The sequence below is a fragment of the Metabacillus mangrovi genome (genome assembly GCF_009711125.1).
Classification (GTDB): Bacteria; Bacillota; Bacilli; order Bacillales; family Bacillaceae; genus Metabacillus_B; species Metabacillus_B mangrovi.
In genome coordinates this window covers 1-45,624 of sequence record NZ_WMIB01000027.1, presented here as the reverse complement: position 1 = coordinate 45,624, position 45,624 = coordinate 1, and the positions used below count along the sequence as shown (strand labels likewise).

Annotated in this window: 46 protein-coding genes and 2 pseudogenes; 39 read left to right on the top strand and 9 right to left on the bottom strand. The window is 45.2% G+C overall.

Annotation, left to right across the window (positions count from 1 at the left end; translation table 11 throughout):
- Window positions 1-289 precede the first annotated feature (289 nt).
- From GKZ89_RS18410 to GKZ89_RS18390, 5 genes are all read left to right on the top strand, one after another.
- Window positions 290-598, top strand: a complete 309-nt coding sequence (locus tag GKZ89_RS18410; protein ID WP_155113867.1) for a rhodanese-like domain-containing protein — start codon at window positions 290-292, stop codon at window positions 596-598.
- A 103-nt stretch (window positions 599-701) separates the two neighbouring features.
- Entirely contained in the window at window positions 702-935 is a 234-nt protein-coding gene (locus tag GKZ89_RS18405; protein WP_155113866.1) for a DUF2553 family protein, read from the top strand.
- 6 nt (window positions 936-941) lie between these two features.
- Window positions 942-1,121 carry a sporulation protein Cse60 gene (locus GKZ89_RS18400; protein WP_155113865.1) on the top strand — a complete coding sequence of 60 codons (180 nt, stop codon included), beginning with the start codon at window positions 942-944 and terminating at the stop codon, window positions 1,119-1,121.
- A gap of 169 nt (window positions 1,122-1,290) precedes the next feature.
- A complete protein-coding gene (locus GKZ89_RS18395; RefSeq protein ID WP_241680320.1) occupies window positions 1,291-1,497 on the top strand; it encodes a hypothetical protein in 207 nt (68 codons plus the stop codon).
- Window positions 1,498-2,013: 516 nt separating this feature from the next.
- Entirely contained in the window at window positions 2,014-2,442 is a 429-nt protein-coding gene (locus tag GKZ89_RS18390; RefSeq protein WP_155113864.1) for a hypothetical protein, read from the top strand.
- A gap of 476 nt (window positions 2,443-2,918) precedes the next feature.
- On the opposite strand, the gene GKZ89_RS18385 is transcribed toward GKZ89_RS18390, so the two are convergent.
- Window positions 2,919-4,199, bottom strand: a complete 1,281-nt coding sequence (locus GKZ89_RS18385) for a BaiN/RdsA family NAD(P)/FAD-dependent oxidoreductase (RefSeq protein ID WP_155113863.1) — start codon at window positions 4,197-4,199, stop codon at window positions 2,919-2,921.
- Window positions 4,200-4,352: 153 nt separating this feature from the next.
- Here GKZ89_RS18385 and GKZ89_RS18380 point away from each other — a divergent pair, with 153 nt between their 5' ends.
- Both GKZ89_RS18380 and GKZ89_RS18375 read left to right on the top strand, forming a co-directional pair.
- Entirely contained in the window at window positions 4,353-5,978 is a 1,626-nt protein-coding gene (locus tag GKZ89_RS18380) for a putative polysaccharide biosynthesis protein (protein ID WP_155113862.1), read from the top strand.
- Window positions 5,979-6,010: 32 nt separating this feature from the next.
- Window positions 6,011-6,742 carry a pseudouridine synthase gene (locus tag GKZ89_RS18375; RefSeq protein ID WP_155113870.1) on the top strand — a complete coding sequence of 244 codons (732 nt, stop codon included), beginning with the start codon at window positions 6,011-6,013 and terminating at the stop codon, window positions 6,740-6,742.
- A 62-nt stretch (window positions 6,743-6,804) separates the two neighbouring features.
- Here the strand turns inward: GKZ89_RS18375 and GKZ89_RS18370 are convergent, their stop codons facing one another.
- Entirely contained in the window at window positions 6,805-7,026 is a 222-nt protein-coding gene (locus GKZ89_RS18370) for a DeoR family transcriptional regulator (protein ID WP_155113861.1), read from the bottom strand.
- Between the two features lie 445 nt (window positions 7,027-7,471).
- Here GKZ89_RS18370 and GKZ89_RS18365 point away from each other — a divergent pair, with 445 nt between their 5' ends.
- Window positions 7,472-8,914: a glycosyltransferase family 4 protein gene (locus GKZ89_RS18365; protein WP_155113860.1), complete on the top strand. Its 1,443-nt coding sequence runs from the start codon at window positions 7,472-7,474 to the stop codon at window positions 8,912-8,914.
- Between the two features lie 37 nt (window positions 8,915-8,951).
- Here GKZ89_RS18365 and GKZ89_RS18360 read toward each other — a convergent pair whose 3' ends face one another.
- Window positions 8,952-10,250 carry an NCS2 family permease gene (locus GKZ89_RS18360; protein WP_155113859.1) on the bottom strand — a complete coding sequence of 433 codons (1,299 nt, stop codon included), beginning with the start codon at window positions 10,248-10,250 and terminating at the stop codon, window positions 8,952-8,954.
- A gap of 179 nt (window positions 10,251-10,429) precedes the next feature.
- Between GKZ89_RS18360 and pepV the strand changes: the two genes are divergently transcribed.
- From pepV to GKZ89_RS18300, 12 genes and pseudogenes are all read left to right on the top strand, one after another.
- The gene (pepV, locus tag GKZ89_RS18355; protein WP_155113858.1) at window positions 10,430-11,812 is read left to right on the top strand and encodes a dipeptidase PepV; all 1,383 of its coding nucleotides are present in this window, start codon (window positions 10,430-10,432) and stop codon (window positions 11,810-11,812) included.
- Between the two features lie 156 nt (window positions 11,813-11,968).
- Window positions 11,969-12,619 carry a hypothetical protein gene (locus GKZ89_RS18350; RefSeq protein ID WP_155113857.1) on the top strand — a complete coding sequence of 217 codons (651 nt, stop codon included), beginning with the start codon at window positions 11,969-11,971 and terminating at the stop codon, window positions 12,617-12,619.
- 91 nt (window positions 12,620-12,710) lie between these two features.
- Complete coding sequence (locus GKZ89_RS18345; protein WP_155113856.1) at window positions 12,711-13,472, top strand: DUF2750 domain-containing protein; 762 nt, start codon at window positions 12,711-12,713, stop codon at window positions 13,470-13,472.
- A 961-nt stretch (window positions 13,473-14,433) separates the two neighbouring features.
- Window positions 14,434-14,772, top strand: a complete 339-nt coding sequence (locus GKZ89_RS18340) for a hypothetical protein (protein ID WP_155113869.1) — start codon at window positions 14,434-14,436, stop codon at window positions 14,770-14,772.
- Between the two features lie 923 nt (window positions 14,773-15,695).
- Window positions 15,696-16,208, top strand: a complete 513-nt coding sequence (locus GKZ89_RS18335) for a hypothetical protein (RefSeq protein ID WP_155113855.1) — start codon at window positions 15,696-15,698, stop codon at window positions 16,206-16,208.
- A 105-nt stretch (window positions 16,209-16,313) separates the two neighbouring features.
- A pseudogene (locus GKZ89_RS18330) lies at window positions 16,314-17,075 on the top strand (RHS repeat domain-containing protein); the annotation flags it as partial.
- 230 nt (window positions 17,076-17,305) lie between these two features.
- Window positions 17,306-17,662: an Imm32 family immunity protein gene (locus tag GKZ89_RS18325; protein WP_155113853.1), complete on the top strand. Its 357-nt coding sequence runs from the start codon at window positions 17,306-17,308 to the stop codon at window positions 17,660-17,662.
- 438 nt (window positions 17,663-18,100) lie between these two features.
- Window positions 18,101-18,466 carry a hypothetical protein gene (locus GKZ89_RS18320; RefSeq protein WP_155113852.1) on the top strand — a complete coding sequence of 122 codons (366 nt, stop codon included), beginning with the start codon at window positions 18,101-18,103 and terminating at the stop codon, window positions 18,464-18,466.
- A gap of 90 nt (window positions 18,467-18,556) precedes the next feature.
- Window positions 18,557-18,733 carry an RHS repeat domain-containing protein gene (locus GKZ89_RS18315; RefSeq protein ID WP_155113851.1) on the top strand — a complete coding sequence of 59 codons (177 nt, stop codon included), beginning with the start codon at window positions 18,557-18,559 and terminating at the stop codon, window positions 18,731-18,733.
- 530 nt (window positions 18,734-19,263) lie between these two features.
- Window positions 19,264-19,491 carry a hypothetical protein gene (locus GKZ89_RS18310; RefSeq protein WP_155113850.1) on the top strand — a complete coding sequence of 76 codons (228 nt, stop codon included), beginning with the start codon at window positions 19,264-19,266 and terminating at the stop codon, window positions 19,489-19,491.
- A gap of 359 nt (window positions 19,492-19,850) precedes the next feature.
- Window positions 19,851-20,528, top strand: a complete 678-nt coding sequence (locus GKZ89_RS18305) for a hypothetical protein (protein ID WP_155113849.1) — start codon at window positions 19,851-19,853, stop codon at window positions 20,526-20,528.
- 417 nt (window positions 20,529-20,945) lie between these two features.
- Window positions 20,946-21,560: a hypothetical protein gene (locus tag GKZ89_RS18300; RefSeq protein WP_155113848.1), complete on the top strand. Its 615-nt coding sequence runs from the start codon at window positions 20,946-20,948 to the stop codon at window positions 21,558-21,560.
- 120 nt (window positions 21,561-21,680) lie between these two features.
- Here GKZ89_RS18300 and GKZ89_RS18295 read toward each other — a convergent pair whose 3' ends face one another.
- Entirely contained in the window at window positions 21,681-22,067 is a 387-nt protein-coding gene (locus GKZ89_RS18295) for a DUF3221 domain-containing protein (protein WP_155113847.1), read from the bottom strand.
- A gap of 109 nt (window positions 22,068-22,176) precedes the next feature.
- On the opposite strand from GKZ89_RS18295, the gene GKZ89_RS18290 reads away from it, so the two are divergent.
- From GKZ89_RS18290 to GKZ89_RS18275, 4 genes are all read left to right on the top strand, one after another.
- Window positions 22,177-22,365 carry an RHS repeat-associated core domain-containing protein gene (locus GKZ89_RS18290; RefSeq protein WP_162357074.1) on the top strand — a complete coding sequence of 63 codons (189 nt, stop codon included), beginning with the start codon at window positions 22,177-22,179 and terminating at the stop codon, window positions 22,363-22,365.
- A 348-nt stretch (window positions 22,366-22,713) separates the two neighbouring features.
- Window positions 22,714-23,130: a DUF4362 domain-containing protein gene (locus GKZ89_RS18285; RefSeq protein WP_155113845.1), complete on the top strand. Its 417-nt coding sequence runs from the start codon at window positions 22,714-22,716 to the stop codon at window positions 23,128-23,130.
- Between the two features lie 471 nt (window positions 23,131-23,601).
- Window positions 23,602-24,006: a hypothetical protein gene (locus GKZ89_RS18280; RefSeq protein WP_155113844.1), complete on the top strand. Its 405-nt coding sequence runs from the start codon at window positions 23,602-23,604 to the stop codon at window positions 24,004-24,006.
- Between the two features lie 161 nt (window positions 24,007-24,167).
- On the top strand, window positions 24,168-24,782 hold the full coding sequence (locus tag GKZ89_RS18275; RefSeq protein ID WP_155113843.1) for a hypothetical protein: 615 nt from the start codon (window positions 24,168-24,170) through the stop codon (window positions 24,780-24,782).
- 144 nt (window positions 24,783-24,926) lie between these two features.
- On the opposite strand, the gene GKZ89_RS18270 is transcribed toward GKZ89_RS18275, so the two are convergent.
- Together GKZ89_RS18270 and GKZ89_RS18265 are read right to left on the bottom strand one after the other, a co-directional pair.
- Entirely contained in the window at window positions 24,927-25,352 is a 426-nt protein-coding gene (locus GKZ89_RS18270; RefSeq protein ID WP_155113842.1) for a DUF4279 domain-containing protein, read from the bottom strand.
- A gap of 134 nt (window positions 25,353-25,486) precedes the next feature.
- Window positions 25,487-25,828, bottom strand: coding sequence for a hypothetical protein (locus GKZ89_RS18265; protein ID WP_155113841.1), 342 nt, complete (start codon window positions 25,826-25,828; stop codon window positions 25,487-25,489).
- 256 nt (window positions 25,829-26,084) lie between these two features.
- Between GKZ89_RS18265 and GKZ89_RS18260 the strand changes: the two genes are divergently transcribed.
- Window positions 26,085-27,311, top strand: coding sequence for an acyl-CoA dehydrogenase (locus GKZ89_RS18260; protein ID WP_155113840.1), 1,227 nt, complete (start codon window positions 26,085-26,087; stop codon window positions 27,309-27,311).
- A gap of 9 nt (window positions 27,312-27,320) precedes the next feature.
- Window positions 27,321-28,097, top strand: coding sequence for an SDR family oxidoreductase (locus GKZ89_RS18255; protein ID WP_155113839.1), 777 nt, complete (start codon window positions 27,321-27,323; stop codon window positions 28,095-28,097).
- Window positions 28,098-28,170: 73 nt separating this feature from the next.
- On the opposite strand, the gene GKZ89_RS18250 is transcribed toward GKZ89_RS18255, so the two are convergent.
- On the bottom strand, window positions 28,171-28,404 hold the full coding sequence (locus GKZ89_RS18250; protein WP_155113838.1) for a hypothetical protein: 234 nt from the start codon (window positions 28,402-28,404) through the stop codon (window positions 28,171-28,173).
- 60 nt (window positions 28,405-28,464) lie between these two features.
- On the opposite strand from GKZ89_RS18250, the gene GKZ89_RS18245 reads away from it, so the two are divergent.
- From GKZ89_RS18245 to GKZ89_RS18195, 11 genes are all read left to right on the top strand, one after another.
- Complete coding sequence (locus tag GKZ89_RS18245; protein WP_155113837.1) at window positions 28,465-30,087, top strand: long-chain-fatty-acid--CoA ligase; 1,623 nt, start codon at window positions 28,465-28,467, stop codon at window positions 30,085-30,087.
- 62 nt (window positions 30,088-30,149) lie between these two features.
- Window positions 30,150-30,719 (top strand): TetR/AcrR family transcriptional regulator, encoded by a 570-nt coding sequence (locus GKZ89_RS18240; RefSeq protein WP_155113836.1) that lies wholly within the window; start codon window positions 30,150-30,152, stop codon window positions 30,717-30,719.
- A 60-nt stretch (window positions 30,720-30,779) separates the two neighbouring features.
- Window positions 30,780-31,658, top strand: a complete 879-nt coding sequence (locus GKZ89_RS18235; RefSeq protein ID WP_155113835.1) for a 3-hydroxyacyl-CoA dehydrogenase family protein — start codon at window positions 30,780-30,782, stop codon at window positions 31,656-31,658.
- Window positions 31,655-32,434, top strand: coding sequence for an enoyl-CoA hydratase (locus GKZ89_RS18230; protein ID WP_155113834.1), 780 nt, complete (start codon window positions 31,655-31,657; stop codon window positions 32,432-32,434). The genes GKZ89_RS18235 and GKZ89_RS18230 overlap by 4 nt, the downstream gene beginning before the upstream one ends.
- Before the next feature lie 14 nt (window positions 32,435-32,448).
- A complete protein-coding gene (locus GKZ89_RS18225; protein ID WP_155113833.1) occupies window positions 32,449-32,853 on the top strand; it encodes an acyl-CoA thioesterase in 405 nt (134 codons plus the stop codon).
- A gap of 17 nt (window positions 32,854-32,870) precedes the next feature.
- Entirely contained in the window at window positions 32,871-33,935 is a 1,065-nt protein-coding gene (locus GKZ89_RS18220; protein WP_155113832.1) for a phosphotransferase family protein, read from the top strand.
- Window positions 33,928-34,650 (top strand): 2-phosphosulfolactate phosphatase, encoded by a 723-nt coding sequence (locus GKZ89_RS18215; protein ID WP_155113831.1) that lies wholly within the window; start codon window positions 33,928-33,930, stop codon window positions 34,648-34,650. Before GKZ89_RS18220 ends, GKZ89_RS18215 begins: the two co-directional genes overlap by 8 nt.
- A gap of 1 nt (window position 34,651) precedes the next feature.
- Window positions 34,652-36,412, top strand: a complete 1,761-nt coding sequence (locus GKZ89_RS18210; RefSeq protein WP_155113830.1) for an acyl-CoA dehydrogenase family protein — start codon at window positions 34,652-34,654, stop codon at window positions 36,410-36,412.
- Window positions 36,413-36,428: 16 nt separating this feature from the next.
- Window positions 36,429-37,193 carry an SDR family NAD(P)-dependent oxidoreductase gene (locus GKZ89_RS18205; protein WP_155113829.1) on the top strand — a complete coding sequence of 255 codons (765 nt, stop codon included), beginning with the start codon at window positions 36,429-36,431 and terminating at the stop codon, window positions 37,191-37,193.
- Between the two features lie 19 nt (window positions 37,194-37,212).
- Entirely contained in the window at window positions 37,213-37,986 is a 774-nt protein-coding gene (locus GKZ89_RS18200) for an enoyl-CoA hydratase/isomerase family protein (RefSeq protein WP_155113828.1), read from the top strand.
- A 10-nt stretch (window positions 37,987-37,996) separates the two neighbouring features.
- Window positions 37,997-38,980: a quinone oxidoreductase family protein gene (locus tag GKZ89_RS18195; protein ID WP_155113827.1), complete on the top strand. Its 984-nt coding sequence runs from the start codon at window positions 37,997-37,999 to the stop codon at window positions 38,978-38,980.
- A 1,345-nt stretch (window positions 38,981-40,325) separates the two neighbouring features.
- Here the strand turns inward: GKZ89_RS18195 and GKZ89_RS18190 are convergent.
- Both GKZ89_RS18190 and GKZ89_RS18185 read right to left on the bottom strand, forming a co-directional pair.
- On the bottom strand, window positions 40,326-41,708 hold the full coding sequence (locus tag GKZ89_RS18190) for an amino acid permease (RefSeq protein ID WP_155113826.1): 1,383 nt from the start codon (window positions 41,706-41,708) through the stop codon (window positions 40,326-40,328).
- A 68-nt stretch (window positions 41,709-41,776) separates the two neighbouring features.
- Window positions 41,777-43,114: an aminotransferase family protein gene (locus GKZ89_RS18185; protein WP_155113825.1), complete on the bottom strand. Its 1,338-nt coding sequence runs from the start codon at window positions 43,112-43,114 to the stop codon at window positions 41,777-41,779.
- 224 nt (window positions 43,115-43,338) lie between these two features.
- On the opposite strand from GKZ89_RS18185, the pseudogene GKZ89_RS18180 reads away from it, so the two are divergent.
- Window positions 43,339-44,097: pseudogene (locus GKZ89_RS18180) on the top strand (SDR family NAD(P)-dependent oxidoreductase).
- Window positions 44,098-44,211: 114 nt separating this feature from the next.
- Entirely contained in the window at window positions 44,212-45,384 is a 1,173-nt protein-coding gene (locus GKZ89_RS18175; protein WP_338324950.1) for an MFS transporter, read from the top strand.
- The last annotated feature ends 240 nt before the right edge of the window (window positions 45,385-45,624 follow it).

Below are 45,624 nucleotides of genomic sequence, written 5' to 3'. Positions count from 1 at the left end.
CGCGAGCCAAAACATTTTGACCGAAACCTTGAGACTTCTAACCGCAGGGACTGCGGGGATCGCCTAATCAATAACGGGCGGTTACGCCCGTGTTCTTAGGAATCCCCCACTTCAAATTTCTGCAAGGAAATTAAGTGGGGGTAGTTCAACAATCTTTGACACTCTGCTCACCCCTGTTGGAATTCCTATTCGGTGGGATCAACAGGAATTCCTCTTAATCGGCCAGCTCGCAACAGGAAGTGTTGCCTGCTATAATGAAATCATTATGAAAAAGGAGCTGAATGCAGCGATGATTAAAGAAATTTCACCAGCAGAAGTTCAGGAAAAGCTTCAAAACGGAGAAAACATTGAATTGATCGATGTCCGCGAAGACGAAGAGGTGGAAGAGGGCATGATCTCCACAGCAAAGCACATTAAAATGGGAGACATCCCTGCAAGAGCGGGTGAGCTCGATAAAGAAAAAGAATACATCTTCATCTGCCGCTCAGGCCGCCGCAGCGAAAACGTGGCAGCTTACCTTCAGGACCAGGGCTATAAAGTGGTGAACATGACAGGCGGAATGCTCGACTGGAAAGGTGAAACAGTGCCAAAAAACTAAGTAGAAGGGACTTCACAGAGAAGTCCTTTTTATTGCGCATAAAATGAAAGCGTTAACATAAATAACCCCTCTTCTCATACACTGAGGTAAGGGGGGATGGGCGATGAACGAATTTCATAGGCTCGACATCACAAAGCGGGTAACCGCGAGAATCAGTGAAGACCTCATAGAGCTGTACTGCGGAAAAGATTCAATCGGCAGGCTTGTCATAAATGAAGAAGGAAAACAATATGAATTAGCAGAAAGATTTCTTTTTGAAGACGGCAGGATCTTCAAACTGTACGAACGAGATTGCGGGCATGAACAATATGGGGAGGCCTGCGAGCTGGGGTGGTGATGGGCAATGAGAGTAGCACTCTTTGATGAAGAACACGAAAAAGACCTGGAAAAGGAAGTGAATCGTTTCCTTTCCGGGCTCGACGATGAACAGCTCGTCGACATCAAATTTTCTGTCGCAGCATCCTGCGACGCAGAAGGTGAGCAGGTCTACTGCTTCTCAGCTATGGTCCTGTACCGGGTGTGAGGAGCGGGGGGCTGTTTTTATGTGGAGCAGAAAAGGGATGGTGCGGAAATTGCTCGTTTTTATCCAAAATCGTGCCAAATCTAGAGAATTGAAACAAATATCAGCAAATACTGATTACAACAACTATGGCAGCTAAACTAGAACCTATCGAAATAGTTATGCTGCGTTATTGCAACGCCTGCCAACCGAAGGCATCACTGACAAAGAACTTTCGGCATTCCTTGCAGGTGATCGGCTCGTTCCGATTGTGCACGAGACAACGTATGAAGCTCTCAGGGAAGTCAGTCCCTTGCTCGGATCGCAAATCGGACTGAACACTGCAGAAGAACCAATGGCAGAAGTAGTGGCCAAGCTTGCAGAACTAGTCGCCCTCTAAGCTTTGATGTTCTTGCGAATATGAGGACTAAATGAACTCAGTTATTAGGCGGCTAACAAGTTTATATGAATGTTTAAACCCAATGCAATTGCATTGGGTTTCTTCTTTGGCGCGACGAGAACAGCTCCGAACTGCACTACCCTGTCTGTTTTCACAAAGGTCAAAAGTTGCTTTAAGTTAAGGAATCACAGTGAAAGATAAAAAATATTTTTAATAAATATATAGAATAAATTACCTTAAAAGTTTATTATTACTATGTAAAATAATTCAATTTTTAAAGTGGAGTATTTAATTGAAGAAGAGCTTGATAGTCATACCAGGATGGTCAACCGGGTAAAGCTATTATCAAGGGAGCTTGGGGAACATTCTCTTATTATACTACTAAAATCCATCCTGTCAGTAGTACCATTAAGTGGGCTACATTCATGGAAAACACAGTTTATAAATGGGAGCGATAATTAAATAATTTTAGAAAAAAGATAATGAATATTATCTTTCTTTTTAGAAAGGATTCATATGAAAAATAAGCTTCTCTATTCCGTTACTTTTTTCATAGTGATTTTAGGAGTTTTCTTATTCTATTTATATAATTTCAAAGCAATCCCACAAATGAAAACAAACAATTTACAAAATGCTATCATATTAAATCTGCAAACTAAAGAGAAAATTAACCTGAGTAAAAAAGAAACCCGATATTTAGCAGAGAGATTAGGAGATAATATTCCACGAAATAATGAAACCTCGTACTGGAAAGATTTTGAGAACTCAAATAGAAAAGAACCTAAGTATAAAATTTCATTTTACGATGGTGAAAAAGCACAATATATTTACAACGTAAGTCTTGATAACCCAAGATATGCATCAATTGAATCAGGAACAGTTTACTTTTGGCAAAGTAAAGAGTATCCCTTAACAGACTTTGAATTTGAAAAATTAATAGATTAGTAAATAAATGCTTTAGCTTTAATTAGGACTCGTTAAGAGTCTTTTTTTATATGCTTAAGATACACCAGAAAAAGCTTGCTGCAACAACCTTCCCGCTCAAAAACCTCTCTTAATATACCCGCTCCATACACCTCGGAAGAGTATCTATAAATGAAAATCTACCCACTAACCCCGCTTCTGCTCTCTTCTACCTCCAGTTCTGCGGATTGCATCCACTTTTCTTTTGGCTGATCGTCTGTTTGACCAATTGGTACCGATAGATAGCGGTTTCAAATTACCAAGCGGGAAAGGCTGAATAAGATATCGGTCGTTTTTTCAATATATCGGTCAAAATAGAATTATTTCGGTCATAATTCCAATATATCGACCATTTTCCCTCTTATATCGATTCTTCGACAGAATTCGAGCTGTCCTCGCCCCGGTTCCCGAGCCGCCCCGTTCTCGCCACTCCCCTTAATAAAACAAAAAAACCCGGTTCACACCGGGTCCATTTGCTCCAAAGAATATTCAGCTGCATTGTGTCCGGCCAGTTTCCCGGTAATCAGGGCAGCGGTGATGTTATAGCCGCCTGTATAGCCGTGGATATCCAGAATTTCTCCGCAGAAGTAGAGGCCTGGCATCAGTTTGGAGGCCATTTCCTTCGGGTGGATTTCTTTAACAGAGACCCCGCCTCCTGTTACGAAGGCTTTATCGAGGGAGAGGGTTCCGTCCACTTTAAATTCAAATTGCTTGCACGAGTGGGCGAATGCCCGGAGCTTTTCGTGGGGTACCTGGGCAAATGTGTCTGCAGGATCCATGCTTTGCTGCTCGAGCAGGAACAGGAGATAGCGTTCCGGGAGAAGTCCTTTGTAAAGGTTCTTCAGTGCTTTTTTCGGCTCGGCTTTTCCGAGGGCGACAAGCTCCTGGAACAGTTCTTCTTCTTTCCGGCCAGGCAGGGCGTCGATGGCGACCCGCGCGTATTGGGCGCTGAACTTTTTCATCGTTTTTACGATGTACTGGCTGCAGCGCAGAACGGCAGGACCTGAAATGCCGAAGTGGGTGAACAGCATGTCCATTTTATGGGTGATCACGGTTTTGCCTTTCGGATTCAGGACGCTCAGTGCGACATCCCTGAGTGCGAGGCCTTGCAGGGACTTGTTTTTGATGAATGGCTCGCTTGAGGTAACAGGAACCTCTGTCGGGAATAAATCAGTGATTGTATGCCCGGCTGCTTTCGCCCACGCATAGCCGTCTCCGGTGCTTCCGGTATGGGGGACGCTTTTTCCGCCAACTGCTGTTACGACGGCGTCCGCTTCGATCTCTTCGCCGGTTTTGAGGGTGACTCCCTTTACTTTTCCTTCTTCGTAATTCACTTGCTTAACCGGCTCGTTCACCCTGACCTGGACCTTTAGTCTTTTCAATTCGTCCAGGAGGGCGTCGACGACAGACTGCGCTTTATTTGAAACCGGGAACATCCGGCCGTGATCCTCTTCCTTCAGTCCCACACCCAGCCCTTCGAAAAAAGAAATAATGTCTTCATTGCTGAATTCAGAAAACGCGCTATACAAGAACCGGCCGTTGCCGGGGATGTGCTTGATGATCTCTTCAACGGGCAGGCGGTTTGTCACGTTGCAGCGGCCGCCGCCTGAAATCGCGAGCTTGCGGCCGAGTTTTGTTCCTTTGTCAATGAGGAGAACGCGAGCGCCCCTGCTACCGGCCGAGATGGCAGCCATCAGTCCAGAAGGACCGCCTCCAATTACAATTACATCGTATTTCATTGCTTCACAACCTTCTTTTTAACCTTCATTCATTATAGCCGAAACACGCATTCAAGAAAAACCGCAAAATCCAACAACTTTTTCCTCTTGATGCCTGTGTGTGGTAAACTAGTAAAGTTGAACCTAACCTCCACAAGAACGGTGATTAACTATATGTCAGATAAATTGCTAAAAGGCACGTTTATTTTAACGCTCGGTACGTACATATCGAGACTGCTCGGAATGATTTATATCATTCCGTTTACAGCGCTCGTTACCACTCAGGGGACGGCGCTCTATCAGATGGGCTATACCCCTTATGTGATATTCCTTAGTATTGCGACAGCCGGATTTCCGATGGCTGTATCTAAATTTGTAGCGAAATACAATGCGATGGGAGACTATCAGACGAGTCTCCGAATGTTCCGCAACGGAATGTTCGTCATGCTGTTGACGGGACTTGCCTCTTTTGCGGCGATGTATCTGCTCGCCCCGGAGCTTGCAGCCTGGTCTCTGCAATCTGAGGATACACCATCCAGTTCGATTGCAGAAGTGGAATACGTGATCAAGATGCTGAGTGTTGCCCTGATTGTAGTGCCGATTATGGCACTGCTGCGCGGGTTTTTCCAGGGGCATCAGATGATGGCTCCGACCTCTGTTTCGCAGGTGATCGAACAGCTTTTCCGAATCATTTTCCTTCTTTCTTCTGTTTACATTGTATTGAAGGTGTATGATGGCCCTCTTGTTGAGGCGATCGGCTATGCGACGCTCGCGGCGGCCGTGGGGGCAGTCGGCGGGCTGCTTGTCCTGTATGTTTACTGGCAAAAGCATAAACATACTCTCGAAGCGATGCAGGAAAATACCGTTCCTCCATCCGATGTAAAAATGAGAGAGCTGTTTAAAGAGCTCCTCACGTATTCCCTGCCGTTTATTTTTATCGGTTTGGCGATTCCGCTTTATCAGCTGATTGACCAGGGGACGATGTACGGCGCATTAAGAGAAACCGGTGCGACCGATGAGGAAGCGAAAGCTCTTTTCTCCCGCGTGCAATTTGAAGGCCGCTCCCTGATTATGATACTTGTTTCCCTTGCCACTGCGTTCGGGCTGACACTGGTTCCATCGATCACCCGGGCTTTTTCAACAGGGGGAATGCGCCAGGTCCACCGCCAGATCAACCAGGCGTTCCAGATTATCATGTTTCTCGTTCTCCCTGCTGTTGCAGGCATGATGGTGCTGGCCGGACCGATTTATGAGTTCTTTTTCGGGTATTCTTCCGAGGCGGCCCTGCTTTTGCAATGGCAGGCTCCGTCCGCTTTATTGTTTTGCTATTTCACAGTGAACGCGGCCATCCTGCAGGGGATCAATAAGCAAAAGCTCGCAGTCATCAGTCTGGCAGCAGGACTTATGATAAAAGCCGCAGTCAATTATCCGTTGATCACTGCATTCGGTGCACAGGGATCAATCATTGCCACAGCCCTTGGGTTCCTCGTCTCGATCATTTACGGCTTTGCGATGATTAAAAGACATGCGCAGTTCCATTTTAAGCAGTTCTTCAAGAGGACCATCCTGATCCTCATGCTTACGGTCGTGATGAGCGTGTTCGTATCCGTGATCCAGTCGATTGCTGAGATCTTTATTGATTTTAAAGATGGAAAGGTGCCGGCTGCAGTATTGCTTGCCTTGACGGTCGGCGGCGGAGCTGCAGTTTATCTTTACACAGCTCATAAGACGCATTTACTGGAAAAGCTTTTTGGCTCCCGTTTTGCATTTTTAAACAGAAAAAGAAGAGGAAAGGCGTAACCGCCTTTCCTTTCGTTATGAGGTGAAGGATGATGAGAATGGATAAATTGCTTTCCACTATTGGCTATGGCAGCAGAAAAGAGGTCAAGCAGCTGCTGAAAACCGGTGCTGTCCTTGCAGACGGCGTGGTGATCAAGGATGGTAAAACACATGTAGATCCTGATCAGCAGGAAGTGACCGTTCATGGAGAGCCGGTCGAGTACCGGGAGTTTATTTACCTGATGATGAACAAACCGCCTGGCGTGCTCTCCGCTACCGAGGATCTCTCACAGCCGACGGTGATCGATCTTCTGACTCCTCAGGATGCAGTAAGGGAACCGTTTCCGGTCGGAAGACTCGATAAGGACACTGAGGGGCTTCTCGTGATCACAAATGACGGTCAGCTGTCCCATCAGCTGCTGTCGCCGAAAAAACACGTGCCTAAGACGTATTACGCAGTGATTTCTGGAAGAGTCACAGAAGATGACATCGAAGCCTTCAAAAAAGGGGTTACACTGGATGATGAATACGTCACAAAGCCCGGAAGGCTGATCATCCTGAAAAGCGGGGAAACGTCTGAAATCGAGCTCACCATTACGGAAGGGAAATTCCATCAGGTGAAGAGGATGTTTGAAGCGGTCGGAAAAAAAGTAACCTACTTAAAGCGGCTGACGATGGGAGATCTGAAGCTCGATGAAAATCTGGAGCCCGGGGAGTACCGGGATCTGACAGAAGAGGAAGTTGAAGTGCTGAGGAACAGCAGTCCGGCTGATTTTCTGAAATAAAAAAAGGGAACCTGCTCAGGCCAGGTTCCGTTTTTATGTATACGCGCAAATCGAATCTTACTTTAGGATGTCAGTTTCACTTTCTTTTTTGTAGTCGTCCACTTACCTCTTGCGGGGCTTTTGACAAGCTCATTATATGCCAACACATTTAAATCTCGCTGGATGGTTCTTGGTGTTATACCAAATTCGTCCACAAGCTGCTGTGTTGTAACGGTACCTCTTTCCATGATGAACATGTAAATCGATTTGATACGGTTTAGCATACGGTTAGTTGAAGGTTTCAAAAAACCACTCCTTATTAGTTGATCGCACAGGTCTAAAGGCCTGCCGCAATCTAGGATGTCAACCACTGAAGATGTCTTTGTATTACCCTATTTAATTGGTATAGTTGATGCTACATTCATATTTTACACGAAATCAGCTTTTGAATTCCACCGTGAGGCCTGAATTTACACAATATTAACATATTCAGAAGGGGAAATCTCCTTCTGTTTTACTATATGTTTGATTATCTGATAATTATGACGATTAGAGACTGCCTATCCAGGATTCGACTGCATTTAGTTCTTTGGTGATATCCTGCATTCCATATATATCTTTTTCGTGATACGGCTGAAAAATTTCATCCTTTACCTTTTTTTCAGCCATTTTGGTCCTTAGCCGTTTCAGTTCGTCCACATTCCTAATATGTTATGAAAAGGACGGAGCTTGAAGAGGGAAGGGAACTGAATGAAAATTTTATTGGCAACTTTCTGGTCAATCCCCCACGTGGGAGGGGTATGGCCTTATATGCTCCACTTGAAGAGCAAGCTGGAGGAATATGGCCATGAGGTTGACTTAATGGGACCCGATGATAAAAAAAGAGTTATGCAGGTCGTAAACGAAGGCAGGACAGTCAATATGGATCAGCTGATGGAACCGGTTAAGCAGTACTTGACGCCTGCAAGCTGTCCGTTGACTTATATTCATCCGCTGATCGAATACATGGAGCTGAAAAGGTACAGTTTTGAACTTGGAGCTGCTTTTTTGGGCATCGAAAAATACGACCTCATCCATACGCAGGATGTTATTTCCTCGGAATGCATCAGCAGGCTGAAAAGGGAAGGCACGGCTCATGTGGCCACCCTTCACGGGTCTGTTGCACATGAAGTTCTGAAGCAGGTCGGTGATGAATTCCCGCATCATCCGCATTCCGAGCTCGCCCGCACCTATTACAGGCAGCTCGAGCATATCGGGGCAACCTGTGCTGACTTGACAGTTACGGCGAATCATTGGCTGAAAAACATTTTGACCGGGGAATTTAATGTACGTGATCAGCAAGTCCGGGTCATGCAGTACGGCTATGACATCAGCAGTTTTCTTCAGCAGGCGCAAGGGGACCCGGGCATTGCTGCCGCTCCCGGAAAGAAGGTCATTTTTTTTGCTGGAAGGCTTGTGGATCTAAAAGGAGTCCAGCATCTTATCACGGCTTTGTCCGAGCTGAAAAACCACAGAGATGACTGGGTGTGCTGGATAGCGGGAACAGGGGAAATGGAAGCATCACTTCGAGCGCAGGCTGCAGGTCTCGGGTTGATGAATGATGTTTTGTTTCTGGGAGAAAGACATGATATTCCGAAGATAATGGCCAAGGCGGATCTCTATGTCCAGCCAAGTCTGATCGATAACCAGCCTTTGTCCGTTGTAGAGGCCCAGATTTCCGGTGTGCCGGTTATCGTTCATCATGCCGGCGGTCTTCCTGAAATGGTTCAGCATCAGGTCACCGGCCTCATCTATTCTAATTCAAACACTCACGAACTGTGCGGCCATCTCTTTTCGCTTATTGCGGATGATTCCTACCGCAACTACATGGGAGAAAACGCACGTGCCTGGGCAATGGAGCACTGGGCGCTGGATCAGGGCGTGCAGAATCTTCTTCAGGTGTATAACGAGGCTGCAGGGAGACAGGGAGCGGGAGCCTCTTATTCCAAAAATCTTATGCAGCAAACGAGGGCATCACTTGAGCCTGCGGTGTGGGCTCCACAGGAAGCCGTATTTAACAGTGTTTATTCTTCTCTGATCAGTCTTTCTGATCCGCCTTACCCGATTGCTGTGCATAAAGGAACGTGGGACCTGATTCGGCATGCTGTTCCGGCAGGGTACACCATCCCGAACCCTACTTTATATAACCTGTAACCTAAAAACCCGCCGGCTGCATAACCGGCGGGTTTGTTTAATGGGATCCTATTACAACAAGGTGGATAAAGAACAGGATCGCAAAAATGTAGACGAACAAGTGAACTTCTTTCCATTTGCCTTTCGCGATTTTCATCAGCGGGTATGAAATGAACCCGAGTGCAATTCCTGTTGCGATGCTTGAAGTAAGTGGCATGCTCAGCACAACAAGGAAGGCAGGGAACGCTTCATCAAGCTCGTTCCAGTTGATTTTGGCGATCGCCCCCATCATCAGGCTTCCTACAATGATCAGCGCAGGTGAAGTGATGGCCGGAATACCGGATACCGCACTGACGAGCGGGAAGAAGAAGGATGAAACGGCGAACAGTCCGGCTACAACAAGAGCGGTAAGCCCTGTTCTTCCTCCGGCTGCAACACCGGCAGATGATTCAATGTAAGCAGTTGTCGGACTTGTTCCGAACATCGCTCCGATTGTGGTGGCAGAAGAGTCAGCCAAAAGCGCTTTGCGTGCGTTCGGAAGCTCTTTCCCCTTCATCAGTCCGGCCTGCTGGGCTACCCCGATCATCGTGCCGGTCGTATCAAAAATGGTGACCAGCAGGAAGGAGAACACGACGGCATACAGCCCGTAATGGATCACATCACCAAAAGCGGTGATTGGATTAATAATGATGCCTTCCGGAAGATGCGGCAATGCAGTTACAGCGCCAATTTTCAGCGCTCCGGTAAAGTAAGCGATCAACCCGGTAATAATCATTCCGATAAAAATAGCGCCGTTCACGTTGAGGGACATCAGGACGAGCGTGACTGCCAGTCCGATCAGTGTCAGCACGACCGGAGCGGAGTGAAGATCCCCGAGTGCAACGAGATTTGTCGGATGATCCGCCACAATCCCGGAATTCCGCAGCCCGATAAAGGCAATGAACAACCCAATCCCGGCGGTGATCCCGTTTTTCAAATTCGACGGAATCGCTTCAATTAATTTTTTTCTGAAAGGAGTCAGGGATAAAATGACGAAAATAACTCCGGCTACAAATACAGAGGCAAAAGCAACCTCGTAGGAGATATTCGACTTTCCGCCGACCACTGAAAAAGCAAAGTACGCATTCAAGCCCATGCCCGGAGCGATGGCGATCGGGTAGTTGGCGAACAGACCCATCCAGAGCGTACCGATAATAGAGGCGATCACGGTCGCAACAAAAACCTGCTGCGGGGGAACGCCGGCTGCAGAAAGAATTTGAGGATTAACGACAAGGATATAAGCCATTGTCAGGAAAGTTGTAAAGCCGGCAGTTACTTCGGTTCTCAAGGTTGTTTGATTTTCTTTTAACTTAAACATGGAAACCTCCAATAAATACGAACGTTATTTCAAAACCTTATTAATAATATTCGTTTTTTCGACAAAATGCAAGGGGGATGAACCTTTTTTTCCAGATTGCTTTTAAGGGAGCAGTCCGTTTGGTATCTTAACATATAGATAGAGCTTTTACATATAGAGAAGAAATGAGGGCTTACACGATGAACTGGAAAGAAGAAACGGAAAAACGACGGGAACAGATTATTCAGGATACACAGGAATTCCTGCGCATTAAAAGTGTGCTGGATGAAGATGGCGGTTCAGAAGGAGCGCCTTTTGGAAAAGGCATTCAGGAAGCATTTGAACATCTTCTCAGCAAAGGAGAAGGAGACGGGTTTGCCTCTAAAAACCTGGACGGCTATGCCGGCCACCTTGAGATGGGACAAGGAGAGGAGATCCTCGGGATCCTCTGTCATATTGATGTCGTACCGGAGGGAGACGGATGGAGTTCTGACCCTTATGGAGCCGAGATCCGCGATGGGAAAATCTTTGCCAGAGGGGCGCTTGATGACAAAGGACCGACAATGGCTGCCTATCATGCGATGAAGCTTGTGAAAGACTCTGGGCTCGAACTGAACAAAAAGGTGAGAATGATCATCGGAACGGATGAGGAAAGCGACTGGAGATGCGTGGATCATTATTTTAAGCACGAACAGATGCCGGACATCGGCTTTGCACCGGATGCCGATTTCCCGATCATTCATGCCGAAAAAGGGATTATTGATGCCAAGCTCCGATTCGGAAGTCTTGAAAATACCCGCTCGGCTGCACTGACTCTTGCTTCGTTTGCTTCAGGACGGCGTTTCAACATGGTCCCGGATCATGCGGAAGCCGAATTGCGCGGTGCACAGGAGCTCGACGTGCAGTTCAAAGCGTGGTTGAAGGAAGAGAACGTTACAGGCAGCATCAACCGGGGAAGCGGCGTCACGAAGCTTCAGGTTGAAGGAGTCTCCGCCCATGCGATGGAGCCGGACAACGGGAAAAATGCAGGAGTGATCCTTGCCGCCTTTTTGAATTCCCTTGATCTCGACGACTCCGGAAAACGTTTCACATCATTCATAACGAAGCACTTTCACGGAGACACGAGAGGCCGTTCCCTTGGAATTGCGGCGAATGACGAGGTCAGCGGGGACTTGACGGTGAATCTCGGAACGATGGCTTTTTCTGAAGGAGAAGGGGAGCTAGGGATCAACATCCGCTACCCTGTTACGTCAAGCTCTGAGCCCGTTAAGGAAGCATTTGAAGCGATCGAAGGCGCAGAGCTTGTGATGTTCAGCGATTCTCCTTCCCATTACGTGGAAGCAGACCACCCGCTGATCGGAACCCTCTCAAAGGTGTATGAAGAACAAACAGGCGAAAAAGCAAGCCTCATCTCCATCGGCGGAGGCACCTACGCGCGCTCCCTGAAAGCCGGAGTCGCCTTCGGACCGCTCTTCCCGGGCAGACCCGACATCGCCCACCAAAAAGACGAATACATCGAAATCGAAGACCTGATTCGGGCAACCGCCATTTATGCCCAAGCGATCTATGAATTGGCGAAGTAATGAAAGAGAGGACCAGCTGAGGCTGGTCTTTTTTTATTGGAAAAAAGATACAATTTTTCGTTCTGGAAAATAACGTGCAGTTGCTCTCAGAAGCAATGAAATGAGATATAATCAACTTGAAAATAGATGGAAAAATCTGAAATGAGGTGAAAGGATATGGAATCTAAAGATCTTAATAAAGAACTGAGGGACACTCTTTATCCTGTTTTAGGAGAGTGTGGATTCACAAAAATAACTTCACGCGGAAGCTGGAAGTATAATGATAATTGCATATGGATAATGGACTATGAACCTGTAGGAAAGAGATTTTCCGAAGGTTCTGGCTGGCCCTCTATGTCTCTTTTCATAAACTGTGCAATTTATTTTACTTTTATTCCTGAACTAAATACAGAAGACGTTATCAAACAGAGTTCAGACGGCCAACTTACACCTAGATATAACCAGTCTCATCTTCAAGAGACCTTGTTGTGCAACTATAATCAAAATGAATATACAAACACTTTAGAAATTCCTGCTGATAGAGGTAGAAATGATATTTGGTGGATTGAGGAAGATGGCTCAAATTTAAACCATGTTATAAATAGTCTTGCAGAAGTTATTTCTGTAGATGGAATGGAATGGCTTAGAGAATTTTCAAGTGAACAGCATGTTTTAGAAGCTTTAGAAGCAAAAAGAAGGATGTCTTATTATGATGTACATCATGCGATGCATATTGCCAGAAGGCTGAATCTAAAAGATAAAGCAAAAAAATATGAACGGCTGTTTGAAAAAGAAAATATGAAAAATGCTTCTTTATTTGACCGATAGCCCTTTAATGAAAGTGACAACAGCTAAAATTTTCAGGACTGGAAAACAAAATCTGAGGTTTCTTCAATTTACCGGGAAAAAGGTGAGATCAATGAATGCCCGTTCTGGATTAAGAGTAAGATGCGAAAAAGGTGTAAACGTGAATGTCCGGAAAGCCTGTTTAGACTTTGCTGTATGGCTTCGAATGAATTTGGAGTTTCCCGTAAGAGTCGCCGTATATTTAAAAAGCAGTTATCAAATTAAAACGATGGATACGAATGAGCTGGTGAGTGCGACCTTTTTTGCTCCATATGATAAGAATGTTGAACCGCATATTAGAGTCGCTGCTGGAGACTATGAGGATTTAGTAAAGGAACGAGGAGAAATGAATGCGATCTATGCCATCGTAAATAGTATGGCACACGAGATAATTCATTACAGACAATGGATGGAAGACAGGGAATTGGATGAAGCAGAAGCTGAAGTTGAGGGTTTAAAATTGGTCGAGGACTACTATGAAGGCAGTGCCTTTTTTGATGAAGCTGTTCAGCAGCAAAAGGTATGGACGATCGCAATAGATGAAGGGATCCCTATCGCTGAAAATAGTGAAGGAGATTCAATCATGCCATTTTGGTCAACTAAAACAAAGGCAGAAAAAATAATAAACATTGTTCCAGCTTACCGTAATTACCAAGTGCAAGAGATCACTTTAGATGACTTTTTATATGATTGGATTAACGAACTGGAAAAAAATAATCACCTGATAGGAACAAATTGGTGCGGTAAAGCATTAGAAGGACACGAAATGCTCCCGAGAGAGGCTTTCGAGCGTGTTCAAGCTAAAAAGATGCAGCCCATCGAGCCTCTCCAGTAACAACCAGATTTGTCTGGTTTATTTGCATATTCTGCACGGTCATGAGAAATACCTCCGCAATGAATATAAGCCGTTTGGAGTGTCCTATATGAAATCAAAAAGAATTGGGAATGTAGAAGTAGTTAGGTATGAAGATGATCTAGAAGATACTCTAATATCCTCAAAACACTTATCTGAATGCATAAAGTTAATTAATACTCAAAATTTTACGTGTGTATCAATAGGCGGAAGCTATGAGCGACCAGAGATTGATTTCTTAAAGGAATGCCCTGACATTAACAACTTGACCATCAATAGTAAGGCTGTAAGAGACTTTACAGGTTTGGGCTATCTGACTAATTTGAAAGTATTAGTTCTAAACTTAGAAAAGAAGGTAGAAATCGATTTAGGAAATTTAGGGTCGTTAGAAGAATTTTACGGGGAACTTCCTCCCTCCACTAAAGGATTAGCCGGTTTAGAAAAATTATCCAAAATGGAAATATGGGGGTATAAACCTCGTTCTAAGTCTTTGCAGGAATTAGGGGAGATTGTAAATCTGAAAGAATTAAAGTTAACCCAGTCTTCAATTGCTGATCTAATTGACAGGATGAAATACCTAAATAAGCTCGAACTATATTATATGAGACAACTAAAAGATATCTCTTCGTTGAAGGCACTAGGTAAGTCTCTAAAAGAGTTATATCTAGAAAATTGTAAAACTATAGAGGATTACACACCTGTGGGTTCTTTAGTAAATTTAACAAGTCTTCAATTTTTAACATGCGGCAACATTAAGTCTTTAGCCTTTATAAAAAATTTGCCAAACCTAAACTTTCTTGATTTCGAAGAGACAAACATCATAGATGGCGATATCAGCTATTGTAAAGGAATAGATAAGTTGTATTTTACTGATAAAAAACATTACAGCCATCGTAAAAAAGGATTTCAAATGAATGAAAACTTTATAAAGGGGGACACAAACATGACTTTAGCAGAGTTAAAGAAGAATAAACCGACTGAGGAATGGAAAGAAAGAATGGATGAGGATGACGATCTATTTACAGAAGAAAATATAGTCGCATCAGAAAAAGCCCTGGATCAATATTTACAGGAATTAGAGAAGCTTAAAATTGGAAACGAAGCAGAGATAACGGCATCGGTCAAAAAAGTCGTGCTGAAATTTAATGAGCTCAATGAAGAATACGATTATTTTATTGAAACGATGGAAAGAGAAGAATTATGTGAGTTCATTCTCGAAGCAGCACAAATGTGTGGATTGAAAATAGAGGATGACATAACTGAAGAATGGAGAGAATGGTAGGTATAAAAGGTAATGGTTTGCAGAAGCATGGACTTATACAGCAAAAGAATAAATCCCTGTTAGAACTGAATAATCGTATCAAAGAGGGGGCCTGTTTTAAGAGCAAACTCTCTTTTTAATGATGCAAACTTGAACCTATGCGATTGAAACCGATAAACTGTCGAAAATGGAATGTTTCGAGTAACCGTAAATAGTTCCATTGAAAAATGGCCATTAGCCTTTATATAACTATCTTGGAACAGAAAAAGGCAGGTGCTATATTTTGGATAGATTTTCAGACAAAAATAAATCCTACCTTTTCGGGGGTGCTGCAGCGCTACTTGTTTTGATTATATATGCGTATTTTTATTGGATGATGTTGTCCAGATTTTACATCTTTTTTTTAATACTTTTCCCTATGTGTGGCCTCTATTTATCCTATAAATCTTTTAGTTTAGGAAATCTTACTTGGAAGATAATATCCGTACCATTGTTACTCATTCACTTCGTTGTTTTTCTTTACGGCATTTTTTATTTGCTTGTAATTTTCACGTGAAATCCATAAGAAGGGAAAAAGTAAGGTTGGAGAAACCAAGTTATTGAAAGATCGCAATTTTAAAGGCTTTGTAGAGAAAAATCTTTTCAAAGCCTCTTTCACTGTTGTTCTATTGAAATAAAGCTAATAGGACGGCGCCAGCACCTACCGTTTCGACTATGACGAGCAAGGAAACGTTGCGACTTTTATTACAGGAAACGAAGCCGGGGCGTCCTTCCAATACGATTCGACAGGGCTAGTTGAGCAAATCCACGTCGGTCTGCAGGACGGAACATCGGTCTTAAGCGAAAGCAAAATTATGTGGAGCAACTGCTGAGTTTTTTTAAAGTGAGAGCAAAAAAGCAAAAGTCAAAATAAGATTTAGAAGGTAAAGAGGCGAATAATAGACATGATAAATAAAATGGCATCCTTAAATTATATTTTTTGGCTAAAAAGTTCTTTACCAGAACAAGTTTTTAAAGAACCAAAAGTATTACTTTTTAATGAATTTTATTCTATGTTAGATAATGAAATGTGGCCATTATTGCAATATTTAGCAAAAAAAAATAACGATCAAGCTATATATGTCTCAGATATTTCCAGAGTAAGGAGAACCTGGAAAGGAGAGAAAAATATTATATCTATTCCTGTTACAACCCACAAAAAAAATTATTTGAGCATAATGGATAATCATTCGTTAAATGTAGAACCAGAACAAATTATTTGGTTTTCTGATTCTGCTAGTTGGGGAATTTGGGCTGAAAGAACATGGGATATATGTATTTTAAATAATGACTTTAGCAATGAGTATTTTGGAGGCTGGGAAAAACTTAATCAGGATGTTTTAGAGTTAATTCAAGATAAATGGATCAGGGGTGAGTATGATCAAAATATAGATGTATTAAAAAGGAACTATAAATAAATTTCTTTAAAAGAAGGCCAGTTTAACTACTGGTCTTTTTTTCTGTTTTATGAACTCAATCAGCTGACGAAGGAAACCTATTCAAATTGAACGGTCAAAGAGTACAGCTATGACCTCAACGGAAACCGAACCCAGGATAGCCGATACCAGTACATCTGGAACAGCCGCGATCAGCTGACCGCCGTCACGAAAAAAGGCGAATCCCAACCGTTTGCCCCGTACAAATATAACGAAGACGGCAAACGTATCCAGAAAAAGGTGAATGGAATCGTCACCAACTATTTTTACGATGGGGACAGCCTGAACGTTCTCTACGAGACAAATGGCAGCAACCAGGTCGTCCGTTCCTACACCTATTCAGAAGGCGGCCAGCTGCTTTCAATGAAAAAAGGGTCAAGCCAATACTTTTATCACTACAATGCACGCGGGGACGTCATCGCGTTAACAGACGCCCAGAGTAATATTGTGGCATCCAACGAGTACGATGCATGGGGAAAAGTACTGAAAGAAGTAGAACAAGATTCAGTAAAGGACAACCCTTACCGGTATGCAGGGTATCAGTACGATAAAGAAACAGGCATGTATTATCTGATTGCTCGGTACTATGAGCCTAAGCATGGTGTCTTTTTAGCCTTGGACCCATATCCCGGGGATGATAACGATCTGCTTACTCAAAATGGGTACAATTATGCCAATAACAACCCTGTGATAATGGTTGACCCTTATGGCTGGGCGGCTAAACACCAAGATGGGGGACCCTTAGGCGGAGGGGTCCCATTCAGGGCCCTTCAAAGCCTAAGAGTGGAGGAGCGAGTTATAATAAAAGTAAGAGTAAAGGTTTTACAGGTGGTACTTCTAAAACAATAGGAAATACAACGATAAATAAAAGACAGGTTAGAGTTGATGTCGAGTATCCAACAGGAGGAAGTACAGGTAATGTTCATATACAGATAAAAGGTTCTGGTGGAAAACAAAAGATATATCTAAACAGTCCAAGTGGTATAAATAAATTAGAAAAATCTATAAGAAAAAATAAGGACATACAAAAGTGGGTTAAAAAAGCCTTTGAAATGTTAGAAAGGGCAAGGTGATACAATATGAAATCTGTTAGCAAAGAGATTAGCTTAAAACTAGAGTTTTTGGAAGGTAAGCAAAACGAGGAAGAAGGTATTTTTGAGGGAGGAGTAAAAGATCCAGAGTGTTTAAGTGAAATTACTATTGATGTCTTTGAAGGAGAAAGTTTCGACTTTGAGAAAGATGAATTTGTTAGTAATGGAAAACTTGAACTTCATTTAAAAGGAAGTGAGAAGGCCTTTAGAGAATTAGGCAAATATCTGATAGCGGTTACCTATTATGAGACAAAAGACAGTGGGTACCATGACCATTTTGAAAACCTTAAGACATCTGATGAAAGCAATACCATAGACTTAATTGTGTATAAGCCTGAGAAATAGAGATAGTTAAAAAGTGAATGTTAAATTATGCACTTCTTTCAAATAAATAGTCAGATACAAGGAAGGTCTCCAGAATAGGGGTGATGAATTGCACAAAGCAGAATTCGATGCAGTAATAAATTATCACCAGACAAAAGGTATGAGTGTTTTGTGAAAAGAGTTGTGTACTATGAAGAAATGTGGGAGTTATATACTGATGGACTATTTCTGTCAACAGTTTAGGAAAAGAAAAGCGTAAATTTTTAGGGAATGACTATATTGAAGTTTCACCTGGTAAGTGGAGAGAATAGAGCTGGTTCAAGGCAGTTCAGAGCTAAATCCAATGATATTAAAGGAAAACATGGGAATATAGGACCGCACGTCCATTTTGAGTTTTTGAATAAGAAATTAGAAGTAACTAAAAATGTTCATATTAGATTGAGGTAGAGGGGGGATAAAGTGATTAGAATATATAGGGATGATGAAGATGCCCTTAAACTAGAATTTAATTTTACAGGTGCTGTAAAATTAAAAGAAATGTTTGAGAAGTCTCTTGATAAAGGAAAAGCAGGTATTCAGATTAGTAATAGCTATTTAGAAGATTACAAGCCGATTCATGTATTTATAGTAACAAATCAAGGGGATCCCTCGGAGTTAACTTATAATGAAGGGGAAATTATATTAGAACTAGATTCGGATATAATCGAGTTTTCAATAGACAGATTTAACGACAGTGTAAGTAATAAGGATTTCTTTCCTGCCGAAATTTGCGATGTTGACTATAAAGAATTTGAGTTAACTATCTATGGCATATTCATCGGGTAATAAAACTAAGACGGATGGCTACAACGTAGTCTTCCGTCTTTTTTACAAGTAGAACAAATGAACTTTAGTCTACACGACGAAATTTAAGTAATGCCTTTGACGCCAATGCGGACGAAAATTGTTTCCGGCAACGGGTCCAATGTACAGTATCAATACGATGAACTCGATCAGCTGACGAAGGAAACCTACTCGAATGGAACGGTCAAAGAGTACAGCTATGACGGATTCGGGAACCGCATCTCTACCAAAGATACAAGTGGCGGATAAACCACAACAGTCGATGCCCAGTACAACCTGGCCAACCAGCTGACCCGTTTCGGCTCAGAAGCGCTTAGCTATGACCTCAACGGAAACCGGACAGCTAGCCAAGATATAGGAAGTGCCAATGGTTTACCACCTCACAATGGAGGAGTTTGGAAGATGGCCAAATCCCCGACAGCTATAAATATAAAAGTACTAGGATGGGCACATATAATTCAAAACTTAAAAGAGTGGGTGATTAATTATGCACAAGTACAGAATCTCTAAGTATAACCCTTTGTTCAGGGATGAGGATGGAAGTTATCAAAAAAATGAGTGGACTGCAATCAGTGATATTGGAAAATGCTTCGATGGAATAGTTCTAACTGATGAAAAGTATATAAGTGTTGAGGATAAGTATGTTAATGCAGTGAAACTAATAATTAAATTTCATTCACTTACTAGTTTAAATGTAACAAATTTGTGTCATTCATTCTCAAATGAAGAATTTATAAATTTGATAAAACCCTATTCCCAGTTGTATTCAGAAAGTTTACTTGATTTCTATTTCAAATTTTAATAAAAGTCAGGCGGATTTTCATGAAGTAGAAAATTTATGCAGGCTACAGTTAAGAGAAGATATTGGGGTTGATATATTTTATCCGAGAAAGCTAAAAATATTTATTGGATACGATTATTTAATGGGAGTTAATAGTTCAAGACGACTGGATTCAATTATTCCCGAAATAAGCGCTATGGGACTGTTTGTCGAAAAAATTGACTAATAAATTAAGAATCTTGATTAGCATTGCCTTTAACGTTATAAGGGATGAGGAGGGACAGTAGGACAGGTTCTTTGTCACATTGTTAAGAAGCCTGATAGAGAAAATGAAATATAAACGATCAACAGAAATACAAATTTTGTTGAATAGCTGCAGTATATATATTACCATAAAAAGTAAGTTTTATCTTATTCTATATTTATGCAAAACCAATCTCTTAAATCTGGAGTGGCAGTATTTTTGGCTCATGATTGGTGATATCGTAAGTTTAAAATGGAGACCGAAAGATTTATTTGAAAGGTATTAATATAGTAACAAAGGGATTTTGAGTATAAAATCTGGATAAAAGTGAGAGATAAACGATGTTCTTGAAAGAAATTCAGCTATACGATGAAAGAAACACAACAAACTTTAATTCTGAAAGTATATGTGTCACGGAGATGTTTATTTGGGAACTAGGAAAAAAATTTGAGACGCAAAACTGTGAGATGGTTTTCTTTCATTGCGGAGATTTTTCAGAGTTGCGATTGGTTCGAGAAGAACAGGACGGGTACAATTTCTTAGTCCCTAAGAAAAGTTATGACGTTGAACTTCCTTTTGATCAAGAGAAATACAAGTGTTCCGCTTCAGTTAACAAAAAGCAATTAATGACTGAGGCAGTAAAAGAGGGGATGCTCTACTTATCTAAATTAAAAGGATGGAATCAAAATGCTATCAATGCAACGATTGAGAAAATGTATGAGAAACAGCTGATTCATACTTTTAGGCCCTGGAAGGGCAAACGTTCTCCAAATCGAAAAGCTAAGGCTTATCCAGTTGTAAATTTAGATCTCAATGCATTTTCAGTAGAATTGGTTGTGGAAAACACTAAAAAAGAAATTCTGAAAAGAACCCAAATTGCTATAACAAAACCTGATTTACATGATTTATCTTATTTTATGAAAAAATTGGAATGGGTAAATAATGACGAAGTTGTTTTATACACGAAAGCAAATAAGGGGACTTTTAACAGAGTTATAGTAAGCGATTCTAATCCGTAATAAGGGCAGTAAAGTCGTAAAGGTGTGAAGGTGAATTTACTGAAAAAATGGCTATATTTAATCATTATTATTGGTGTTCTGATCTACGGATTCATTAATTTATATACTAAATTCAAACTAAAACATGTCCGAGAAAATGTTTTGATGAATAATCCAGACATAACAAAATAGAAACTGTTAATGCTAATTAATTCCATATGGCATTGGGGAGAATGGTTCTCTGAATACGCACTTAAAGAGGAAATAAATAAAGAAATGAATCGAGTCTGGACATTTGAAGACGGCAAAATAACGGGTAAAGAGCCTATAAAGTAACAGAACAGAGACCCAGCCAAATGAATGAAAATGGCATTATGTCCAGTTGAATATTTCGAAATTCATTTTAACATCCAAAAATAAGTTTAGGAGGGGAAATAAATGGACCTTAACTCATTTTACATAAAGGAAGAAAAAGAGTTCTTACAATATAAAAGAGCAGTTAACGATGTCTTTATTACAGAACATAATTTGCCTGATCAAGTTTTTAAAACACCATTCAGTTCTTTTATGTTTGAAGAATTTGACTGGTGCATGAGCGATGAGTTTTGGAAATTTATCCGAAAAACAGCAGACATGACAAAGGATCCTTTTGTCCTTATGGCAGTTTTAGATCCAGAACCAATAACCTATTTTTATAGAGAGTTTCATTACTATAACTGGCTCAAAATACCGGTAGAGCTGCCAGTTGCTGATTATACAACAGCACTGGAGTCGGGCCCGAAAGAAAGTCCTGCAGACGCAGTATTATACAATTCTTTTACCATCGTTTGGCTATCTCCCTCCAGGCTATGGGGAATTTGGGGAGATCGGGAATGTGGGATTTCCATCATAGGTTTTCAGAATGAGGAAGTCAAAAAGAGGTTATGGCCGGAATTGTATTCCTGGCGTTCACTTGATGAAACGGTATTATCGTGGATTGGTTTGAATTTCAAGGATCAAACACTTCCTCAGGCTTTCCTTGATCGTTTTATATTGAATTTCTTTAAAGACTAACGAGGCATAGCATGTACTAGCCCTTCTACTGGATCATTATAATATTGTGTTATCTTATCCTGCTTTATTACCTGACACAACTCCAAATAAGTATAAAAAATACCTGACACTAACAAAAAATTATTTAATACAACCTCCTTTTTCCCCTTTTCTGCAATAAATTTGATATTTTAATACTTTGGTTTTTGGGGGATTGGACTCTCGGATAAAATCATACCAGATTTTTATCATATCTCCTGATTGAACCCCCTTGATCCCATTACTGATTCCAACTACTTTTGGGAACTCTTTTCTTATTTTTTCTAAATCGGTCCCTTCCAAATTAACTTCGTTTGCATCTTCAATTAACCAGGTGCCCTCTTTTCCTTTATAAACTACTCCTATCAGTGTCCGATCGGCACTTGGTTTATAGAATTTTTTTGAGATGTCTAGTGATTCATCGCTATTACATCCAGTCAATAGAAATAATAATGATGAAATAATAAAAAAATACTTCAGTTTTCTCACCCGCTTATTTTTGGATTTAAATTAAAAACTTTCGGTCACAATTGGTAGCTAATACTCTATAACTACAATGCACGCTGGGACATCATTACCTTAACCGATGCTCAAAGTAATGTGGTGGCTTCCTCAATATGATGCATGGGGAAATGTACTGAAAGAAGCAGAGCAGGATTCGGTAAAGGACAATCCTTACCGGTATGCAGGCTATCAGTATGATAATGAAACAGGGATGTATTATCTGATTGCCCTGTATTATAAACCGAAGCATGTGTCTTTTAGCCCTTCGAAACCAAAGCCATAATTGATAAGCATGGGTCGCGACAGCCTGTTAATTGGATGACTAATTTACAGGCATTGCGAGTGAAAATTCTGGGAATAAAGCTAATTGATCTAACAAAACCTGATTGACATGATTTATTATCTTATTATATGCAGAAACTGGAATGGGTAAGTTGTTTCATATATGAAAGCAAATAAGGGGACTTTTAATAAAATTATAGTAAGGGGTTCCTAATCCGTAATAAGGGCATTAAATTCGTAAAGGATGTGAAGGTAATTTTACTGGAATTTCATTCAAATATTATTATTGGTCTTCTGATTTACGTATCCATTAACTTATACACTAAATTCATAAAAAGGAGACCAGCTAATGAAAAATACTTGGACATTATTAATAGGTATTATTTTGTCTTCACTTCTTTTAAGTGGTTGTGGTGAATATAATCCATCTGATGAAGATGTAGTTGATTCACATGGCGAGGTTACTAATTATAATAAATTTATACAGTTTATAAATAACCTAAACACAGGTAAAGATAATAAAGAAAAAATTAGAGTCGTTAGATATACAAATGAAGGTGACCCAATTTTGCACGACCTAGAATATGACGGAAAAAAAATCATTTCAACCATTGATAGGACAAGGGATGAATTTGGTACTCAACAGGTCGACACTACTTCCTGTAAAACAATTGATTCTAAAGAAGATGAGGATAAAATAGAGTATGTACTATCTGGATGTGAAAAAACAAATAGGATAAATTCCATTTTAATTGTCCATAAATAAAATAATAGGACATGAAGGAGTTAAGGAAGGAAATTACTTTATAACTTACCCATAAATTCCACAATTTGGAAAACTTACTGATTTGGTATGTAAATTAGGTTGCGAAAGCTAAAAGTATTTATCGGATACGATTATTTTATGGGAGTTCACAGTTCTAAATACTTTGATCCCTTCATTCCAGAGATAAGCGATATGGGACTGTTTATTGAAAAATTGAATAGTCATCAACAACCTTGATTGGCGCTGCCTTTCAAGGTTTTCATTATTTAGGGACAAGTTTTCTCATTTCCTCCTGAGAAAACTTTGAAGGCAGGAGCTCTCTGCGGGGCTTCCATTTATGTTTATATGCTGCTGGAAAAAGGTTAGAGGAGCAGCGGCCTAAAGCACACAAAGATTTTTTATTGAAAATAATCTTAATTAATAGCAGAATAATAGACAAGGAAATAATTACAAAAACAGCGGGGATTTTAAATGAAATACAAAGAAAAAGAGTTCACTTCTGATTTAAAAGAAAAGATCAAAAATACCGAAGCAGCATTAAAAAGCTTAATTGAAAAGCTGGTAAACGAGAATAAACCTGTGTTTAAAAAGAAGGGTTTAGATCTTGATGCCGAATTTGAAAGACTTGGCAATGACCCTTTTCATCCTGGATACAGTTCCTCTATATCAATTGGAATATATGATGAAAACTGCGAACTTACTGATCTGCAGATCATTAAAATCTGGGAATGTGAACGTCATTTTTTAGGTGTGCCAGTTTCAAAAAAGATCCCTGGAAATAAAATTGCAGGGGACCTGCTTGATGAATCATCTGAAGAAATAAAGCAAGAATTGAAAGACTTCATTGGAGAACAGTTGACTATAACGAATGATTAAATTTAAAGATTGAACTTTATTTGGGTGTTTCGCTGGCTTGAAATAAACAAGCATATGTCGTTTGAAATAAAGGTAGAACAAATGCTTACTTCAACTTGCCAAAAATCTAATTACACTTCGGTGGAACTCTTAAAGTACTACTAAATATGGAGGTGAAAATATTGAATTACAGTGAATTCACGAATTCGAATAATTGGATTGGCGGGTTTTATGAACTTCGTATTGAGTTCCATCCTGTTGGAGATAATAAAAGAGTGAATGATGCACTTATAGCCTTACATACTATCAAATTCTTCAATGGACTTTGGAAAGAACGGCAGGATTTCCAATCCAATTCTATTTCATTACCTATAATCATGGATGATGAAAGTGCAGACCAATTTTATGGAACCTTGAATTTGACTGATGGAACTACTTTGCCATGTTTAATTTCCCTAATTAGAATTGAGGGTGAATCAGATTGGTTAGATCTATCCATACCTCAAGCATCACTTGAACTGTTTTACCCTTATGAATATCCGCTAACTAAAGAACTCAATCCCTGGTTGACTAAAATAGAAGATATGTTTCTAAGAATAGCAGAAATCATTTATAACCATTCACCATTTGAATTAGCTATGATTGGGGAAGAGGTTTCGGGCGATACCAATCAGAATGAGATTACTATTGAAGACTTAGAAAAAATTACTTGTATTCTACCAATTTCTTTACAAAAACGCCTTGGAGTTCAAGGAAAAGGGGAAGAACTATCAAAACAACTAAGATTATATAACTAATGGTTCTTTCCCTGCCATAAGCAGCAAACTTAGCAAAAATAGCCTTTTTGAAAAACCAAGACTAATTAGTAACAATTCATAAAGAACTGAGATGAAGATAACAGGAAATCTGCAAGACTAATATTCTTAGTAGGACCTGTTCAGTTAATAATTACTTTCGTAAGGGTTAGCGTACAGATCAATGTCTATCTCCGCTTCAATGAGTGAAGCAAACTTAATAAATTCTTTAGATAGATAAAAAGCAGGTGTTTCTCCTTCCTCTACTATAATCACAATCGAGAATTTGCAATCAAGGGAGTACATATTTTTCAATTCTATAATGCTGGAAGATTTATTTAGCAGAGATTTCAAAATTCTTTGTAGTTGGATCTCTGTGTTCAGCGATTCTTCGTACCCTGTTTCTAAATCCCAGCTTGTTTCTTTTTTATAGAGTGCAGTTGAGTAATTAGGTATTAAATCACCTTTATTATAGGAATGAGTAGGTTGTAAACCAAGTTTATCTGTTACATAATCCAAAGGGAACACATCGCCATATAAGCTGAAATTGACCATTACTTGAGTTTTTTCCATTCCTATATCTCCATTAGTTTGGACTTATGGCAGATCATTTGGTCGAAAGTTCCCATCGCCATAATCGGACTAAAAATAACCACCATCCCGCAAAATGGTGACAAGTTTATCGTTACAGGAAATACAGAATGCATTCAGTATCCCTCTTCCATCTCGTCCGCAAACCTGCTCATCTCTTCTTCAATTTGTCCGGCTAACTCAGGGTCAGTGTAGATATAAAGATCCGGTGATCCTGGACTGTCCATGAAAACGCTGATCATCAGCTTTGTCTTTTGCCTTTGGTAGACAATATCAAAGCTGCCTGCTTCCAGTTCTTCCTCATGTTCCATTCCCTCTATTTTGTTTTGAATTTCTTTAATCTCCGGCCCGGAGAATCCCTCATCAATATAAAGGACGATTCGCTCCAGGAAGGAAGCGACATGCTCTAAATCAAAATTCATAGATGCTTCTTCAAGGTTCTCAAGTGAAAAATTCATCGTTCTGCCTCCGTTTATTTTTTTCATACCACTATTTTACAGATCGGTTTCTTTTCCTGCAAATTCTACCCCCCTTCTTTATAATCTAGTATAAAAGGCAATGAATCTAGCTCCTTCAGCATATAAGAGCCTCCTGCCAACTGCATAAACTGCCAAAAAACTTCAAAGACAGGTTGAACAATTCTGAATACTTAGTATATGATAGAGTCAGCTACATACCAACCGGTTAGTAAGTTTTGAAAAGGAGGCAGCGGATTTGAATTTTTCCTATTCTGAAAAGGTCCAGGGATTGCAGAAACAGCTCCATTCTTTTATGAAGGAGCATGTGTACCCGAATGAAAAGCTGTATGAAGAGCAGTTAAATCGAAATGAATCCCGCTGGTCGGCTGTTCCGGAAATTATGGAGACCTTAAAGGAAAAGGCGAAGAAAGAGGGCTTGTGGAATCTTTTTCTGCCGGAAAGTGAGCACGGGGCGGGACTGACAAATCTCGAGTATGCGCCTCTCTGTGAAATCATGGGCCGTTCACTTATAGCCCCTGAGGTGTTCAATTGCGGGGCTCCGGATACGGGCAATATGGAGGTGCTCGTCCGCTATGGAACAGAAGAGCAAAAAAAACAGTGGCTCGAGCCCCTGCTTGCCGGTGAGATCCGGTCCTGCTTTTCGATGACAGAGCCGGATGCAGCCTCCTCGGATGCAACGAATATTTCGTGCAGCATCATCCGGGATGGGGATGAGTATGTCGTGAACGGGCGGAAATGGTGGTCTTCAGGAGCCGGAGATCCGCGCTGCAAAATTGCGATTGTCATGGGCAAAAACGATCCGGAAGCGCCGAAATATGAGCAGCAGTCGATGATTCTTGTCCCTCTTGATGCACCGGGAGTGAAAATCGAGCGGACACTTCCTGTCTTCGGATATGATCATGCCCCGCATGGCCATGCGGAAATTTCGTTTACCGATGTAAGGGTGCCGGCTGCCAATATGATTTGGGGAGAAGGAAAGGGCTTTGCGATCGCTCAGGGAAGACTCGGTCCCGGCAGGATTCACCATTGCATGAGGCTGATTGGGGCAGCAGAACGAGCTCTTGAGGAATTATGTAAGCGTGTTCAAACCCGTGAGGCATTTGGAAAACCGCTCTCCAGACAGGGAGTCGTCCAGGACTGGATCGCTGAATCCCGCATCGACATCGAGCAGGCCAGACTTTTGACGCTTAAGGCTGCTTATATGATGGACACTGTCGGAAACAAGGTAGCAAAAGCGGAAATCGCGATGATTAAAGTTACAGCTCCAAACATGGCACTGCGGGTCATTGACAGAGCCATTCAGGCTTTCGGTGCAGCAGGTGTGAGTGAAGATGTTCCGCTTGCCGCACAGTGGGCAAATGCGAGGACTTTAAGGCTCGCTGATGGTCCGGATGAAGTTCATAAAGCCCAGCTTGCCAGATTAGAGCTGAAAAAATACGATGTCTCTTTGCAGACCGTTTGAGGTGATCCTATGCATGTCAATGAATTATTTTACTTAAAAGGCAAGACTGCGATTGTCACAGGCGGAGGAAGAGGCCTTGGAGAGCAGATAGCGGAAGGACTCGCCGAAGCTGGGGCAAATGTGGTGCTCTGTTCAAGGAAAAAGGAAGCCTGTGAGCAAACCGCATCACGTCTTGAAAGTGAGACCGGTGTCCGGACTATGGCTTTGGAGTGTGACATCACTTCACAGGAGGATGTCAAAAAAACCGTTGAACTCGTATACGAACAATTCGGGGCGATCGATATTCTCGTCAACAACAGCGGTGCGACATGGGGCGCCCCTGCTGAAGACATGCCGCTTGAAGCATGGAAAAAAGTGATCGATGTCAATGTCACCGGCACGTTCCTCATGTCCCAGGAAGCGGGGCGCCATATGATCCGCCAAAAAAGCGGCAAGATCATCAATATTTCCTCAGTAGCCGGTCTTGGCGGTGCAAACTCCGAGTACATGGATACAATCGGCTACAACACGAGCAAAGGCGCGGTCATCACATTCACGAAAGACCTCGCCGCAAAATGGGGACAGTATGGGATCAATGTGAATGCCATCGCACCGGGCTTTTTCCCAACAAAGATGTCCAAAGTCATCATCGAGAGGGGAAGAGAAGAACTGCTGCGCGGCACCCCGCTCGGCCGGTTCGGCTCGGACCAGGATCTAAAAGGCGCAGCCGTCTTCCTCGCCTCCCGCGCTTCCGATTATGTTACAGGCGACGTATTAGTTGTTGATGGAGGGACACATGTTTTATAGGAAGGCTCCGCAGGTTACGATGTAGCGGGTGATGCCTATACCGTACATCACCCAAAACAGAGTGTGATGCCGATCAACAATGCCCGGCATCACCCAAAAAGGGCGTGATGCCGGACAAGAATGCCGGACATCGCCCAAGAAGAGTGCGATGCCGGACAAGAATGCCGGACATTGCCCGAAAAAGATCGTGATGTCGGACAAGAATGCCGGACATCACCCGAAAAGAGTGCGATGCCGGATAAGAATGCCGGACATCACCCAAAATGAGCGCGATGCTGATCATCACATCAATTGCATCCCAGAACACTCACATACATCCCTGACTGGACAGCGGAATACCAATCGATTTCCGATGGAGGGAAAAATAATGGAAAAGAAGAGTCAATGGCTGGCGAGTTACCCTGAATCCATTCGTCATGATGCTGCAATTCCTGATATTCCGGTTCACCGCATGCTTCGTTCGACGGCGGAGCAGTTTGGAAGCCGTCCGGCTATCTCCTTTTATAAGCGGATCTTCAGTTACCAGGAAGTGGCCGGCATGGCTGATGCGTTTGCGGCTGCGCTGCAGGCGAAGGGGGTCCGGAAGGGGGACCGGGTGGCGATTATGCTTCCGAACTGTCCTCATTACGTGATTTCCTATTATGGAGCTTTGACTGCCGGGGCGATTGTGACCCAGGTTAATCCGATGCTGATGGAGCGGGAGCTCGCCCATATTTTAACCGATTCCGGGGCGGAGACCCTTATTGTATACGATATGCTGTACCCGAAGGCTGCGGCGGTGAAGGCAGAAACGAACCTCAAACAGATTGTTACGATCAGTCTGACCCCTGGTGTCACGGACAAACCGGAGGGGGCTGATGAGAGCTTTGAATCGTTCCTTTCGGGAGCGAAGGCGCCGCCTGAGCCTGTGGACATCGACCCTGAGCATGATCTTGCTGTGCTGCAGTATACGGGCGGGACGACGGGCCGTTCCAAGGGTGCGATGCTGACGCACAGGAATCTGGTCGCGAACGCCTATCAATCTCATGAATTCTTCAAGGACGATTTGCAGATCGGCGAAGAAAAATGCTTGTCGGTCATTCCGTTTTTCCATGTGTTTGGGATGACTTCGTGTATGAATTTGTCGGTGCTTACCGCAAACTGCATGGTTCTTCTCCCGAGGTTTGAGCTGGAGGAAGTGCTGCAGACGATCAAAGAGGAGCAGCCGACCGTTTTTCCGGGAGTTCCGACGATGTATGTTGCCTTGACAAACCATCCGAAAGCGGAGGAATACGGCCTGGACAGCATCCGGATCTGCAACAGCGGGAGCGCGCCGATGCCTGTCGAGCTTCTGAAGGAATTTGAGCGGAAAACCGGGGCGAAAATTCTGGAAGGCTACGGGCTGTCGGAGGCATCACCGTGCACACACTGCAATCCGACCTTTGGTGAGAGAAAGCCTGGAAGCGTCGGAATCGGTTTTCCGGATACAGCCTATAAAATCGTGGATGTGGCGACCGGAACAGAAGAGCTTCCGCGGGGAGAGCTGGGAGAGGTTATCATCAGCGGCCCGCAGATCATGAAAGGGTACTGGAACATGCAGGAGGAAACGGCTGCTGCTCTTCGGGACGGATGGCTGTTTACCGGAGATCTGGCGAGGATGGATGAAGACGGCTATCTCTATATTTCCGACCGGAAAAAGGACCTCATTATCGCGAGCGGCTATAACGTTTACCCGCGCGATGTGGAAGAGGTTCTGTATGAGCATCCCGCTGTGATGGAGGCTGTCGTGATTGGCGTGCCGGATCCATACCGGGGAGAGACAGTAAAAGCGATCATTGTCTGCAAAGAAGGTAAGACTCCTTCAGCAGAAGAGATCATCAGCTACTGCAGGGAGCAGATGGCAGCCTTTAAGGTTCCGAGGGAAGTGGAGTTCCGCACGGAGCTGCCGAAAACCAATGTAGGGAAAATCCTCAGGCGTGCTTTAAGAGAAGAGGCAGCAAAGACCCTCTGAGATGTATGCGCCGGCTAATGCTATAATGAGTCCAAAACCGGCATGATGGAGAGGACATACGCATGAAAGAACAGATCAGACAGATAAGCATCCAGCTTTTTGCAGAAAAAGGATTTAAAGAAACCTCCATACAGGATATTGTCAACGCCCTTGATGTGACAAAAGGGACCTTTTATTACTATTTTACGAGCAAAGAGCAGCTGCTGATGGATATCCACTTGAGCTATATTGATGCTTTGCTTGAGAAGCAGAAAGCCATCCTTAATGATGGGAACCGGAGCAGCAGGGAAAAGCTGTATGATGTCATTTTCCTGCTGATCCATGATATTGAAAAGGAAGGCTTGAGCGCAAAAGTATATTTTCGGGAAATGAGAAATTTGAGTGAGCCTCATTTCAGCAAAATTGCAGAGAAGCGGGAGCAGTTCCGCAAACAGATCGAAGCCATTCTCGTGGAAGGAATGGAGAAGCAGGAATTCAGGAAAGATCTGCCGGTCGATATTGTCGCTCTCGGGGTGCTGGGGATGGCCAACTGGAGCTATTTCTGGTTCAATCCGGAAGGCAGGGAATCGGACCGTGCTGTATCCGATATATTTATGAAGCTGCTGCTGGAGGGACTGAAGGGAAGCCAGTAACGGCTTCCTTCAGACCAGACATACCGACCGGTCAGTAAGCAGAATAAGGGGGAGAAAATCATGGAAATCAAAACCATTGCTGTAGTTGGTGCGGGGCAGATGGGGCATCAAATTGCGATGCTGTGCGCATTGGGAGGATACGAAACCATTTTGCAAGATGTAAATGAAACCGCTTTATCAAAGGCGGAGTCCACTCTTCACAATCTGATTGATAAACGGGTGCAGAAAAATAAGCTGACAGAAGAAGAAGCAAAGCAGGCATTTTCAAGACTTACGTTCACATCCGGTCTAAAGGAGGCAGCGGGCAAAGCAGATTTTATCATTGAAGCGGTAGTGGAGAAGCTCGATGTAAAAAAGCAGGTGTTTGCCCAGCTGGATGAATATGCGGCACCTCACGCGATTCTGGCTACAAATTCATCAACAATCATGAACTCCTATCTTGCAGAAGCAACAAACAGACCCGACCAGGTCGTTAACATGCACTTCTTTTTCCCTGCGCTGATCATGGACTGTGTGGAAGTGGTGACGAGTGAAAAAACGTCAGAAGAGACAGCAAGAAAAACGATGGAAGTTTGCGAGAAAATCAATCGGACCGCTGTGCTCCTGAAAAAAGAGATTTCAGGATTCATAGCCAACCGAATCTTGGGAGCACTGCAAAAAGAAGCGGTCTACCTTTATGAAAATGGCTACGCGGATTTTAAAGACATCGATACAATCTGCCGGAAAGCGCTCCACCACCCGATCGGCCCGTTCGAGCTAATGGACCTCTCCGGAATCGATGTAGGCTATTACGTGATGCAGCAGCGGTATGCGGAAACCGGTGATCCGGCGGACAAGCCGTTCGCCTGCATTGAGGAAAAAATGGAACAGGGCCACCTGGGAAGGAAGACAGGAAAAGGCTGGTACGACTATTCCAAAAATGAGGTGAAGCAGGGATGAAACCATTCATTAAACTTGAAAAAAAGGGATCTGTGGCGGTCCTGACCTTTGACAACCCGCCATTAAATGTTTTGAGCCAGCCGGTGATGAGGGAGCTCGAGGAGATCCTCGATGAACTGAAAGAGGACAGCGGAACGGTATGCCTGGTGCTGACAGGTGCGGGAGACAAAGCCTTTATGGCAGGAGCGGATATTAAAGAGTTTCCGAATTTAATAGGCAAACAGGGGATTAAATCCGAGTTTATGAAAACACATGCCCTGTTCAGCAAGCTGGATGATTTTCCGAAGCCGACTATCGCGGTGCTGAACGGCCTGACTTTCGGAGGAGGCTGCGAACTGGCTTTAACGTGTGACATCCGGATCGCTGAAGACCATATCCAGATTGGCCTGCCGGAGATCAAGCTTGGGCTGTTCCCCGGCGGAGGCGGTACCCAGCGGCTTCCAAGACTGATCGGCGAAGCACAGGCAAAGCAGATGATGTATACCGGTGACCCGGTCGAGGCGGAAAAAGCAAAAGCGATCGGCCTTGTCAATGAAGTGGTTCCAAAAGGAACAGGACTGGAAGCGGGCGTAAAGCTGGCAGAGCGGATCAGCAGGTTTTCCCTGCCTGCGTTAACGCGCATCAAGCAGGCGGTTGACGAAGGAACCCAGGTTCCTCTGCAGCAGGGCCTGGAAAGAGAAGCAGAGCTTTTTGAGGAAGTTTTCCAGACCGAGGACATCAAAGAAGGTGTGCAGGCGTTTATAGAGAAACGCAAGCCTGCATTCACCCACCGCTGAAGGAGGAACAGCTGATGGAAGAGACCGTTCAGGTCCGGGTCCGGTTTTGCGAAACGGATGCACTCGGCCATGTAAACAATACAAGTTATTTTATCTATCTGGAAGAGGCGCGGGTCCAGTTTTTCGGCAAGCTCGGCCGCCCGATGACAGCAGAAAGCTGGCCGTTTATTCTTGCTTCTGCGTCCTGTGATTTTCTGGAGCAGGCGTACTTTAATCAGGAGCTTTCCGTCCATACCGCAATTGCCAAAATCGGCACGAAAAGTTTTCATCTCAGCCATACCGTAAAGGACCTTCAGTCGGGAAGGACCATCGCCCAGGGAAAAGCCGCCATCGTCTATTTCAATTTTGACCTGCAAAAGAGCGAAGAAATCCCGGACCATCTCCGCAGTGAACTCGAAAAGTATCTGGTTCCTGCCTGAAGAAAGGGGAAAAGCCAATGTCGTATACGATTCCGGTTAGAGAAGGGGAAGAGCTGGATACGAAAAAGCTCTCCGCCTATATCCATGAAAAATTTCCTGAAGCGGATGGGAGTGCTCTTGAAATCCAGCAGTTTGGAACCGGAGCCTCCAACCTTACTTATGCGCTGAAGGCAGGTGAGTGGGAGGCGGTGCTCAGAAGGCCTCCCCTCGGCCCGGTAGCACCGAAAGCCCATGACATGAAAAGGGAGTTCACGATCCTGCAGACACTGCATCCGCTGTTCCCTGAAGCTCCAAAACCGTATTTTTATGAGGAAGACGCGGCTATTGCCGGCAGTCCGTTTTTCCTGATGGAAAGAAGGAAAGGCGTGATGGTGGATACAGAGCTGCCAGCGGGAATGGAGCATACAGAGGAGCGGGGGAGGCAGCTGTCAGAGCTGATGGCCCGAAAGCTTGCACAGCTTCATTCGATTCCTTATCAGAAGACAGAGCTTACCAGCATAAGCAGGCCGGAAGGGTTTATGGAGCGTCAGGTGGAAGGCTGGATCGGCCGTTATTACCGGGCGAAAACGGACGACATCGCAGAGGTTGCAGAACTGACGGAATGGCTCGAGAAACAGCTGCCCAAATCAGGTGATCCTGCAGTTATCCATTATGATTATAAGCTGAACAATGCTCTTTTCTCGGAGGATCTGCAGGAGATGACCGGCCTTTTTGATTGGGAAATGGCGACGGTCGGCGACCCGCTCGCAGACCTTGGAGCAGCGATGAGCTATTGGATGGAGAGCACGGATCCGAAGCCGCTCCTGTATGGCTTCGGAAAGCCATCGATCACCGTTCATCCCGGCTTTTATTCAAGAAAACAGTTTGTCGAAAGATACGCCGATTTGAGCGGGCGGGATGTTTCTGCCTTTCCTTATTACCTTGCGTTTGCTTATTTTAAGCTGGCTGTCATCTGCCAGCAGATCTATTACCGCTATCACAAGGGACAGACAAAAGACGAACGGTTCGCGGGTTTTGCCCCTTTTGTGAAAACCTTGATCAGGCAGGCGCATGCGGCAGCGAAAGAAATTCCGAATGGGTAAGATCCATGTACTTATGACGAAGGAGGAAATCCTTCCGGAGAAAATGTCCGGTAAAATCGCCGTCGTACTGGACGTGCTGCTTGCTACGACGACCATCACAAGTGTCCTGCAGCATGGAGCCGCTGAAGTGATTCCGGTGCTGGATGGCGAGGAAGCGAAGGAAACGGCAGCCAGGCTTTCAGACAAACCATATGTCCTGATTGGAGAATATGAGGGCCGGACGATCGAAGGGTTTCTGGATCCGGGACCGTCGTCCTTAAAGCAGCATGTGAAAGGGAAAACAGCCATTCTATCCACTACCAACGGAACAGTGGCGATCCGCAAGTCCGCGATGGCCGCAGCGGTATATGCCGGCTGCCTCTTAAATGTGACAGCCGCAGCACGCCATCTTTTGACGGTACATTCCGAAGAAACAATTTTGCTTATTTGCTCAGGCTCATCCGGCCAGTTCTGTCTGGAGGATTTTTACGGCGCGGGATGCTTTGTGTCGGAGCTCATGAAAGAGGCTTCATGGGAGGTAACCGATGCAGCTGCTGCCGCCTGTCTTTTATACGAAAGCAGGAGAGATCAGGGACTGGATCTTCTGGCCCGTTCCAGAGTTGGAAGGATGCTTGAAAAATACGGATTCAAGGATGAAATCGCCTATGCGGGCCAGACAGGACTGTATCCTGTTTTTCCCGTCATGGAAAACGGATCAATGAGAGGGAGGGAGTAAGATGCAGACTGCTGTAAAAGTGAAGGGTGCAAGCTTCATCTATGAAGAGGCAAGCCCGGAAGCACTGTTTACACCTGAGGATTTTACCGCGGAGCATAAGATGATGGCGCAGACTGCCAAGGCCTTTGCAGAGCGCGAAGCCGATCCGCAGAGAGAGGCCGTCGAAGCACAGGATTTTGATGCAACGGTCAAGCTGCTCCACAAAGCGGGAGAGCTCGGCCTGCTCGCCCATAGTATTCCGGAAGCGTACGGAGGACTGGGACTCGATAAGATCTCTAAAGGAATTGTCGGGGAGGCGATCGGGAGAACCGGGAGCTACGGGGTCGCCCACTCCAATCACACGTGCATCGCCACACTGCCGATCACGTATTTCGGAACCGAAGAGCAGAAACAGCGCTATTTGCCGAAGCTTGCGTCCGGTGAATACATCGGTGCCTACTGTCTTACTGAGCCGGCTTCAGGCTCCGACGCCCTAGCGGCGAAAACGACAGCCGTCCTGAATGAAGAGGGCACCCACTATATCCTGAACGGGTCTAAGCTCTATATCACAAACGCCGCTTTTTCTGACACGTTCATCATCTATGCCAAGATTGACGGCGAGCACTTTTCCGCTTTTATTGCTGAAAAAGACTTTCCAGGCCTGTCACTCGGACCGGAGGAAAAGAAAATGGGCATCAAAGGATCCTCAACGAGAACGGTGCTGCTTGAGGATTGCCTGGTCCCTAAGGAAAACCTGCTTGGTGAGCCGGGTAAAGGCCACGTGATCGCCCTGAATGTCCTGAATCTCGGCCGCTTTAATCTCGGCTCCGCTTGTGTGGGTGCTTCCAAGCATGCGTTGAAGCTGGCTCTGGAATTCACAAAAAACCGGGTTCAATTCGCCCGCAGCATCGCGGAATTTCCGGCTGTAAAGGAAAAGCTCGCCTTGATGGCTTCCCGGATTTTCGCTGCAGAGTCCATTCAATACCGGACAGCCGGCCTGCTCGAGGATGCACTCGGCAGTCTGTATGAATCCACTGACCATAAAGCGATCGCCAGAAACATGATGGAATATGCCTCAGAATGCTCGATCTGCAAGGTGTTTGGGTCAGAGACGCTTGACTACTGTGCGGACGAAGCCCTTCAGCTTCACGGAGGTGCCGGGTTTATTCAGGAATACCCGATTGAGCAGGTATACAGAGACTCCCGGATCAACCGGATCTTTGAAGGAACGAATGAAATCAACCGTCTGCTGCTGCCTGTCCATTTTCTAAGGAAAGCATCAAAAGGTGAAGTAGAGTTTGAACCATTGGTCAAGAGTGCCTATCAAGCCATTCAGGAAACACCGGAGCAGCCGGCCGGGAAGGCGGATTGGGGCAGGCAGGTCATGCAGGTCTTAAGAAATACGCTTCTGATTTCATTTGGTGCGGCTTATGAGGTGTATGGCGGGAAACTTGCGGAGGAGCAGGAAACCTTGATGAAGCTGTCTGACCTTGCTTCCGCTCTGTTTTCAGCAGAATCCGCGATTCTCCGTGCATGGAAGGCAGGAGGAAAAAAGTCTGAGCTGATGACGGCATTAAGCGAGACGGCAGCAGAAGAGGCGTTGTATGAAGGAGAAAAACTCGCCAAACAGCTGATCGGCCAGCTGATCCATGATGACCGCAGGGATTTGCTCCTAACGGCTGTATCCCGCCGCTTCATGAAGCTCGGGACCAGCACCCGGGTCGAACGGAACCGGTCTATCGCAGAAGCGATGCTCGAAAAAGGAGCGTACACAATCAGCTGAAGGGAGGCGTTAAGAAATGCGGTTTGTCGGCAAAACAGCCATCGTTACAGGTGCAGGAAGCGGCATCGGAAAAGAGACGGCGTGCATGCTTGCAAAAGGCGGGGCACAGGTGATCCTCGTGGGCAGGAATGAAGAAAAGCTGAAAAGGGCTGCGGAGTTTATCAATGAAGAGACACTAAAGGACAGCGCGGTTCCCTTTTCAGCAGATGTTACAAAAGAAGAGGATCTTTACAGACTGGCGGACTTCGCACAAAAGTATCCATCCCTTGATATTCTGATCAACAATGCAGGTGGCTCCCGCCAATCCAAAATCATGGATACACCGGCTGCTGACTGGGATCACGTACAGGCCCTGAATCTGAAGAGTGTGTTTCTCGCAAGCAAGATCCTTGGAGCGGTCATGGTCGAGAGCAGCAAGGATCCCGGTGACAGAGCGATTGTCAATGTAGCTTCACTCTCAGGCTATAAGGCCGGTGCTCACATCCCGCACTACAGTGCAGCAAAAGCAGGAGTGATTAACTTTTCAAGAGCACTTGCACTGGAGCTCGCTCCTCACGGCATCCGGGTAAACTCTGTATCTCCCGGGTTTGCTGAAACACCGCTTACTGCAGATGGACTGCAAAATCCCCAGTTCATCGCTTCGATCGAGCGGAATACCGCATTAAAACGGATTGGCCGTGCGGAGGAAGTGGCAAACGTGATCGCGTTCGCTGCTTCCCCTGAAGCATCCTACATGACAGGAAGCGACCTGCTTGTGGATGGCGGCTGGCTGATTAAATAATGAGCAGGAGGAATGTAAAATGGAACATTTGCTTTTAGAACAAAACGGACCGGTCCTTTATTTAACACTGAACAGGCCGGAATCACTGAATTCCTTCAGTCCGGAAATGATCATCGGGCTGACAGAAGCATTGAGGGAAGCGGAGCTTAGTGAGGAAATAAAGGCGGTCGTTCTTTCCGGCTCCGGCCGCTCATTCAGTGCAGGCGGCGATGTGAAAACGATGGGTCAGGTGAACGGCCAGCAGATCTATGAGCATCTCGGGAAACTGAATGAATGCATTTTGACGATCAAGGGGTTAAACAAGCCGGTTATTGCGGCCGTCCATGGGTTCGCGGCCGGGGCTGCCTTCAATCTTGCCCTCGCCTGTGATTTTATCGTGGCCGCCGAAGACAGCAAATTTGTGATGAGCTTCGCCCAGGTCGGCCTGATCTCAGACGGTGGAGGCCTCTACTTCCTGCCCCGTCTGATTGGAGCACAGCGGGCGAAGGAGCTGTTTTTTACAGCAGAGCCGATTGATGCCCGTACCGCCCATTCATACGGCATCGTAAACCGGGTCGTGCCGATCGATCAGCTGAAGGACGAAGTATCCTCCTTCGCATTCAGGCTGTCACAAGGCCCGCTCCAGGCATTCGGGCAGATGAAGCGGATTATCGAACAATCCTCCTGCTCCCGTCTTGAAGATATTCTGGAGCAGGAAAGGCTGACGCAGGCCATGATGATCGAGACCGATGATCATCAGGAGGGGATTGCAGCATTTAAAGAAAAACGAAAACCGGAATTTCAGGGAAAGTGAGGAGAAAATCATGAAAGCGATTCAGCTGAAAGAATACGGCGGCCCGGAGGTCATGAAGCTCGTAGACCTGGATACCCCGTCACCGGACGCGCGCGAAGTACTGATAAAGATCGAAGCAATCGGCGTCAATTATGCTGATACCGCAAGGAGAGAGGGACAGTATGTGGTCGATACCCCTCTGCCCTTTGTTCCGGGCGCTGAAGTTGCCGGGACAATTGTCGAAACCGGTGCAGAGGTAAATCGCTTTAAAAAGGGAGACAAGATCGTCACCCTGCTTGGCACCTCAAGGGCAACAGGCTATGCAGAGTATACGGTTGCCGACGAGCGGGGACTGATCCCGGTACCGGACGGAGTGGACCTGCACCATGCTGTGGCCATGCCGCTGCAGGGGCTGAGCGCGTACCATGTATTGAAAACAATGGGCAGGCTTGAACAAGGCGAATCGGTCCTCATTCACGCAGCGGCCGGTGGAGTCGGCTCGATTGCCGTCCAGCTCGCCAAGCTGTTCGGAGCAGGCAAAGTGATCGCAACAGCGAGCACAGAAGAAAAACGGGCGGCCGCACTCGAACTCGGCGCAGACGAAGCCATCGATTATACGAAAGAAGGCTGGGAAAAAGAAGTGCTGCAGCTGACAGAAGGCAAAGGCGTCGATGTTGCCCTCGAAATGGCGGGAGGCGACGTTTTCCGAAAAACCCTCTCCTGCATGGCGCCATTCGGCAGGCTCGTCATCTACGGAGTCGCAAGCGGAGAACAGGCCAAACTGTATCCATCGTCGCTCATGGGCCAAAACCTCTCCGTCATCGGCTTCTTCCTGCCGCAAATGATGAGGAAAAAAGAACTGTACACCCAAAGCCTTTATGAACTGCTGGATTATTTGCAAAAAGGCAAACTGAAGCTCACCATCGGCGGAGTCTATCCGCTCGCAGACGCCCCTGACGTTCACCGGATGCTGCAGGGCAGGAAGACGAAGGGAAAATTGATTCTGGTCCCATGATTATTTCATAGCAAAATGCCCGGTTGCGGATGAACCGGGCTTTTTGCTTGGGTGGAATGGTTAGGGGGGGGCAATTGGGAGGGAGTTGTGAGGGGGAGGGGGCAGGAAGGGCTGACAGCTAGGGCGGGGGGGAGCTGATAGACCGGACTGGGGTGTATACAGGGATTTTAGCCGAAATAGCGTCATCTGAGACCGGTCCGGGGGAACTTCGGTCTCCAGGGCCGTTATTTTCGCTGAAACCAAGGATTTTTCCACTTATCGGTCTCAGGAGCCGTTATTTTCTAAAAAGGAGGCCAGATTCGCGTCGAATTTCGGAAATAGCGTCTCTCAGGACCGAACCGGGCTGAAAACAGGGATTTTAGCCGAAATAGCGTCATCTGAGACCGGTCCGGGGGAACTTCGGTCTCCAGGGCTGTTATTTTCGATGAAACCAGAGATTTTTCCTCTTATCGGTCTCAGGAGCCGTTATTTTCTAAAAAGGGGGGCAGATTCGCGCCGAATACCGGAAATAGCGTCTCTCAGGACCGAACCGGGCTGAAAACAGGGATTTTGCCCGAAATAGCGTCATCTGGGACCGGTCCGGGGAACTTCGGTCTCCAGGGCCGTTATTTTCGCTGAAACCAGAGGTTTTTCCACTTATCGGTCTCAGGAGCCGTTATTTTTTAAAAAGGAGGGCAGATTCGCCTCGAATGACGAAAATAGCGTCTCTCAGGACCGAACCGGGCTGAAAACAGGGATTTCGTCCGAAATAGCGTCATCTGAGACCGATCCGGGTGAACTTTGGTCTCCAGGGCCGTTATTTTCGCTGAAACTAAGGATTTTTCCTCTTATCGGTCTCAGGAGCCGTTATTTTCTAAAACGGAGGCCAGATTCGCGTTGAATAATGGAAATAGCGTCTCTCAGGACCGAACCGGGCTGAAAACAGGGATTTTGGCCGAAATAGCGTCATCTGGGACCGGTCCGGGGAACTTCGGTCTCCAGGGTTTCATCAAAACGTCCCCGGTCCCTTCGGAAATACCCTTAAAAGCAGCGGATTCCGTATAGGATTACTCCTAAACTGCTGTTATATGCCCTCTTACCATGCGGGGCTGCCGCGATTCAGAGGAACATAGGAACAATCTAGTACTTGCCTATGGCTATATCTACGAAAATCCTAGTTTATCTTCGAAAATAAAATTATATCTCCGATACAAACCATTTATCTTCGAAAAATCCGTTTTGTCTCCGAAAACGAAATTATATCTTCGATTCACTATTAGGCCGTACTGCAGGGACACATTCAGCCTGTCTTGATCCGGGTTCATCATATTTTCTCCGTTATTTTGCCAAAAAAAGTTTGTTCAGTTTAGGAACTTTGATGATTAGGAGGTTCTTCTTCATATACCGCCCGATCCACGCGCTTTTTCATCACCCAATACGAAGCGATGACGACTCCGGTCAGCAGCAGGGTTAAAAAGAGCTGGGATCGCATGGAGTCTATGAAGGCCATGAAAATGAGAATGCCGGTTATGGAGAGGATGACGAAATAATTGAGATAGGGGAACAGCCACATTTTCAGGGTTGATTCCTCTCCGCTGCGCTGCATCCGTTTTTTTAAGATGAAGTGAGAAATGGCGATGGCCAAGTAGACGATAAGGGCGATGGCACCGGAAGAGTTGATGAGAAACTGGAAAAGGACGTCCGGTGAGACAAAGTTGAATAAAGCGGCGGCAAATGCGGCGATGGTTCCTGCCCAGACCGCTGCGACCGGTGCTCCGTAACGGTTCAGAGTTCCGAATATGCGCGGTGCGTCGCCTCTTTTCGCAAGAGAGTAGATCATTCTGGAATTGGTATACAGGGCCGAATTTAAGCAGGATAGTACGGAAATGAGGACCACGATGTTCATGACCAGACCGGCTCCTGGCAGGCTGATCAGTTCAAGAACGGTAACGTAAGGGCTTTTCAATGCCTCAGAGCTGTTCCATGGAAGAAGGGTAACAAGGATGGCTACCGATCCGATATAGAACAGAAGAATTCTCCATACGACACTGCGGATGGCAATACGGATGGTTTTCTTCGGATTTTCGGATTCTCCGGCCGCGATGGCGGCGATTTCAGCACCGAAGTAGGCGAAAATAACGGTTGCTGCCCCGAGAAGAATCGAGCTTGTCCCATTCGGAGAGAACCCGCCTTTGCCGAAAAGATTCAAAGTGCCCGGTGACTCAATGCCCGGGAATAGGTTCAGGATGATGGCAAGTCCGATGCCCATGAACAGGACGATCGCCACAATTTTAATCATAGCGAACCAATACTCGAACTCTCCGAATGATTTGACGGAAAAGATGTTCGTCAATGTCAGCAGAACCGTTAAGATCAGGCTCAGCAGCCAAATCGGAACAGCCGGCATCCATTCGTGGACGATCGCTGCACCGGCGACCGCTTCGATGGCGATGACGATGACCCAGAAAAACCAGTACAGCCAGCCAACGGTATAGCCGGCCCATGGACCGATCGCTTCCCTCGCATAGGTCGCAAAAGACCCGCTGTCCGGGTTGTGGGCTGCCATTTCTCCAAGCATCCTCATCAGGAACACAACAAGCAGGCCTGCAAAAGCATAAGAGACGACGGCACTGGGCCCGGTCGTTTGAATCACGGCACCGGAGCCTACAAACAAGCCGGCGCCAATGATTCCGCCTAGTGAAATCATTGTAATGTGCCTCGTTTTCAGCTGTTTCTGTAATCCGTCCATTTCGTGAGTCCTCCTTTTTGAGTCAAAAGCCTTCCGGTGTCGATCAAACCGGAAGGCTGCCTCTGTTCTTAATTTGCTGCCGGAGCAATGGTCTTTTCAACCGCTTTCACCGCATCCTCAAGAATCGAGTGCAGCTCGCTCATTTCCTCTCTGCTCATAATGAGGGGAGGAGCGAAAACAAGAGTATCCTGTTGGTCAAACACGACGGAGCGGCAGATCAGCCCCCGTTTTGCGGCTTCTGCAACGACTTTTGGAGCGAGAGGAGATTGGAAGCGCTCATTCGTTTCCTTGTTTTTAACGAACTCCAGTGCACCCATTAATCCTAGGGCTCTGGCATTCGCGGCAATGCCGGACTCTGCTTCAATGCTGCGGAAGCCTTTCAGCATTTCTTCGCCCATTTTGCGGGCATTTTCGATGAGTCCTTCCGATTCGACGATCTCCAGATTTTTCAGAGCCACGGTACATGCCATCGGATGGCCGCTGTACGTGTACCCGTGGAGAAGGGTGCCTTCTGAGCGGTCAATGAAGACGCGGTGAAGCTCTTCAGTCAGCATGACACCGCCAAGCTGGGCATATCCGCTCGTGATGCCTTTTGCAAAGCACATCATGTCCGGTTCCACACTGTAATGATCAATCCCAAAGTAAGACCCGGTTCTGCCGAAAGCGGTAATGACTTCATCTGTGATCAGCAGGATTCCGTATTCATCACAAATGCTTCTGATTTCTTTAAAATAGCCCTCAGGTCCAAGATGAAGGCCGCCGGCCCCCTGAACGGGTTCAGCAATAAAAGCGGCAACGGTTTCCGGACCTTCTTCCTCGATTTTGTTCCGCAAATCGGCAGGAGAAAAGTGATCCACATAGCAAAAATCAGGGGCAAGAGACCCTGTAAAGTCCCGAAATGGCTTGAGGCCGGTGGCGCTCGTGGCACCGAGCGCCACGCCGTGATAAGACTTTGTTCTGGAAATGATTTTTTTTCGCTCAGGCTCGCCCTTCAAAATCCAGTAATGCCTGGCGAGCTTGTAGGCCGTATCATTGGATTCGGATCCGCCTGAGGTGAAAAAGACAGCAGACAAATTCCCGGGAGCAATGTCTGCAAGCTTTGCGGCAAGCCGGATAGCGGGCTCATGGCTGTAGGTGGCAAAACAGGAGCTGTAGGCGAGTGTTTTCATTTGTTCATAAGCGGTTCTGGCCATTTCCTCGCGCCCGTGACCGATGTTGACATTCCAAAGAGAGGAGAGGCCGTCAATCGCAGACCTTCCCTTCAAGTCAAATAAGCGAACTCCTTTTCCATGCGTAAAAATAAAATCCGGTCCGTTTTCCTGCTGCTGCTTAATAGAGGTTGTTGGATGGAGAAAGTGCTTTTTATCCAGTTCTGAAAGCTCCCTGTATAGGACTTCACTGTTCATTTAATCCGTCCTTTCTGCCTGCTGTTTTCCTGTCCTTGTATTAAGTATGTTTCTGTAGAAAGACTATTCAGATAATTTAACCAAGAATACCATATCTTCCGGTCTGATTCGTGAAAAAGGGGCAAGATAGTCGGAGAGTCCTATCATTTGACACAGGAATTCAGCCTGTCCTTATAATGGGTGCAGGAACATAATAATAGGAGTAGAAAATGGAGGAGATATGCATGAAATATACCGTCATAACCGGTGCGAGCTCAGGAATTGGATATGAAGCAGCCCTTGCTTTTGCTGCAAGAGGGAAGCATTTAGTGATTGCAGCCCGCAGAGAAGAGGAACTGCAGAAGCTGAAAAAAGAAGTCCAGCAAATCAACGAAAGCTTGGAAGTGATTATCTACACCGGGGATCTATCTTCTGCCGAGGAAGCTCATCGCTTTTATGAAAGCCTGAAAAACCTTGAAGTGGAGACGTTCATCAACAATGCCGGGTTCGGCAATTATGACCCGATCGCGCAGTAGGACCTGAACAAGGTAGAAAAAATGCTGAATCTGAACATTAATACGCTGACCATCCTTTCCACTCTTTTTGCAAGGGATTATGCCGATACAGAAGGGGCACAGCTGATCAACGTATCATCCCGCGGCGGGTATACGATCGTAGAGGAAGCTGTAACCTATTGTGCGACGAAGTTTTATGTCAGTGCCTTCACAGAAGGGCTTTCCCGCGAGCTGAAGCTGAATGGCTCCCACATGCAGGCAAAAGTTCTGGCTCCCGCTGCGACGGAAACCGAGTTTGCAAAGCGGGCTAAGGATCTGGACAGGTTCGATTACAGCGAATCGGTGGCAAAATTCCACACAGCTAAAGAGATGGCAGGCTTTCTGCTTGATCTTTATGACAGTGAAAAAGCAGTTGGCATCGTGAACAGTGAAACGTATGAGTTTGAACTGAGTGATCCACTGTATCCGTTCGCAGAGAGGAAGAGATAAGACGTGAAGCAGGCACTGAATCGGTTGATTCAGTGCTTTTTTTGTGTCCAATTTCCAGACTCCTAATGATATAGTTAGAGAAGCTGATTTTAAAAAGAAAGAAGGAACCTTCGAGTGGAAGCATCTCTGGCAAACAAACGGTCTGTTAAATTGAACTTTATGATGTTTTATTTTCTGGTGTTTTTCGGAATCGGCGCCCTGTCCCCGCTGCTTTCCGTCTATTTGAGAGATTCGATCGGCCTTTCCGGAAGCCAGATCGGTCTCGTCCTTTCGATAAGCCCAGTCGTGATGATTCTCATCCAGCCGGTGTGGGGAGTGATGAGCGATGTTACGAAGAAGCCGGTGGCGCTGCTGACGGCGGCACTTGCGATGACAGCGGTGATGGCCATTGTGTACTCGACGGTTACAAGCTATGTGTGGATTATTGCCGCGGCTGCTCTTCTCGCTGTGTTTCAGGCAGCGATTATTCCGCTGTCTGACAGCATCTCCATGAGTTATGTACATAAAGCAAAAGTGGATTATGGCTCAATCAGGCTCTGGGGGGCGATCGGGTTTGCCGTTTCGGTCCTTGCGGTAGGAAAGCTTGCAGAAATGACAAACCTATCTGTCATTTTTTATACGACCACCCTCGTGATGGGGCTCGGCATCATCTTCGCCTGGCAGCTCCCGAGAGAAAGCGCCCCTATTAAAGTAAGCTTTAAAAAAGGAATGAGCGATCTGGCGAAGCAGCCATCCTACTTTCTTTTTCTGGCCGTTGCTTTTCTGGTACTCGGCCCGATCCTTGCAAACAATTTTTATTTTGGAATTTTTGTAGATGATCTCGGAGGGGGACTGGCTGGCATCGGACTTGCTTTCATGCTTGCGGCTGGAAGTGAAGCTCCGGTGATGAAGTTCGCCAACCGGTGGATCGGCAAGTTCGGCATGAAGCAGATTCTGCTGCTTGCAGCGGCCGTCTCGATGGTGCGCTGGTTTCTCTATTTTTTCGAACCGCCGCTCGCTCTCGTCTACATCACAACCGTGGCTCAAGGGTTTTCCACCGGCCTGTTCATCCCTGCAGCCCTGCAGTATGTAAGAGACCTTGCTCCGGTATCCGCCGGAGCGACAGCGATCAGCCTCTACTCTGCCGTTGGAAACGGCCTCGGCAACTGGTTCTGCACGATTCTCGGCGGTATTATTCTGGAAGCGTATTCTGTTTTTGCCGTCTATCTATTCTTTGGAATTTTATCCTTTCTTGCGGTCATCCTGCTGCTTTTTGTCCGGCAGGAGCCTGGGAAAGCTTCCTGCTAAGCGAAAAAACCTGGGCGGCGTGAAGCTGACTCAGGTTTTTTTGGGATAAATATTTTATCCGGCAGTGGTGGGCTTACGATATCGGTCAAAATTTCGATATATCGGCCGGAATTTTGATATATCGGTCAAAATCTCATTATATCGGTCATATTCTCGATATATCGTAAGCGTAAAAGGATCCACACCTTAAAGAGAAGGCGTGGATCCTTTATCATGTAGTTATTCAGTTTTTTCCTTGTT

Coding starts and splice junctions, on each gene's coding strand:
- GKZ89_RS18385 (WP_155113863.1), bottom strand. CDS start 4,199: ATGAAATACGATGTAATTGTAATTGGAGGCGGTCCTTCTGGACTGATG.
- GKZ89_RS18245 (WP_155113837.1), top strand. CDS start 28,465: ATGGAAAAGAAGAGTCAATGGCTGGCGAGTTACCCTGAATCCATTCGT.
- GKZ89_RS18220 (WP_155113832.1), top strand. CDS start 32,871: ATGTCGTATACGATTCCGGTTAGAGAAGGGGAAGAGCTGGATACGAAA.
- GKZ89_RS18195 (WP_155113827.1), top strand. CDS start 37,997: ATGAAAGCGATTCAGCTGAAAGAATACGGCGGCCCGGAGGTCATGAAG.
- GKZ89_RS18405 (WP_155113866.1), top strand. CDS start 702: ATGAACGAATTTCATAGGCTCGACATCACAAAGCGGGTAACCGCGAGA.
- GKZ89_RS18240 (WP_155113836.1), top strand. CDS start 30,150: ATGAAAGAACAGATCAGACAGATAAGCATCCAGCTTTTTGCAGAAAAA.
- GKZ89_RS18350 (WP_155113857.1), top strand. CDS start 11,969: ATGGAATCTAAAGATCTTAATAAAGAACTGAGGGACACTCTTTATCCT.
- GKZ89_RS18400 (WP_155113865.1), top strand. CDS start 942: ATGAGAGTAGCACTCTTTGATGAAGAACACGAAAAAGACCTGGAAAAG.
- GKZ89_RS18375 (WP_155113870.1), top strand. CDS start 6,011: ATGAGAATGGATAAATTGCTTTCCACTATTGGCTATGGCAGCAGAAAA.
- GKZ89_RS18200 (WP_155113828.1), top strand. CDS start 37,213: ATGGAACATTTGCTTTTAGAACAAAACGGACCGGTCCTTTATTTAACA.
- GKZ89_RS18335 (WP_155113855.1), top strand. CDS start 15,696: ATGATAAATAAAATGGCATCCTTAAATTATATTTTTTGGCTAAAAAGT.
- GKZ89_RS18225 (WP_155113833.1), top strand. CDS start 32,449: ATGGAAGAGACCGTTCAGGTCCGGGTCCGGTTTTGCGAAACGGATGCA.
- GKZ89_RS18380 (WP_155113862.1), top strand. CDS start 4,353: ATGTCAGATAAATTGCTAAAAGGCACGTTTATTTTAACGCTCGGTACG.
- GKZ89_RS18345 (WP_155113856.1), top strand. CDS start 12,711: ATGAATGCCCGTTCTGGATTAAGAGTAAGATGCGAAAAAGGTGTAAAC.
- GKZ89_RS18230 (WP_155113834.1), top strand. CDS start 31,655: ATGAAACCATTCATTAAACTTGAAAAAAAGGGATCTGTGGCGGTCCTG.
- GKZ89_RS18360 (WP_155113859.1), bottom strand. CDS start 10,250: ATGTTTAAGTTAAAAGAAAATCAAACAACCTTGAGAACCGAAGTAACT.
- GKZ89_RS18305 (WP_155113849.1), top strand. CDS start 19,851: ATGTTCTTGAAAGAAATTCAGCTATACGATGAAAGAAACACAACAAAC.
- GKZ89_RS18315 (WP_155113851.1), top strand. CDS start 18,557: ATGCCTTTGACGCCAATGCGGACGAAAATTGTTTCCGGCAACGGGTCC.
- GKZ89_RS18325 (WP_155113853.1), top strand. CDS start 17,306: ATGAAATCTGTTAGCAAAGAGATTAGCTTAAAACTAGAGTTTTTGGAA.
- GKZ89_RS18410 (WP_155113867.1), top strand. CDS start 290: ATGATTAAAGAAATTTCACCAGCAGAAGTTCAGGAAAAGCTTCAAAAC.
- GKZ89_RS18185 (WP_155113825.1), bottom strand. CDS start 43,114: ATGAACAGTGAAGTCCTATACAGGGAGCTTTCAGAACTGGATAAAAAG.
- GKZ89_RS18270 (WP_155113842.1), bottom strand. CDS start 25,352: ATGGAAAAAACTCAAGTAATGGTCAATTTCAGCTTATATGGCGATGTG.
- pepV (WP_155113858.1), top strand. CDS start 10,430: ATGAACTGGAAAGAAGAAACGGAAAAACGACGGGAACAGATTATTCAG.
- GKZ89_RS18255 (WP_155113839.1), top strand. CDS start 27,321: ATGCATGTCAATGAATTATTTTACTTAAAAGGCAAGACTGCGATTGTC.
- GKZ89_RS18205 (WP_155113829.1), top strand. CDS start 36,429: ATGCGGTTTGTCGGCAAAACAGCCATCGTTACAGGTGCAGGAAGCGGC.
- GKZ89_RS18390 (WP_155113864.1), top strand. CDS start 2,014: ATGAAAAATAAGCTTCTCTATTCCGTTACTTTTTTCATAGTGATTTTA.
- GKZ89_RS18285 (WP_155113845.1), top strand. CDS start 22,714: ATGAAAAATACTTGGACATTATTAATAGGTATTATTTTGTCTTCACTT.
- GKZ89_RS18365 (WP_155113860.1), top strand. CDS start 7,472: ATGAAAATTTTATTGGCAACTTTCTGGTCAATCCCCCACGTGGGAGGG.
- GKZ89_RS18265 (WP_155113841.1), bottom strand. CDS start 25,828: ATGAATTTTTCACTTGAGAACCTTGAAGAAGCATCTATGAATTTTGAT.
- GKZ89_RS18215 (WP_155113831.1), top strand. CDS start 33,928: ATGGGTAAGATCCATGTACTTATGACGAAGGAGGAAATCCTTCCGGAG.
- GKZ89_RS18190 (WP_155113826.1), bottom strand. CDS start 41,708: ATGGACGGATTACAGAAACAGCTGAAAACGAGGCACATTACAATGATT.
- GKZ89_RS18280 (WP_155113844.1), top strand. CDS start 23,602: ATGAAATACAAAGAAAAAGAGTTCACTTCTGATTTAAAAGAAAAGATC.
- GKZ89_RS18210 (WP_155113830.1), top strand. CDS start 34,652: ATGCAGACTGCTGTAAAAGTGAAGGGTGCAAGCTTCATCTATGAAGAG.
- GKZ89_RS18235 (WP_155113835.1), top strand. CDS start 30,780: ATGGAAATCAAAACCATTGCTGTAGTTGGTGCGGGGCAGATGGGGCAT.
- GKZ89_RS18300 (WP_155113848.1), top strand. CDS start 20,946: ATGGACCTTAACTCATTTTACATAAAGGAAGAAAAAGAGTTCTTACAA.
- GKZ89_RS18290 (WP_162357074.1), top strand. CDS start 22,177: ATGTGGTGGCTTCCTCAATATGATGCATGGGGAAATGTACTGAAAGAA.
- GKZ89_RS18340 (WP_155113869.1), top strand. CDS start 14,434: ATGACTTTAGCAGAGTTAAAGAAGAATAAACCGACTGAGGAATGGAAA.